This is a genomic window from Micromonospora sp. NBC_00421 (genome assembly GCF_036017915.1).
Taxonomy (GTDB): Bacteria; Actinomycetota; Actinomycetes; order Mycobacteriales; family Micromonosporaceae; genus Micromonospora.
In genome coordinates, this window is sequence record NZ_CP107929.1 from 3,631,607 (window position 1) to 3,689,277 (window position 57,671).

Here is a 57,671-nt window from a genome sequence, read left to right on the forward strand (position 1 = left end):
CCTTGTTGGTGGTGTAGCCGAAATGGGTCACCCCGCGCTGCCAGTCCGCTGCCAGGTCGGCGAAGGATCGGGCCTCGCCGGAGGCGAGCGCGACCATGGTGTCGCCGGTAAAACACCCCAGGGCGCTGTCCCCCTCCACGATGAACAGCTCGCTGCGGTCCACCCCGGTGGCACGGCAGTCGACCAACTTGGCCGGCATCGACGCGCCCTCCAGGGCGGTCTTGCGCCGGGCGGCGTCCTTCTGCTGCTTCTGGGTCAGCCGCACCCGGGCCGCGTCGACGATCTTCTGGAGCACCGTGCGCGCCTCGGCCTTGCTGCGCTTGTCCTCCAGCCACGCCTTGACGTGCTGTTCGACCAGGGTCTGCAGGACCTTGGTGATGCCGGCGGTGGAGAGCTCGTCCTTGGTCTGCGAGGTGAACTGCGGCTCGGGGATGCGGACGTGCAGCACCGCCGTCATCCCCTCCAGGACGTCGTCCAGGGTGGGCGGGTCCTCCTTGGGCTTGAGCAGGCCCCGGGTGTTGCGGACGGCGTCGGCCAGGGCCCGGGTCAGCGCCCGCTCGAAGCCCTTGCGGTGGGTGCCGCCGTGCGCGTTGCGGATGGTGTTGGTGAAGCACTCCACGGTGCGCTCGTAGCCGGTGCCCCAGCGGAAGGCGATCTCGACCTCGGCCCGGCGCTGCACGTTGGACTGCATCACGCCGTTGGCGTCGGCGGCGTTCTCCCGGTACGTCCCCTCGCCGGTGACCAGCAGGGTGCCGGAGACCGGCCGGTCACCGGCCGGGGCCAGGAACTCGACCATGTCGGTGAGCCCGTTGGGGAAGTGGAACCGCTCCTCGACCGGCTCCTCGGCGGTCTCGTCGCGCAGCCGGTAGTCGACCCCGGGGACCAGGAAGGCGGTGTTGCGCAGTTTCATCCGGACGGCGTCGACGTCCAGCCGCGCGCCGGTCTCGAAGTAGCGGGCGTCGTGCCAGTAGCGGATCGAGGTGCCGGTGCGCTGCCCCCGCTTCATCGTCCCGACCACCTGCAGGCCGGGGCCGGGGGTGAAGGGGGCGTCCGGCCCGTCGCCGGCGAAGACACCGGGCACGCCGTGCCGGAACGACATCGTGTGCACCTTGCCGGCACGCCGGACTGTCACGTCGAACCGGCGGGACAGCGCGTTGACCGCGGAGGCGCCCACGCCGTGCAGACCGCCGGAGGTCTTGTAGCCGGAGCCGCCGAACTTGCCGCCGGCGTGCAGCCGGGTGAGCACCAGCTCGACCCCGGAAATGCCGGACTTGGCGTGCACGTCGGTGGGGATGCCCCGGCCGTCGTCGTCGACCTGCACCGAGCCGTCGGCGTGCAGGATCACCTCGACCGTGCCGGCGTGACCGGCGACACCCTCGTCGGTGGAGTTGTCGAGGATCTCGTTGACGAGGTGACCCACGCCACGACTGTCGGTGGAGCCGATGTACATGCCGGGACGCTTGCGGACGGCGTCCAGGCCCTCCAGGTGGGTGAGGTCGTCTGCCCCGTAGAGGGTCTCAGGCTGTGCGGTCAACTGGTCGTACTCCCCGGTCTCGGCGGTGTGGTGCCGCTCACCGCCTCGATCTCCACGCGCGGCGTGCCGCAGCGAGCGTAGCCGTACGCCCCGACAGCGACGTGCAGCCCCACGTCGGACCGCGGTTGCGCGTCCTGCGGGGGCAACGCCGCCGGGAGCCGGGGCCTTCCCCGGTCGGGGCCACGCCACGCCGGAGAACACCATTTCCGTCATTCGACGATCGTGTTAAGAGGCATTGACGCCCATCTCGCCAGGTGATCTGATCCGGCCGTGAAGGATCTTTCACATTTCCATGGACAGATGGGGGACGTCATGTCCAGGTTCCGCCGGACCGCCCTTGCGGCGATCCTCACCGTCGCCACGGCCGCCCTGCCGGTCGCCGTCGGCCCACCCGCACCGGCCGCCGCCGCGCTGCCCACCGCCGCGGTCGCCCTCGGGGACAGCTTCATCAGCGGCGAGGGCGCCGGGGCGTACGCGCCGGTGACCGACCTCAACGGGACGGCCCAGCCCTTCCCGGGCTGGTCGGCGCCGAACAACAACGCCTACTTCTGCCACCGATCACCGAACGCCTCACTGTTCAAGGCGGACCTGCCGGGCATCGCCGCCCGGTTCAACCTCGCCTGCTCCGGTGGCCAGCCCTACGACATCGCCAACGCCTCGGCCAGCCGGGCCAAGGGCCGGCAGGTCGCCGCCCAGCTCGACCAGCTCCGCGCGGTCGGGCAGACCCACGACATCGACCTGGTGCTGGTCGGCCTCGGCTCGAACAACAGCTCCTTCACCTTCGGCAGCGTCGCCGAGAAGTGCGCGAACCGGTTCATCGCCGACGCCTGGACCGGGTGGTGGGAGTTCTGGGCGTACCTGGGCGGGCCGGTGGAGCAGGAGCCCTGCTCGGACGCCGACCTGGCCACCGCCGCCCAGGTCAGCGCGGCCACCGCGGAGACCACGGCGGCGGTCCGGCAGATCCTGACCACGCTCGACCAGATCGACGCCGACGGCCAGCACCGGATCGTCTTCCAGGACTACACCAACCCGTTGCCGCCGGAGCTGGCCTCGACCTACTGGGAGGAGGACAGCCGGGACGACACCCGGGACAAGTTCCGCGACCTGGGTGCCGAGCGGTACGCCGCCGGCTGCCCGATCCACCGGGCCAGCCTCGCCCCCGGCCAGCGCTTCTCGCAGGGCCTGGGCACCCTGGTCAACTCGGTACGCAGCACGCTGTCCGCCGAGTTCCCGGCCGCCGACCTGGTCTACCTCAACGTGCAGCGGGCCTTCGACGGCGCCCGGCTCTGCGAGTCGGCGGGCAGTCCCGGTAACGCGCTGGCCACCCCGATCCGGCTCCAGGACGGCACCTCTGGGGTCTTCGTCACCAGCCTCTCCGGCTACGACAAGCTGGACATCCAGCGGATCGCGAACACCTGCGGGACGTACTTCCAGACCTGCCAGGAGTCCTGGCACCCGAGCGCGGCCGGGCACCAGGTGCTCGGCCGGTGCCTGACCGGGGCGGCGGCTACCGCCGCCCGTACGGTCGCCTGCGTCCGGTCGACGGACGGCACCGTCCGGGTCAGCTGAACCGACGGCCGGTGGGGGCGACCCGGGTGGTCGCCCCCACCGGCCGGACCGTCTCAGGTCGCCGTCGCTCCCGTCGCCGCAGCGGGTGGGGCCAGGGTGAGCAGCACGGCGGCCGTCGGGTCGTCGACCAGGTCGTCCAGCGGCACCTCGTCGAGGACGGCGAGGAAGGCCGCCTGGGCGCGGCGGAGCTGGACCCGCAGGCGGCAGCCGGCGCGCAGCGCACAGCCGGACTCCTCGCAGGAGACCACCTCCCCCTCCCCCTCGAAGGCGCGCACCACCCGCCCGACGGTGATCCGCTCGGCCCCCTCGGCGAAGGCCACCCCGCCGGAGCGGCCCCGGACGGTGACCAGCACCCCGATCCGCTGCAACCGCTGCACCACCTTGGCCACGTGGCTGCGCGGCAGGTCGAGCCGGTCGGCCAACTCGTCGACGGTGGTCCGGGCCGACGCGGGAGCGACGAGCATGGCGATCCGCAGGGCCATGTCCGTCGACCGGTTGAGCTTCACCACCCGACCCTAGCCAGGGCAGTCGGCGGCGGACAGTGGCGGACGGCCGGGACCGCCGCGACCCCGGACGCGGGACTTTCGGCCCATAAGCGGACTTTGAGATTCCTGTTTAGGTGTCCTCTGTAGCCAACAGGAGGAGGAGCCGTGCTCTCGGAGTCGTCAGCCGCCGTCGTCACCGCCACCCTGCCCGTGGTCCGGGCGCACGCCGACCAGATCACCGGCCGGATCGCGCACAAGCACGCCTCGCTCGGCATCACCGCCGGCCAGTACCCCCTTGTGGGTGTCGGCACCTGATGGCCGCCGTCGGCGAGGTGCTCGGCCCGGCGGTCACCCCGCAGGTCGCCGCCGCCTGGGACGAGGTGTACTGGTTGATGGCCTGCGAACTCGTCGCCCGGGAGTCCCGCCTGTACACCATCGCGGGGGTTGCCGGGGACGGCGCGGTGTGGCGCGACTGGCGAGTCGTCGAGGTGACCCCCGAGGCCACCGACGTCGTCTCGTTCACCCTCGTCCCGGCCGACGGCCGACCGGGTACGCCGGTTCACGTACGCCACGGCGGCGCTGGACCGGATCCGGGTCTGTTACTCCTGGCGACACTGGGCCGAGCAGCTTCCCGCCGTCTACTCCTCGGTGAGCGGTGTCGGTCAGGTCGCCCCGGCAGCCGCCTGACGTGGACCCGTTATTACCGGCCGGTAGGATAGGGCGGTGAGCGGGGACACGGAGTACACGCAGGAGTTCGTCGACGTCGACCGGGCCCGGCTCGGCATCCAGGTCTACCCGGAACCCGACGGGGCGCCCGACGCTCCGGTGGTGGTGATCTGGCCGGCGATGGGGGTCCGGGCCCGGTACTACCGGCCGTTCGCCACCGCGCTACGCGACGCCGGCCTGGCGGTGATCGTCGCCGACCTGCGCGGCACCGGCGAGAGCACTCCCCCGCCGTCACGTGCCTGCCGGTACGGCTACCGGGAACTGGCCGCCGACGTCGGCGCGGTCCTCGACGCGCTGAAGCCCCGGCTGGACGGCCGCCCGACGCTGCTGCTGGGGCACTCCCTCGGCGGGCAGGCGGCCCTGCTGCACCTGGCCCTGCACGGTGTCGACCGGGTCGACGGGCTCGCCCTGCTCGCCGTCGGTGTCCCGTACTGGCGCAGCTATCCGGGCCTACGCGGGTACGGCGTCCTGCCGTACACCCAGGGGATCGCGGCGGTCGCCGGCGCGCTCGGGGTCTGGCCGGGTTGGGGGTTCGGCGGCCGGCAGGCGCGCGGGGTGATCCGGGACTGGGCGCGCACCGCCCGGACCGGCCGCTTCCCCACCCTGGACGGGGTGGACAGCGAGGCGGCGGTGGGCCGGTTGACCGTGCCGGTGCTTGCGGTAAGCGTCGACGACGACCAGTACACCCCGCACCCGACCGTCGACCACCTCTGCGCCAAGCTCACCGCCGCGCCGGTCACCCGTCACCGGTACACGGCGACCGAGGCGGGCGCCCCGCTGGACCACTTCCGGTGGGTCCGGGCCGGGCTGCCGTTGACCCGCCGGGTGGCCGACTTCGCGGCGGGCCTGCCCCGCCGCTGACCTGCACCGGACGGCCGGGGCCACCCCGCCGCTGGTCCCCGCCGGGAGCACGTCGGGCGGCTCCGCCGGTGGGTCGCCCGGAAGTCGGGCGCGTAGCCGCCGCCGGGACGGGTATGCCGCTGCGCCCGAACACGGTGGAGGGGGATCAGATGTCCGAACGACACACCGCACTGCGCTCGATGCACGATCTGGGCCTGGCGGCCTGGTTCGGTGGCTCCCTGATGGGAGCGCTGGGCGTCAACGGAGCGGCGGCACGGATCAGCGACTCGACCCAACGGCTCCCGGTGGCCTCGGCCGGCTGGGCCCGGTGGACCCCGGTCAACGCGGCCGCGATCGGCGCGCACCTGGCCGGCGCGGTGGGCGAACTGGCCACCGAGAGCCCCCGGATGATGGCCCAGTCCGGGGTGGGTCGGATGAGCGCGGTGAAGACGGCGCTGACCGTCGGCGCGCTCGCGGCGACCGGCTACAGCCGGTTGGTCGGCATGAAGTTGCAGAACGCCGGCAACACGCCGGTCTCGGGGACCACCGAGCCCAACTACCAGACGCCCACCGAGGTGGCGCACCGGCAGCGGCAGATGCGGGTCCTCCAGTGGACCATCCCGGCGTTGACCGGGGCCCTGGTGGTGGTCACGGCGTACATGGGCGAGCAGCAGAAGCCCGGCCAGGTGTTCCGGGGGATGCTCGGGCGTGCCGGTGGGTTGATGGGCGCCCCGGCGACGATGGGCCGGCTGGCCGCCACGGGGGCCCGTCGGCGGATGGCGATGGCCAGCTGACCGTCGGGCCGGGACCGGCCGGTGCGGGACCTGCCGTCGCGCCGTCGACGGCGCGCCCCGCACCGGCAGGTCGGCGAGCGGGGCGGGTGCCTCACCGGGTCGGTGACCCGGGGTGCGCCACCGTGGGGCGGTGAACCCGGGTCAGTGGCTGGCCGCCGTCGTCGTGGACACCACCCCGAGCAGTTCCGCAAGCCGGGCGGCGTCCCGCTGGGCCTGCCCCGCGCAGCAGTTGTTGAACAGCACGTGCAGCTCCCCGGACCGGTCGGCCAGGTCTGCCAGCAGGTCGGCCCACCGGCGCAGTTCGTCGTCGGCGTAGGCGTACCGGAACCGGTCCTCCTTGCTGCCGTCCGCCCAGTGCGCGCTGTGACCGTGCATCCGGACCAGCACCGGCTCGGCCGTACCGACCATGATCGGCGGCACCGAGGAGGGGTGGCCCTGCGGCATGTCGACGCAGACCAGACTGAGGTCGCGGTCGCGCAGGAAGGTCACCGTCTCGGCCGCCGCCACCCCGTCGAACCAGGACCCGTGGCGCAGTTCCACCGCGACCCGCCACGGCCGGCACCGGTCGGCCAACTCCTCGATCCGCCGCCGGGCGCCGGCGCTGCGCACCAGCCACGGCGGGAACTGCAACAACACCGCGCCGAGCCGGTCGGCCGCCGCGAGCGGCTCCAGCGCCGCCCGGAACCGGCTCCACAGCTCGTCGTACGACGCCTCGGGCAGGTCCCGGCGGCGGATCCGGGACGGCCCGGTGGCCGGTCGCAGGTCCCTCGGCAGCACCTGCACCGGGGTCGGGTGGCCGGTGAAGAGGCTGAACGCCTTGACGTCGAAGGTGAAACCCGGCGGGGTGGCCGCCGCCCATCCGCTTGTGGTCTCCGGCACCGGGACGGCGTAGTACGAGGTGTCCACCTCGACCAGTCCGAACTGCCCGGCGTACCAGCCGAGCCGCTGGGCGGGGGTGCGTGCCGACCGGGGATACCAGCCGGCGCGCAGCAGTGTCTGATCCGCCCAGGACGAGGTGCCCACCCTGATCACTCCCATGTGGTCCAGTCCACCGCCCGGCCGCCGGATCGGCAACCGCTGGCGTCGGGTGTGGCCCACCGGATTGTCGGGGGGTGGCCCTAGCGTGGCCTTCGACGACATCGACCACGGAGGCAGGCGGAGATGACCACTTCGGAACGGGTGCTCACCGGCGAACGGGCCGACCTGGCGCAGACCATCGGCCTGCACCGCGGCTTTCTACGACACACCGTGCGCGGGTTGACCGACGCGCAGGCGGCTACCCGCAGCACCGTCAGCGAGCTGTGCCTGGGCGGCCTGGTCAAGCACGTGACCGCGGTGGAGCAGCGGTGGGCGCGGTTCATGGTCGGCGGGGCCGGGGCGATGGAGAGCGTGCCGGTCGACTGGGCCGGTCTGTTCCGGATGTCCGACGACGACACCCTGGCCGGTCTGCTCGACGGCTACGCCGAGACCGCCGCCCACACCGACGAACTGATCGCCACCCTCGACCTGGACGTGAGCCATCCGCTGCCGGAGGCGCCCTGGTTCACGCCGGGCGCGAGCTGGTCGGTGCGACGGACGCTGCTGCACGTGATCGCGGAGACCGCCCAGCACGCCGGGCACGCCGACATCATCCGCGAGTCGATCGACGGCGCGAAGACGATGGGCTGACCCGGCCGGTCAACGGGGGCGGTCGACGACGTAGCGGGTCAGTCCGAGCAGGAACCGGCCGTCCTCGGTGCCGGCCCGGTCGCCGAGCGCTGCCTGTGCCTCGGCCGACGCCGCGTCGGCCAGCTCGCGGGCGCAGCGGCGGGCCACCTCCACGCTGTCGTACGCCATCAGCCGGCGGTGCAGCCAGCGCACCTCGGTGGCGGTGCGGTCGGCGCGTGGGGTGCCCAGGAAGGCGACCGTCCGCTCCCGTTCCCCGGTGGTGCACCGCCCCAGGAAGTCGATGAGGATCAGGGTGCGCTTGCCCTCCCACAGGTCACCGGCGATCTCCTTGCCGTAGGCCGCGTACTCCCCCACCAGGTTCAACACGTCGTCGGTGATCTGGAAGGCCGCGCCGAGATACCAGCCGTAGCGGTCCAGCCGGTCCCGACGCAGCCGACCGTCGCCGGCCGCCAGGATGCCGGTGCGGCAGGGATAGATGCAGGTGTACCAGGAGGTCTTCTTCAGACACATCCGGTAGTAGTCGTCGGGGGTGAGGTCGCAGGCGTTGTCCCGGATCCAACCGATCTCGATCGCCTGGCCCTCCAGCGAGTGGCGCAGCATCAGCCGGCTCTCCTCGACCAGTTGCCAGGCGGCGCCGGAGCCGAGGCCGTCCCGGTTGGCCAGCAGCCGGTCCAGGGCGAGCAGGTTGGTCATGTTGCCGACGTTGAGGGCCACCCCGACGCCGTACTGGGCGGGCAGGGTGGGTGCGCCACGCCGCTGTTCACTGCCGTCCTGGATGTCGTCGTGGATGAGGAAGGCGTTGTGGAACAACTCGACGGTGGTGGCCACGTTGACCGCCGCCTCGTCGACCTCGGTGCCGTCCCCGGCGAGCCGGCAGGCGGCCAGGCAGAGCGCCGCCCGGAGCCCCTTGCCGGCGCGGCGCGGATAGTCGGCGACCAGGTCGTAGAGGTAGCGGGGGCCACCGGTGGGCAGGTGGGCCAGCAGGGTCGCCATGGTGCGGGTCCGGTAGCGGTCCAGCACCTCCTCGACCTGGTCGTCGAGGCCGGGGGAAGTCATCGGCTCAGGACACCGGGCCGGGCTCGCCACCGGCCGGCGGAGCCCCGGCAGGCCGCCGGACGCGTGCCGGGCCCGCACCGGAGGCCGTCGGGTGGCCCTGCTGGGACACCCGCTCGATCAGCCCGTTGGCCAGTTCCGGGGCGAGCCGGGCCAGGTCGATCAGGCTGTCCAGCACGTCGTGCGCGTCGGCGGCGTAGCGGCGGGTCAGCTCGCCGCGCTCACCGTCGGCCGGCAGTTGGGCGACCACCATGTCGATGAGCGAGTGGGTGTCCTTGCGGACCCGGCCGGACACCTCGTCGAAGGCGGCCGGGTCGACCCGCCGGTCGGCGGTGAGCTTCTCCTGGAGGCGGCGGGCGCTGGCGATGCCGGCGGACAGCTCCTCCTCCAGCACCGACGCCGCCCGGGTGACGGCGGCGGACATCTCGTCGCCGACCTGATCAAAACGCTCGTCACTGTGCGTGTCGCGTCCTGGCATGGTGTCAGCCTCCCTCGATGCAGCGTGTCCAGCGGAGTCTGACACCGAAACGAACCGGACCGTCACTTACTGTAGGGATGCCGACGGACTTTTCGCCGTTACCACCCGGGCCTGGTGTGATCGGGGCCACCGGCACCCGTGCCGGCGTGACGCCCCACCCGGGGGTGGCGCTGAGGAACACGAGATGACCCGACATCCCCTGGACCCGGAAACCGCCGAGCGGCTGCTCAGCGGGCCGGTCGCCGGGCCGGCGGACGACCTCGGGGCACTCCTGGCGGCGGTCCGCGCCGCACCGCACCCGGCCGAACTGCGCGGGGAGCCGGCCGCGATGTCGGCGTTCCGGGCAGCTCGGGCCGGCCTCCTCCGGGCGACATCGTCCACACCTCGCGCCCCGGCCGACGGGTCCCCGTCCCTGCCCGGCGGTGCGCTCCCCGCCGAGCCGTCGTGATCAGCGTGCCGGCCGGGATCCGGGTGCCGTGCCCGGGATCGGGCGCATCGCGCTCCGGCCCCGCCACCCGGCCGGTCTCACCGTCAGCGCAGCCGGGGGCGGTGGCCCCGGTGGGCGGCCGAACGGTCCCGACCGTACGCGTCGGCATGCCCCCACCGCCCGGGGACGTCCAGCAGCTCGATCCGGCCGAATCCGTCGGGCAGCGCCGGATTCACCAGCAGGTTGTCGGCGCAGGGCCGCAACCCGAGGATGGTGCCGAGCAGCATCACCACGGCCCCGGCGGACCACGACTGTGGCCGGCCGGCCATCGGCAACTGCACCGGGTACCTGGTGGACGTCCGTGGATAGCCGGCGATCACCTCCGGCACCGATCCGCCGACCAGCTCCGCCACCGCCAGGATGCCGGCCGCGACCCGGGCCGCCTCCTCGTCGTGGTGGTAGCGCCGCAACCCGGCGGCGATCAGCGAGTTGTCCGACGGCCACACCGCGCCCAGGTGCGCACCCACCGGGTTGTACGCCAACTGCCCGTCGGCGAAGGTGCGCACCCCCCACCCGGAGAAGAGGTGCGGCCCGAGCAGCTGGGCGGCGACGGCGGCGGACCGCTCCTCGGGGACGATCCCGCTCCACAGCAGGTGCCCCAGGTTGGACGTCAACGCCTCCACCGGCGTGCCGTCCGGCTCCAGGGCCAGCGCGTAGTACTCCCGTCGGGGCAGCCAGAAGTCCCGGTTGAAGCGTTCCTTCAGGGCGGCGGCCTCGCGTTCCAGTTGATCGGCGTACTCCGGGTCGGCCCAGAACTCCCGGGCCAGGCGGGCCCCGCGGACCTTCGCGTCGTAGGCGTAGCCCTGGAGCTCGCAGGTGGCCCTCGGCCCGGCGGGCGGACGGCCGGCGGCGTCCACGATCGCATCCGGCGAGTTCCGCCAGCCCTGGTTGACCAACCCGTTGCGGGGGTTGCGCCGCTGGTAACGCAGGTAGCCGTCGCCGGTGAGGTCGCCGTACTCGTCGATCCAGTCCAGCGCCATCCGGGCCGGGTGGCGCAGTTGCCGGACCAGCGCCGCGTCGCCGGACCAGCGCTCGTACTCGTCGAGCAGGATCACGAAGAGCGGGGTGGTGTCGGCGGCGCCGTAGTAGAGCCCGGTCGGTTGCTCCTCGAAGGCGGCCGACTCGCCGTACCGCAACTCACCGACGATCTTCCCGGGTTCCTCCTCGTGCTGGTCGTCGAGGCGGCCGCCCTGGAGCAGGGCCAGCATGCGCAGCGTGCTCGGGGTGAGTTCGGGGGTGAACGGCAGGGTCTGCAGACAGGTGATCAGCGCGTCCCGGCCGTACAGCGCCATCGCCCAGGGCAGACCGCCCACCGGCACCCGCCCGGTGTACGCCAGCGGGACGTACCGCAGCGCGGCCAGGTCGGTCAGCGCCTGCTCGTACACCGCCGGCAGCCGCTCCTGCTCGGTCACCAACTGGGGCGCCCGGTCCAGCCAGTCACGCAGGTCGTGCCGCATGTCGTGGCGGACCCGCAGCCGATGTGACTCCAGGCTCTTCCGCAGGTCGTGGCCGCCATCACCCCGGATGGTCATGCCCACGTGCAGGTCGGTGATCCACTTTCCGTGCCCGGGCACGGTGATCCGGTAGGTGAAGCCACCCTCGTCGACGTCGGCCGGGGCGGTGCTGGACACGGTCGCCTCCCGGGCGAACCGCTCCCGTTCGTAGCGCAGCCGTAGCACCCCGTGGGGCGGGTGGGCGGCCCTGGTGATCCGCCGGGGCACCGGGCTGCCGATCTCCGAGGTGTCGGCGAAGTCGGCACCGACCTCCATCCGGACGACGAACTCGGCGGGTACGGCGGAGTGGTTCAGCACGGTGAGCTGCTCGGTGAAGCTGTCGTCGATGGAGCGGTGCCGGATCACCGACACGTCAGCGTCGACGTAGTGACTAGCCCTGCCGGGGACCAGGAAGAAGCGGGTCTCGAAGTAGGTCATGTCGTCGCGGGACAGGGCGTGCAGCCGCTGCCCGTCGATGGTGAGCACCCAGCGGGAGATGAACCGGGTGTCGAAGGAGAAGAGCCCCACCGGCGTCCTCGGGTCCACCTCCATGTCGCCGTGGGCGTCGCTGACCGCGAAGGCGTTGCCGGCGACGACGTGGACCCGTTCCTCCCTCACCGGCGGCCGTCCCGCTCCCGGGGGTGCCGGGCGTCGGGCGGGCCGGGGAAGATCCGTCGGAGCGTCATCAGCAACCGCATGTTGCCCTGCACCGACAGGTCGTTGCGCAGCAGTGCGGTGGCGAGGTGGGTCCGGCCGGACGCCAACCGGTCGAACACCTCCCGGTCGGCACGGACGACCAACTCGGCGTCCTCGGCGGACCGGCTGACCTCGACCCGCTGGTCGTGGATGGTGAGCCGCCAGTGGGCGGTCTGTCCGCCCTCGGCGGCATCCAGGCGCAGGGTGCCCGAGGTGGTCTCCGGCAGGTCCGACCGCCGGCCCGAAACCCACCGGTCCAGGAACCCCGCCATCGACGTACCCACGTCTTCTCCCCCCACCGGCCGTTCCCTACCCGGCCAGGATGCCGCCCGGCGGGGTGAGGTCGGGTCACCCGGAGCGGGTGAGATCCCGGTCAGGGCCGGAGCAGACCCCGCAGGTAGGCGGCCTGGCCGACGTGTTGGAGATCGTCGGAGAGGATGCTGACCAGCCGGGCACCGAGGGTCACCGGCGGATCCCAGTTCTCGTCGACGATCCGGTCCAGGTCCGCCGGTCGCAGCCCGGTCAGGAACCCGCGGGTGCGCTCCGCCACCGCCCGGTGGTAGCCGACGAGCGCCTCCGCGCTCTCCGGGCGTACCGCGGCGACCTGTTCCGGGGTGTGGCCGAAACCGGTGTCGGCGGGGTCGGCGGGAAGCCCGAACCGGGCCGCCGTGCCGCCGGTGCCCCAGACCTGGTCGACCCCGAGCAGCTCGGCGACCTGTTGGTCCTGGATCCGGGTGAGATGCCAGACCAGCCAGCCGACCGGGTTGGCACCCGGGCCGGGCGCCCGGCACAGCTCGTCGGGGCTGAGCCCGTCCACCGCCGCACGGACCAGGTCGGGCAGCCGCCCGTAGGCTTCGGTCAGCAGATCGTCGACGTTCACCGGTTCCTCCTTCTCGCGGACGTACCGGATCCAGATACCGCTGACGGACCTCGCCAAACCGCGTTCCGGGGTGATGGCGTGGTCGGTGCCCCCCGGCACGACCCTGCACGACGTGCGGTGCGGTACCCGGCTCAGGCGGACGGTTCGGGTCGGGCGATGGCCCAACCCCGACCGTACGGATCGCGCAGCAGCACCTCGTGGGGAACGCCGTTGGCGGTACCGACCCGGGCACCCACCGCGACGGCGCGGCGCAGCACCGCGTCGGGGTCGGCGGACTCCACGGTGAGCACCGGCAGTCGGGGCGTCGCCGCGGCGGGGTCGGCCCACTCGCTGACGGTGAACCGGTGGCCGTCGACGACGAGGTCGGCGGTGAGCACCCGTCCGTCGGGAAGGCACTCCTGCCGCTGCGGAACCGCACCGAACACGTGGGTGTAGAACGCGATGGCATCGGACGCGTCGGTGACGACGAGGTGCGGCGGCGCGGCTGATGGTTGCGCGGAGGTCATGACGTCGATGCCACCTTCCCCGTCGACCGGCGATGGATCCGTCTCGGTCGAGGGTAGGCGGTGCGGAGGTCGTACCGGCACCCTTAACCGACCCCTGACCGTCGACGGCGCTCGGCAGCGGGGTGGCCGCGCGGCTACCCCGGAGGTGGGGGGTGGTGACGGGCCGCTCGCCGCACTAGCGTCGGCACGGGGGCCGCGCCGCGCCCCGCCGATCGACCGGAAGGGCGTGGATCGTGTCGCTGCTGGCCGCGATGTCATCGTCGATGGACGACCGCCCGGACCTGGTCCGGGTGGGTGACCGGTCGCTGTCCCGGTCCGGGCTGCAGGGGCTGGCCGCCGCGGTCGCCGACGACCTGCACGGCCTGGACCGGGTCGCGATCGAGACCACACCCACGACGGAGACCGTCGTCGCCGTGGTGGGTGCGCTGCTGGCCGGTACGGCGGTGGTGCCGGTGCCGCCGGACGCGGGGCCCCGGGAGCGGGAGCACATCCTCCGCGACTCGGCCGCACAGGCCCTGCTCGCCCCGGCGGACGCGGCGTCGGGCGGGTCCACCGCGTCGGGCCGGGACGGGCTGCCGGTGGTCCCGGTCGATCTGCGCCGCACGTCGGCGACCACGCATCCGGAACCCGCACCGGAGCGGACCGCGCTGATCCTCTACACCAGTGGGACCACCGGGGCCCCGAAGGGGGCGTTGCTCTCCCGGGCGGCGATCGCCACCTGCCTGGACGGGCTGGCCGACGCCTGGGGGTGGACCCCCGACGACCTGCTGGTGCACGGGCTGCCGCTGTTCCACGTACACGGGCTGGTGCTCGGGGTGCTCGGTCCACTGCGGGTCGGCAGCCGACTGCACCACGTCGGCCGGCCGCAGCCGCAGCGGTACGCCGCAGCCGGCGGGACACTGTACTTCGGCGTACCCACCATCTGGTCGCGGATCGGTGCGACGCCGGCTGCCGCGCGGGCGTTGCGGTCGGCGCGGCTGCTGGTGTCGGGCAGCGCGGCGCTGCCCACGTCGGTCTTCGACGGCCTCGCGGCGCTGACCGGGCACCGGGTGGTCGAGCGGTACGGCATGACGGAGACCCTGATCACGGTGAGTGCCCGTGCGGACGGCCCGCGCCGGCCGGGTGCCGTCGGGGTCCCCCTTCCCGGGGTACGCACCCGGATCGTCGACGAGCAGGGCCGGGACCTGCCGGCCGACGGTACGGCGATGGGCGAGTTGCTGGTCGCCGGCCCGACCCTGTTCGACGGCTACCTGAACCGGCCGGACGCCGACGCGGCGAGCCGCAGCGCCGACGGCTGGTTCCGGACCGGCGACGTCGCCACCGTCGGCCCGGACGGGTGGCACCGGATCGTCGGCCGGGCGAGCACCGACCTGATCAAGAGCGGTGGTTACCGGATCGGGGCCGGTGAGGTGGAGGAGGCGCTGCTGACCCACCCGGCGGTACGCGAGGCGGCGGTGGTGGGCCTGCCGCACCCGGATCTGGGCCAGCAGGTCACCGCGTACGTGGTCGCCGACGGGGTGACCGGGGCGGAACTGGTGGACTTCGTCGCCCGGCAACTGTCGGTGCACAAACGGCCCCGTGAGGTCCGGTTGGTCGACGCACTGCCCCGCAACGCGCTGGGCAAGGTGCAGAAGAAGCGCCTCGTCGAGGGCTGAGCGGTCAGACCTGGGCGGGTGCGGGCAGCACCCGCCGCAGCCACGAATCGGTGCGGGCCCGGTGCCGCCACTCCCGGGGGTAGCCGACGGAGACCTCCTCGAACCGCACCCCGTCGTGCCAGGTGACCCGGGGGATGTGCAGGTGGCCGTAGATCACCGTGCTGGCGTGGAAGCGGCGGTGCCAGTCGGCGGTGAGCTCGGTGCCGCACCACTGGGCGAACTCGGGATAGCGCAGGATGTCGGTGGGCGTCCGGACCAGCGGGTAGTGGTTGACCAGGACCTTCGGCACGGCCGGGTCGCAGTCGGCGAGCCGGGCCTCGGTCAGCGCCACCCGGGCCCGGCACCAGGCGTCCCGGCTCGGGTACGGGTCGGGGTGCAGGAAGACCTCGTCGGCGCAGACCACCCCGGAGGCGTGGGCGCGGGCCAGCGACTGCTCCTTGCTGGTGACGCCCGGCTCGCGGAACGAGTAGTCGTAGCCGACGAACAGCGGGGCCACCAGCAGCGGGCCGCCGGCCCCGGTCCACAACGGGTACTCGTCCTCGGGGGTGCTCACGCCCAGGTTCCGGCACTGCCGCACGATGGCCTGGTAGCGGGCCTCGCCGCGCAGCAGGACGGGGTCCTGGGAGTGGGTCCACAATTCGTGGTTTCCGGGTGCCCAGATGACCTTGCCGAACCGTTCGCTGAGCAGCTTCAGCGCCCAGGTCACGTCGGCGAAGAGTTCGGCGACGTCACCGGCGACGATCAGCCAGTCGCCGGCTGCGTGGGGCCGCAGGCTCTCCACGATCTTCCGGTTCTCCGGGTACGCCACGTGCAGGTCGCTTACCGCGTAGATGCCGGCGCTCATCGTCTGGTCCCCTCGTTCGGTGGTCCGGTTGCCGTGCCCGTGGTGCGGCTCAGTTCGGTACGGCGACGACGGCCAGGGCCAGGCCGGCGTCGTGCAGGTAGCGGCCCTCGAAGTCCCGAACGCGACCGGGGACGAGGACGCGGGCGGTGAAGGTGCGGGCGGTCGGATGAAGGGTGATCCGGGCCTCGTCGAAGCCGAGGAAGACGCCGGTGACCGGGAACCACGCCTTGTAGAGGGCCTCCTTGGCGCTGAACAGCAGCCGGTCCCAGTGCGGGCCGGGGGTGTCGGCGGTCAGCCGGTGCACCATGGCCCGCTCGTCGGTCAGGGCGATCGCGTCGAGGACGCCGTCGGGCAGCGGTGCGTCGGGTTCGGCGTCGATGCCGATGGTCCGGACGTCGTCCCGGCGGGCTACCACGGCAGCCCGGTAACCGTCGCAGTGGGTGAGGCTGCCGACCACGCCGGTGGGCCAGACGGGCGCGCCGCGTTCCCCGGTGAGAATCGGCGTGGATGGCTCGCCGAGGGCGCGCAGGGCGCGGCGGGCACAGGTGCGGGCGGTGGTGAACTCCCGCCGCCGCTTCTCCACGGCGCGGGCCACCAGGGCGGCCTCCTCGGGGTGCAGCGGCTCGGTGTCGGTGTCGTCGAACGCCTCGACGGCGACCGCTCCGGGTGGCGCGAGTTGCTCGATCATGCGTCGGCCAGCGGTCGGATCGTCCAGGTGTCGCCGGTGTGGAGGAGGTCGGTGAGTTGTTGTTCGGGGGTGTGGGTGGTGGTGGCTTTGGCGGTGGTGACTTGTTGTTGGACGAGGTTGTCGTAGGTGGGGCGGTTGGTTTGTCGGAAGACGCCGATGGGGGTGTTGCGGAGATCTGGTCCGGGGAGTCGGGTGAGGGCGAAGGCGTAGGCGGGGTCGGTGATGGTGGTGTCGTGGATGACGATGTCTTCGGGTGGGGTGGTGGCGGTGTCGCGGACTTCGAGGCCGAAGGCGTGGGGTGGGTGGACGAGGCAGTGTTGGTTGTTGTGGCCGAAGGTGATGGGTTGGCCGTGGTGTAGGGGGATGAGGTGGTCGTCGCGGGTGTCGGGGTTTTTGAGTTGGTCGAAGGCGCCGTCGTTGAAGATGTTGCAGTTTTGGTAGATCTCGACGAAGGCGGAGCCTTGGTGTTGGGCGGCGGCGCGGAGGACTGTTTGGAGGTGTTTGCGGTCGGAGTCGATGGTGCGGGCGACGAAGGTGGCTTCGGCGCCGAGGGCGAGGGAGAGGGGGTTGAAGGGGGCGTCGGCGGAGCCGGTGGGGGTGGATTTGGTGATTTTGCCGGTTTCGCTGGTGGGGGAGTACTGGCCTTTGGTGAGGCCGTAGATGCGGTTGTTGAAGAGGAGGATTTTGAGGTTGACGTTGCGGCGTAGGGCGTGGATGAGGTGGTTGCCGCCGATGGAGAGGGCGTCGCCGTCGCCGGTGACGACCCAGACGGACAGGTCGGGTCGGGTGACGGACAGTCCGGTGGCGATGGCGGGGGCGCGGCCGTGGATGGAGTGCATGCCGTAGGTGTTCATGTAGTAGGGGAAGCGGGAGGAGCAGCCGATGCCGGAGATGAAGACGGTGTTCTCGCGGGGGATGTGCAGTTCGGGCATGAATTGTTGGATGGCGGCGAGGATGGCGTAGTCGCCGCAGCCGGGGCACCAGCGGACTTCCTGGTCGGATTTGAAGTCTTTGGTGGTGAGTTTCACCGTGACGGGTTCAGGCATTTTTGAGGACCTCTTCCAGCGTCGTCTCCAGTTCGGCGGCGGTGAAGGGTAGGCCGCGGACCTGGTTGTAGGCGATCGCGTCGATCAGGTAGCGGGCGCGGATGACCTGGGCGAGTTGGCCGAGGTTCATCTCGGGGATGACGACCCGGTCGTAGGCGGTCAGGACCTGGCCGAGGTTCGCCGGGAGGGGGTTGAGGTGGCGTAGGTGGGCTTGGGCGATGGGCAGGCCGCGGTGGCGCAGGGTGCGGCAGGCGGCGCCGATGGGGCCGTAGGTGGAGCCCCAGCCGAGGACGAGGACGCGGGCGTCGCCGTCGGGGTCGTCGACCTCGAGGTCGGGCACGGGGATGGCCTGGATGCGGGCGGCGCGGGTGCGGACCATGTAGTCGTGGTTGGTGGGGTCGTAGGAGATGTCGCCGGTCTTGTCGGCTTTCTCCAGGCCGCCGATGCGGTGTTCCAGTCCGGGGGTGCCGGGGATCGCCCAGGGGCGGGCGAGGGTGTCGGGGTCGCGTAGGTAGGGCAGGAACGTGACGCCGTCGTCGTGGTTGGGTGCGGTGGCGAAGGAGACGCGTAGGTCGGGCAGGGAGTCGACGTCGGGCAGGAGCCAGGGTTCGGAGCCGTTGGCGACGTAGTTGTCCGACAGCAGGATCACCGGGGTGCGGTAGGTCACGGCGATACGGGCGGCTTCGAGGGCGGCGTGGAAGCAGTCCGAGGGGGACTTCGCGGCGATGACCGCGACGGGGGCTTCACCGTGGCGGCCGTGTAGGGCCATGTTCAGGTCGGCCTGTTCGGTTTTCGTGGGTAGCCCGGTCGACGGGCCGGCGCGTTGCACGTCCACGACGACCAGGGGAAGTTCCAGGGCGACGGCGAGGGAGATCGTCTCGGATTTCAGGGCGACCCCGGGGCCGCTGGTCGTGGTGACCCCGAGGGCACCGCCGTAGGAGGCGCCCAACGCGGCGCCGACCGCGGCGATCTCGTCTTCGGCCTGCATGGTGACCACGCCGAGTTTCTTGTGTTTGCTCAGTTCGTGGAGGATGTCGGAGGCGGGGGTGATCGGGTACGCGCCGAGGAACACCGGCAACCCGGAACGGACCCCCGCGGCGACCAACCCCAACGACAGGGCGGCGTTACCGGTGATGTTGCGGTAGGTACCCGGCAGCATCCTGGCGGGTTTCACCTCGTAGCGCACCGAGAACGAATCAGTGGTCTCGCCGTAGTTCCACCCCGCCCGGAACGCGGCGATGTTCGCCGCGACGAGATCCGGACGCTTCGCGAACTTCCGCTCCAGGAACCGCAACGTCGAGTCGTACGGGCGGGAGTACATCCACGACAACAACCCCAACGCGAACATGTTCTTCGCCCGCTCGGCGTCCTTCTTCGACACCTGCAACTCCGCCAGAGCACCGACCGTCATCGACGTCAACGCCACCGGATGCACCACGAACCCCGCCAGAGAGTCATCCTCCAGAGGACTCACCGCGTAACCGACCTTGACCAGGTTCCGCCTGGTGAACTCATCGGTGTTCACGATGATGTCCGCACCCCGACGCAGATCCGCCAGATTCGCCTTCAACGCCGCCGGATTCATCGCCACCAACACATTCGGCGCGTCCCCCGGCGTCAGAATGTCGTAATCAGCGAAATGCACCTGGAAACTCGACACCCCCGGCAACGTCCCCGCCGGCGCCCGAATCTCCGCCGGGAAATTCGGCAACGTCGAAATATCATTACCCAACTGCGCCGTCTCCGAGGTGAACCTGTCCCCCGTCAACTGCATCCCATCACCCGAGTCACCCGCAAACCGGATCACCACCCGGTCCAACTGACGGACCTCGGTGGCGGCGGTCGTCCCGCCCTCCGTCGGCTGCCCGTCGTCGTACCATGCCGTCGAGGTCATGGGCGATCACGTCCCTCTCTCCTGCGCGCGGCGCGCACCACCACGGCGCGGCACCCGGACGCGACGGGACCGGCACCCGGCCCGGCGGCACCCCCGCCGGTCGTCACGCCGTCGGTGCCGCGGCTCGGGCGCCCGTACCGCCGGGGTCGGCGACCCCGTCGTCAGCCGGCGGGGCCGCCGACCGCGGCACGCGCCGGTGAGCGCGTGCGACCACACGTTAGGTTCCGCCTCCGGCGGTGCCAACCCTAAGCACGGTAGTTCCACCCCTGGCCGTGCCAACCCGTAGCGAACCCCTACCCGGGCACACCCCCACACCGGCGGGCGACGGCCGGCACGATGGGTCCATCGGGGACGTTGCGGGGCCCGCGCCTCGACCCGACATGGGACACTTGTATACATGGGCGAGCTGACCAGCGGCGCAGTGGCCGAGCCAGGGTCACCGCTGCGGCCGGGTGATCCGGAGCAGGTCGGGCCCTACCGGTTGCGCAGGCTGCTCGGCTCGGGCGGCATGGGGGTGGTGTTCCTGGCCGAGGCGTCGGATGGAGGCCGGGTGGCGGTCAAGCTCGTCCACGACGAACTGCGGTCCCGACCGGAGTTCCGACGGCGCTTCGCCCGGGAGGTCGCCGCCGCCGGCCGGGTGGCCGACTTCTGTACGGCCCGGGTGCTCGACGCCGATCCACAGGGACCGGTCCCCTACCTCGTCACCGAGTACGTCACCGGGTCGTCCCTGCACGAGCACGTGGCCCGGCACGGCTCGCTCTCCGGCCCCCAGGCCGAGGCATTGGCGGTCGGCGTGGCAGCCGGGCTCACCGCGATCCACGCCGCCGGGCTGGCCCACGGCGACCTGACCCCCCGCAACGTGCTGCTGTCCCCGTTCGGGCCGAAGGTCATCGACTTCGGCCTGGCGAGCCTGATCGAGGCCCTCGACCCGACCACCGGTCCGTCGTACGGCACCCCCGGCTGGTTGGCTCCGGAACGCCTCGCCGGCCTCCCCCCGGCCCAGCCCGCCGACGTCTACGCCTGGGGCATCCTCGTCGGCTGGGCCGCCACCGGCCGGCTGCCGGTCGACCCCCGGGTCCACCCGGCCGACGGCCCCGACCTGAGTGGACTGCCCGCCGGCCTGGCCGCGGTGGTCGCCCGGGCCCTGCGCGCCGACCCCCGGCAACGACCCACCGCCCGGGAGGCGATGCTGGTCCTGGTCGGCAGCGCCGACACGGCGACCATCCGGTCGGCGCTGGAGCCGGTGGCCACGACCACCGAGCAACTCACCGGCACCCGGTGGTATCCCGCCGCGGGGCAACCGGCCACCCTGCGCGCTCCGGCGTCACTGCCGCATCGGCCGCCGCCGTCCTGGGCGGCGGTGTCGACCGGGGTGGTGGCGGTGCTCGCCGCCGTCGTGCTCGGCGTCGTCGCGCTGCGCCAGGCCGACCAGCGGGACACCCCGGTCGCCGGCCCGGGTCCGGCCGCGCCCGCCAGCACCACGCCGAGCCCGAGCCCTTCGCCCTCCCCCAGCCCGTCCCCCGCCACCGCCAGCGGGCAGGACGGGTCACTGGAATTCACCGTACGGGGGGTGCACTGCGGGCAACGTGAGATCGGATTCTGGCCGCTGACCCAGAAGGCGGACGGGGTGTTCTGCATGGTCGACGTCGACATCGTCAACAAGGGCACCAAGGGCACCATCGTCTGGCCGCTCAGCCAACGGCTGGTCGACGCCGACGGGCGCGGTTACACGCCCGATGCCCGGTCCCTGCTCTACTATCCGGACACCCAGCGGTTGACGAAGAACATCAAGCCCGGCGCGGAGGTCAGCGGGTCGCTGGTCTACGACACGCCGGTCGGCACCGAGTTCCGTCAGCTCGTTGTGCACGACACGCCCCTGAGTGCGGGCACCACCATCGACCTACCACCGTGACCGGGAGAGCCGGAGAACATGGACGTCGCCGTCGCCATAGGGCTCACCGGACGGGCACTGACCCGGGCCCTGTACGCCACCGGACGGGGCGTGGTGCTCGTCGCCACCGCCGCGCTCAGCCTGGCCCTCTTCATCGTCACCACCCTCGCCACGGCGTTCATCCTGCTCGGCGTCGGGGTGCTGCTGCTGCCGGTGGTCACCCCGCTGGTCCGCCGGCTGACCGGGCTGTGCCGGAAGATCGCCACCCGGTCCGGGGTCCCGATCGCCTCGCCCTACCTTCCGCTGCCACCGCTGGAACCGGGGATGTTCGGCTGGGTGCAACGCTGCCGGTCCATCCTCACCGACCCGGCGACCTGGCGTGACCTGCTGTTCCTGCTCCTCAACGCGCTGGTCGGGTTCGCGCTCGGGCTGTTGCCGCTCACCCTGCTGGTCTACTCGGTGGAGGGGCTGGTGCTCTCCACCGGGTTCTGGATGCTGATGCGCGAGTCCGGGGTGAACTTCTGGTACGGCTTCACCGCGCTGGACTCCTGGCCGCATGCGGCACTCGGGGCGCTTGTCAGTCTGGTGCTGTTCGGGATCTGGGCGGCCGCCACCCCACACGTGATCGCCGGACACGCCCATTTCGCCAGATCGCTCCTGGGGCCCAGTGAGCGGTCGGTGATCGCCTCCCGGATGCGGCACCTCTCCGAGACCCGGTCAGACGTGATCAACATCCAGGCCACCGAGCTGCGCCGGATCGAACGGGACCTGCACGACGGCGCGCAGGCCCGGCTGGTCGCGATCGGCATGAAACTCGGCGCGGCCACCCGGCAGCTGCGTACCAATCCGGACGCCGCGGAGACCCTGCTGGTCGACGCGCGCAACGCCACCGCCACCGCGCTGGAGGAGCTGCGCTGCCTGATCCGGGGCATCCATCCACCGGTTCTCGCCGAGCGGGGCCTGGAGGACGCCATCCAGGCCATCGCGCTGGAGAGCCCGATCGAGGTCGAGGTCACCACCGACGTGCCCGGCCGGTTGGCCGCCCCGGCGGAGTCCGCCGTCTACTTCGCCCTCTCCGAGTTGCTGAACAACGTCGTCAAGCACGCCAAGGCCGACCGGGCCAGCATCGAGCTGTGCCACGAGGACGGTCTACTGCGGGCGGTGGTGATCGACAACGGTCAGGGCGGCGCGGACGCCTCGCTCGGCACCGGTATCCGGGGCATCGAACGACGCTGTGCTACGTTCGACGGGACGCTCGTCCTCAGCAGTCCCGAAGGTGGGCCGACCGTCGCGATCCTGGAGCTGCCGTGCGCGTTGTACTCGCCGAGGACCTCTTCCTACTGAGGCAGGGAATGGTCCAGCTCCTCGAATCGTACGACTTCGAGGTCGTCGCGGCGGTCGACAACGGTCCGGCGCTGCTCGACGCGCTGGTGACCCTGCGCCCCGAGGTCGCGGTGGTCGACGTGCGACTGCCTCCGACGTTCACCGATGAGGGCCTCCAGGCTGCCCTGGAGGCTCGTCGCCGCTACCCTGGCCTGCCCATCCTGGTGCTCTCCCAGCACGTCGAGCAGTTGTACGCCAAGGAGCTGCTCGCCGACGCCAGCGGCGGCATCGGTTACCTGCTGAAGGACCGGGTGCTCAACAGTGACCAGTTCGTCGACGCCATCCGACGCGTCGCCGACGGGGGCACCGCGATGGACCCGCAGGTGATCTCGCAACTGCTGGCAGGCAGGTCCCGTCGGGAGCCGTTGTCCACGCTCACCCCACGCGAGCGGGAGGTGTTGAAGCTGATGGCCGAGGGATGTTCGAATACGGCCATCGCGCAGCGCCTCATCGTCAGTCAGGGCGCGGTCGCCAAATACACGACAAGCATCTTCACCAAGCTCGACCTCACCCCGGCGGACGACAGCAACCGTCGGGTGCTGGCCGTGCTGGCGTACCTCAACGGCACCCGCGCCGACGTCTCCTGACGCCCCGGCCAAGCGGTGTCACCGGTCCGCCAGGCGGCGGTGACGGCGCACCGATCGCCGTCCACCGCAGCACCACGCGACCATGCGGAACGCCCCCGGTCGGTCGACCGGGGGCGTTCCGCATGGTGCTTCCCACGCTACTCGACGGCGACGGCAGCCTCCGCCGGCCGGGAGAACATCGCCCGACGCCCCGGCAGCAGGGTGGCGGCGAAGGTGAGCGCCGCCGCACCGGCCACCACGCCGATGTAGATGAAGATCGACCCGGAGGGGACGGGCCGGCCCAGCACCACGGCGCTGAACGGCAGCAGGGTGACGATGGAGGCGATGGTCCCGAGGATGACCCCGATGATGGTGATCATGCCGGCCTCGACGCCGAGCATCTGCAGCGCCTGTTGCCGGGTGGCGCCGATGAGCCGCTGCATGCCCAGCTCCCGACGGCGACCGGCGGTGGCCACGATCAGGGTGTTCGCCACCGAGATCATGGTGTAGCCGGCGACCAGCGCGACGAGCAGGTAGTTGACCCACGCCAGGGTCTTGGTCCGCTCGGCGAACGTGGTGATCGCGTCGCGCCCCTCGATCAGGGTGCCCGGCTGACCGCCTACCTTCTCCCGCAATTCGGCCGTGAGCGCGGCCCGGTCGGTACCGGGCGCGGCGGTGACCAGGATCTGGCGGGCCAGCCCGGTGGTGCTGTGGGCGGCGAGCAGTTCGGCGGGGAGCATGATCGTCTCGTACCCCTCCTTCGCCGGGTAGAGCGCGACCACCCGCAGGTCCACCGCCGACCGGTCGCCGAGCCGCAGGGTGATCTGGTCCCCGACACCGATGTCGAGGTTCTTCCCGGCGACCTCGGGTAGCGCCACCGTGTTGCCGGTGAGGTCGGTCAGGTTGCCGGCGCTCGTCCGCACCCCGGTGATGGCAGCGGCGCTGGCCCCGCTCACCCCCTGCAGGGGCCACGGCGACTCGACGTGCGACCCGTCGTACGGCTTGTTGATCCAACCGGCGCTGGTGACGTACGCGGACACCGCCTCGACGCCCGGCGCGGAGCGGAGCGTCTCGACGGTGTCGGCGGGGAACCCGCCGGTGGTCGAGCTGAGCACCGCGTCGGCGCGGAGGTTGTCGGAGTAGTAGCGCTCGGCCGCCTCGTTCTGGGTGGTCTGGAGGTAGAAGTTGGCCAGCGCCAGGCCCACCGCCAGCATGATCGGGGTGACCGCGGAGGCCACCCGGACCGCGCGGACCCGCACGTTGATCGTGCCGAGGTAGCCGGCGAGCCCGAAGAACGCCCGCGCCGGCACACTGAGCATGGCGGCCAGCAGCCGGGTCAACCCCGGGCTGATCAACGCGATGGCGATCGCCCAGCACATCACCGCCGGCCCGGCGGTCGCCGAGGCCACCGCCCCCCGCATCGCGATCGCCGTCACCAGCAGGAGGGCGAACCCGCCGCCGAAGAAGAGGATGGAGAACACCACCCGGGGCCAGCTGATCCACTTGCGCTGGAGGGCGGCCTCGGCGATACCTGCGGTGGGCCGGGTCTTGGCGGGACGCCGACCAGCGACGTTGGCGGCCATCAGCGCGGCGAAGATCCCGACGATCGGGCCGATCAGGTATGGCAGGAAGCCCTGGTGGAACTCGACCACCGGCGAGATCACCCCGGCCTCCGAGACGATGTGGTGCAGCAGCGGCCCCAGCACCACACCGGGCACGACGCCGAGGATCGCCGCACCGACCGCGACCACAAGCGCCTCGCGGCGCACCATCTTTCGGATCTGCCGGGGTGTCGCGCCGATGGAGCGCAGCAGCGCGATCTCCTTCTGCCGCTGCTGCACCGACAGGCCGAGGGTGCTGGCGACCACGAAGATCGCCACGAAGACCGTCATGCCGGCGAAGACACCGGCGAGCGGGATGAGCTGGGCCTGCCCGCCGACCGCCTCGGGGAACTCGGCCGCGCCGCGGTCGTCACCGGTCAGCACCACCAGCTTGCGGTCGGCGAGGGTCCGCTCGATCCGACCGCGCAGGGCGTCCACGTCGGTGCCGGGCTTGGCCACCACGCCGATCGCGTCGGCGCTGCCGGTGTGCGGGTTGAGTCGCCGTTCGTCGTCGCCGGAGAAGAACAGCGCCGTCTGGTCCGCCTCGACCGGCGGGGTGGCGATGCCGCTCACCTGGTAGGAGGAGGCGATTCCGCCGACCACCACGTCGACCCGGTCACCGACCTTGACGTGGGCCAGCCGGGCCACCGCCCGGTCCAGCACGACCTGGCCGGCCTGGGCGGGCGGCTGCCCGTCGAGCTTGTACGGCCCGAGCTGGGCCGACTCCCAGCCGTGGCCCAGTGACTGGGTGCCGACGATCACCGGAGCGCCGTCGCGGACCACGGTGGCGGCGAAGGACGCCTCGGCGACCGCCCGTTCGACCCCGGGCACCTCCTGGATCCGGTTCACCAGGCCCGGATCGATCCAGTAGCGTTCGGCAAGTGGCACGGACTTGATGTCCTTGGTGTCCTGCGGGTCCTTCTTGGGCACGCCGTAGGTCTGCTTGCCGCTGACCACGACGTCGGCCGCCGCCAGGCGCTGCGGTGGGACGGCCAGCCGGATGCCCGTCTCCATCAGCCCGCCACAGGCGACGACCAGCGCCACCCCGAAGAAGACCGCGATGAACGTCGCGATGAACGCGAGCTTGCGGTAGCGCAGGGTGCGCCACGCGAGGTACGTCATCAGAAGCCACCCCTGCCGGTGGACTGCGGCGCCCGGTTCTGCTGCCAGGCGGTCAGGTGGGTCATCCGCTCGGCCACCACGTCGGCGGTCGGCGCCTCGAGCTCACCGATGAACTGGCCGTCGGCGAGGAACAGCACCCGGTGCGCGGCGGCGGCGGCCACCGGGTCGTGGGTCACCATGATGATCGTCTGGCCACCGCTGGACACCGTCTCGCGGAGCAGCTGCAGCACCTCGATGGTGGTCTGGGTGTCCAGTGCGCCGGTCGGCTCGTCGGCGAAGATGACCGCCGGCCGCATGATGAGCGCCCGCGCGATCGCGACCCGCTGCTGCTGACCGCCGGAGAGCTCGCTCGGCAGGTGCTTACGCCGCTCGGCCAGCCCCACCCGGCCCAGCACCTCCACGACGGAGTGCCGGTCGGGCCGGCGGCCGGCCAGTCGGTACGGCAGGCCGACGTTCTGCTCGACGTTGAGCGCCGACATCAGGTTGAACGCCTGGAAGATGAAGCCCACCCGTTCGCGGCGCAGGATGGTGAGCTGGTTTTCGTTCATGCCGCTGAGTTCCTTGCCGTCCAGCACCACCGAGCCGGACGAGGGCACGTCGAGCCCTGCCGCGCAGTGCAGGAAGGTGCTCTTACCAGAGCCGGACGGCCCCATCACCGCGGTGAAGCTGCCCCGCGGAAAACTCATCGTGACGCCACGCAGTGCCTCGACCCGGTTCTCACCGCGCCCGTACGTCTTGCGGACGTCCCCCAGACGGACCGCGTCGACGGTCCCGCTCATGGGCATCCGACTCTCTTTATTCCTGTTCACCTCATGCTCCCCGCAGAAGAACGTCGCCAGATGGCGGTGGGTATGTGACAACCGTATGGATCTGGCGGGCGCCGCTCTATGGAGCTAATGACCCGAAGCGGTAGGCCTAGACCTACACTCCGGGGTCGGGTTCCCGCACCGCCCGCAGGGGCTCAGCTCGCCTGTACCGCCGCGGACTCCCACTGCGACCAGGAGCGCTCGGCCCCGCTCGGCGCGACCGCCAGCAGCCCGGCCCCGGTGGCGTCCATCGGGAGCCCGAGTGAAAGCTCGGTGCGCCGCCGGACGTTCAGCTTCCGGTAGACCCGGGTGAGGTGCTGCTCGACCGTGCTCACCGTGATGTACAGCTTCTTGCCGATCTCCCGGTTGGTGTGGCCGAGTGCGGCCAGCGTGGCGACCCGCTGCTCGGCGTCGCTGAGCCGGGACAGTTCGTCGTGCTCCGGTGGGGCGTCCGCCTCGTCGGCCCCCGTCACGTCACCCCCGGGCAACAGCCGGCGACACAGCGCCTGCGCCTGGATGTCCTTGGCCAGTTGCATCGCGCTCCGGGCCACCACCCGCGAGGTGTTGAACTCCCCGCGTCCGTAGTGCGCGCTGCTGAGCGCGGCCAGGGCGAGGAAGAGCTGGTAGCGGTCGCCGGCTTCCTGGAGGAGGTTCGCCGCCTGGCGCAAGGTGTCGACCCGTTGTCTGACGTCGAGCGCCGACCCGAGCAGCCGCAGCGAGATGCCCCTGGTCCGGGCGTTCGCCGCACCGGGCCGGGAGAGCTGCTCGGTCACCATGCCCCGGGCCCGGTCGGGCCGGCCCGAGCGCAGGTAGACCTGGGCCAGGTCTCCCCGCCAGGGCAGCAGGGTCGGCAGGTCCAGCCCCCACTGGGTGGCCAGTTGCCCGCAGGTCTCGAAGTCGGCGAGCGCGGCGTGCGCCCGTCCCCCGGCAAGGTGCAGGTGGCCCCGGGCGCGCAGGTACTGCGGCCAGAACCAGGTGTCGCGCATGGCATCCGGAATGACGTGCTTGAGTAGCGCCTCGGCCTCGTCCAGCTTGTCCATACCGATCTTGGCAAGCAGCAGGTTGGACAGCGGCGAGCCGATAGCGACACCCCAGTTGTGCGGTGACATCGCGTCCAGTGCCTCGCGGGCGAACCGCTCGCTGAGCGGCAGGTCGCCCTGCCGCAGTGCGATGTGCGACCGGACGTCGGACAGGATCGCGTGCCAGGTGGTGGCCCCCCGCGCCCCGGCCTCGACACCGAGTACGTCGCACCAGTGCACCGCCCGGTCCATCCGGTCGGCGTAGACAAGCGTCTGCAACGCGCACAGCGCCGACTCCAGTCCGACGTCGACCAGCAGGTGGCTGCCGAGCACCTGTTCGGCACGGGCGATCACCTCGTCGGTCACCCCGTCGGTCAGCACGGCGGTCAGCGACGGGGTGGCCGAGCCGAGTACGCCGCCGGGCCGGGCCGCGACGGCGGCCGACCTGACGCCGGGAGTGGCGTCGAGTTCGGCGAACGCGACCGGGAAGTGCAGCCGCAGCCACTCGGCCCACCCCTCCAACTCGGCGGCGGTGGTGGCGTCCAGTTGCTGCCGCACGTCGCGCAGGTGTCGCAGCGTCTCCTGGGCCTCCTGCCGGTGGCCGTGCCAGAGCTGGTAGCGCAGCAGCGCCACGGCGTGCCGCTCGGAGAGGTGCCCGGCCCGCAGCGCGTCGCGCTGGGACTGGAGGTGCTGACTCACCGCTGCCGGGTTGACCCGCCACTGACAGTCGGCAAGCATCGCGGTCAGGGCCGCCCGACGAGGGGCGTCGTCACACATCTCGTGGGCCAGCTTGAGCGACTCCACCGCGTCCTCGACACGGTCCTCGGCGAGCGCGTGGGTCGCCGATTCCTGGAGCACGGTGACCGCCCAGGGCTCGGCGAGACCGCCTGACGCGAGCAGGTGGCCCCCGATGGCCGAGGCGGGCGCGCCCTCGGCGTGCAGCAGCTCCGCCGCGCGGGCGTGCATCTCGGACAGGGCGTCCGGGGCCAGGTCGTGCAGCACCGCAGCGCGCGCCGCCGGGTGACGGAACCGCCCCGCGTCCAGCAGACCGGACGCGGTCAGCGCGTCGAGCACCCACTGGACCCTGGCCGGCTTGCTGGCCAGCAGCCGGCCCAGCAGCGCCGGGGTGGCGAGGTCGCCGAGCAGTGCCAGCCCGTGGGCCACCTCCAGGATCGCCGGGTCCCAGCGCCGCAGGCAGGCCAGGACCGCCTGGCGGAACTGACCGCCGACGACCACCTCGGTGTCGTCCGCCGAGCCGGCGGCCCGCCGGTCCTGCCCGAGCGCGTGCAGCAGCAGCGGGTTGCCACCGCTGATCCGGTGGTACGTCGGAGCGAGCTTCGCGGCGGTGTCCCGGTCCGTCCAACCGCCCAGCAGCTCGGCGACCCCCGGCTCGGACAGGGGTGACAACTGGATGTTGCAGAAGCAGGCGTGCCGGGTGAGCTCGGCGCGGAACTCGGGGTTGAACGGCTGCGGTTGGGGCGACTCGGTGAGCACCAGCAGGATCTGCGCGGCGGTGAGCCGGCGTTGCAGGTAGAGCAGGGTTTGCAGGGTGGTCTCGTCGGCGAACTCGACGTCGTCGACGAGCAGGACGAGCGGGCGGTCCCGGGCGATGTCGAGCAGCTCGGCACACATTCCGCGCACCGCGGTGATGTCGGCGACTCCCTCGACCGTGGTGGCCCCGAGGTCGATGAGCGTGTCGATGCGTCGCAGCGCCTCGGCCGGCAGGGGCACGCTGTGGAACAGTTGCCCCATCACCGCGGCGGGCAGCAGCCGCTCCGCCCGTGAGCAGGCGGCGCTCAGCACCAGCCCACCGGCCGCGGCGACGTGGTCGGCGAAGGCCCGCAGCAACTCGGTCTTGCCCGTGGCACCGGGGCCGCTGATCAGTGCGACCCGCCCCCTGCCCGTGGCGCTTCCGGAGTAAAGCTCCCGCAAGATGTCAAGCTCGCGGCTTCTCTCCACGAATTCCACCCGTCTCCCCCCAGGTCAGCGATGACGCATCGAACGGGGCGCTGCCGCCTGGCGGGACAGGCCCCCGACGAAACCGTTCGACTCGATGCCACGCGGTCCGCCGAGGCCCACCCGGCCCGCTGACCACGTCAGCCCGCAAACCGGGTATTTCAATGAAGATGGTCAATTGAATGACGGCTTTCGCCGCGCCTCGACGGCGAACACAGCATACATAGACACCCGTACAAGACGGTAGTGGGGTGGTGATACTTCGTCACCGATATTACGCACGGGGGTGGCGTTTGGCCGGTTCTCGACGCCGGCCACAAAATTACCTATCAGTAGCCATTTCATGATCCAAAAACTCCCCCACGCCTCCGACCTGCACAAACGGCCGCAGAATCCACCGTTCCGCAGGCCGCTGACCTGCAAAAGTACCCCGACAGAGGGTTCTTAACGGAATTTTTATGCCAAGACGGCCTTGGTCACCACCGATCCCAATGAGCTCGTCACACCGACACCGAACGGTCGATGGACAGCAAATCGGGCAAAATACTCTTGAGGAAAAATTGAGTTTCGGCGAGGAGACGGAGCTATTACAGACACAATTCAAAGGTCTGGTAATCCTGTCGACCTTGCGACATCGACGCAGGGGATCACAAATACGACTTGCCGGGTCCGAAAAGTGGCCGCCGGTTGACGGGCCGCTGAAATCTAGTCGCGGGCCGGCGAGTTAGGGGTCGCCTCCGGGTATACCCAGGCCTTCCTTGCCGCCAGGCTGGAGCTATCCGAGGGCAGTGACGCACAACACGATGTCGGAAGCGTGTCCGCCCCCAGCCGAGGAGGAAAGCGTGGACGATCTCACATCGGTGAGCAACGCGCGGCGGTTCAGCGACGTTCGCGGCGACGACCGATTCGACGTGGTGCTCGAGGGCGGCCCGGTCGGTCTGCCGGCCACCGCCCGGGCCCACAGCGCGCAGGCCGGCACCGGCCGGATCAAGGTGCCCTACCTGGGCGGCTACGAACACTTCGAACGCTCGGGTGACCACGACGGCCTCGACGACGACGCCTCGCGGGTGGTGGTCTTCCGTTGGACCATGCGGACGAAGATCGCCGAATGACGACACGGTTGATGGGGGCACCGGCCACCAGCGCCCCCGTCGACCGTCCTGTGGATCAGCCGGTCGGCGCGCCGGGCAGCAGCCGTTCCAGCTCGGTACCGATCAGCCGGATCACGTCGGCGGCATGGTCGTTCAGGTAGAAGTGCCCACCCGGATACACCCGTACGTCGCATTCGCCGGTGGTGTGCAGCCGCCAGTCGTGCGCCTCGTCCAGTGTGGTCATCGGGTCGTCGTCGCCGGTGAGCACGGTGATCGGGGCGTCCAACCGCTGGTCCGGGTCGGCCCGGTAGGTCTCCACCGCCTTGTAGTCCCCACGCACCGCGGGCAGGATCATCGGCAGCAGCTCCGGGTCACCCAGCACCCGCGGGTCCGACCCGCTGAGCCGGGCCAGTTCCCGCAGCACCCCGGCGTCGTCACGGGTGTGCACGTACTGCTCCTGTCGGACGCGGGACGGGGCCCGGCGGCCGGAGGCGAACAGCCGCACCGGCGGTCGGCCGGTCTCCCGCTGCAACCGCAGCCCCACCTCGTAGGCGAGCACCGCGCCCATGCTGTGGCCGAAGAGCGCCACCGGCCGGTCCAGCCATGGCCGCAGTGCACCGAACACCCCGTCGGCCAGCGCGGCGATGGTGTCCAGCACCGGCTCGTGTCGGCGGTCCTGCCGGCCCGGGTACTGGATCGCCAGCACTTCGACGGTGGGCGAGAGTGCCCGGGAGACCGGGAACAGGTAGCTGGCCGAACCACCGGCATGCGGCAGCGCCACCAGCCGGATCGCGCTGGACGGCGCGGGATGGAACCGCCGTACCCACAGGTCGTTCTCTAGCGTTGCCGTCATCACTGGTCCTCTGGGGATCGGTGCTGCGGGCCCGCCCCGCAGCGGGACGTCTGCAGCGGGACGTTCCCGTGCCGGCCCCACCGGTGGCGGGTCGCCGGGTCGACCTGCCCATCGGCGACGCGGACCGACCGGGCGTACCGGGGCTCGCCCGGGGGTCGACGTCGACGGGGCGTCCGCGCCGGCGCGTCACCCGGGACCGTCATCAGCACTCCCCTGCCGGTCAGCTCGGGCGGCACGGCGTACCGGCGTGGTGCCGTCGCCCGTCGACGAAGTCGAGCGTAGGAACAGCCGGGAGACCGGGGCAACCCCTAAGTAGATGGTCGGCCCCCTAGCCCCCGACCGGACGGCGGGCGCACGGGACGACGTTCCCGCACCGGACGGGAACGTCGTCGTCAGCCCGGGGACGGTGCGGTCAGGCCACCGGATGGGCCGGCCGGGGGCTGGCCGGGGCTGCCGACTCCGGTCCGATCCGGATTTCGGTGCCCGGCGCGGCATCGGCGCGGCCGGTGCCCTCGGCGACCGCCACCGCGTCGACCGGGGCGGTGGCCGGGGTGACGTCGGCGGTGGACGACGGGTCGGCGGTGGGCGTGGTCACGGGGTCGACCGGCCCGCCGGGCGTCTCCTGCCCGGGCACCGACGTGCCCACGTTGCGCAGCAGCACGGCTGCCAGGACCGCCGTCACCAGCAGGATGCCGGCCGAGACGACCGCCACGGCCCGCAGCTCGTCGGCGAAGGCCGCGCGGGCCAACGCCGCCAGCGTGTCCGCCGCGGTGGCGGAGAGCGTCCGGCTCTCCTCGACCGCGCCACCCAGGGTCTCCCGGGCGGTGGCCCAGGAGTCCGCCGGCACGCCGTCGGGGGCCGCGCCGGAGAGCTGCTGCCGGTAGACGAACGTGCCGATGCTACCGAGGATCGCGACGCCGAGCGCCGCACCGAACTGGCTGCCGGTCTCGGAGAGCCCGGCGGCGGCGCCGGCCCGCTCCGGCGGCGCGGTGGAGACGATCAACTCCGCGCTCAGGGTCAGCACCATCGCGATGCCGCCCGTCATCAGCGCCTGGCCGACCACCACCTGGGTCAATCCCGCCTCGTCGCCGACCTGGGCGAGCACCAGGCAGCCGACGGCCCCCACCAGCAGGCCACCGGCGGCGACGTAGGCCCGTCGGAAGCGCTGCGCCAGCATCGGGGCCAGCACCGCCGCGCCGACGCCCGCCGCGCCCGCCGCCGGCAGCGACCAGAGCCCGGCGCGGAACGGGCCCAGCCCGAGCACCAGCTGTAGGTACTGGCTGATGAAGAACATGAAGCCGACGAGTGCGAAGTTGGCAAGCACGTTCATCACCACCGCCGCGCTGAAGGCCGGGGCGCGGAACAACCGGACGTCGATCACCGGCTCGGCGGCCCGCCGCTGGCGCAGCACGAAGAGGGTCAGGAAGATCAACCCGGCGACCACCCCGGCCACCGGCGGCCAGTCCCACCCGTCCTCGGCGAACTGCTTGATGCCCCAGATAGTCGGCAGCACCGCGACGAAGGCCAGTACCGTGCTCAACAGGTCGAGCCGCCCGGCCGCCGCGTTGCGGAACTCGGGGAGCAGCAACGGGGCGAGAATCAGCAGGAGCAGCATGATCGGCACGTTGATCTCGAAGACGGTGCCCCAGGAGAAGTACTGGAGCAGGGCGCCCCCGGCCACCAGGCCGATGACGCCACCGGCGGAGAAGCCGGCCGCCCAGAGCCCGATCGCGGCGCGACGCTGGTTCTCGTCGTGGAACATGTTGCGGATCAACGACATGGTCGACGGCATCAGGGTCGCACCGGCGGCGCCCATCACCGCCCGGGTCCCGATCAGCATGCCGGGACTGGTGGAGAGGGCCGTGGCCGCTGATGCCACACCGAACACCGCCGCGCCGATCATCAGCAGCCGACGGCGCCCGATCCGGTCCCCCAGGGTCCCCATCGGGATCAACAGGCCGGCCAGCACGAAGGCGTAGACGTCCGTGATCCAGAGGAGCTGACTGCTCGTCGGTTCAAGGTCCGCCGTGATGAACGGTACGGCGTACGACAGCACGGTCATGTCCATGCTGATGATCAGTGTCACCATGACGAGTACCGCGAGACCGATCCACTCGCGGCGGCCGGCCTTTGCCTGCGATGTAGCCATGGCGGAAAGCTAGCATCGGATCTATACGCACGTATACATCCGGTGGATGAATTAGGGGGTGGTTCCGAGCAGGGTGGTTCCGAGTAGGGTGGCGCCGTGGGTCATCGGGAACGCCTGCTGGCAGGGGCCAGGGTCTGCCTCTACGAGCGCGGCTACACACGCACCACCGCCCGCGACATCGTCGCCGCGTCGGACACCAACCTGGCGTCGATCGGGTATCACTTCGGCTCCAAGGAGGCGCTGCTGACGGCCGCCCTGGTGCAGGCGTTCGAGGACTGGGGCGCCGAGATCGACCGGGTGCTGCGCGACGGCACCCAGCCCGACCTGATGGACCGGTTGGAGTCGATGTGGACCGGCCTGGTGGAGTCGTTCGGCACGCACCGGCCGCTCTGGGTCGCCGGGATCGAGGCGTTCGCGCTGGCTGAACACCTACCGGTGCTGCGCGAGCAGCTGGCCGAGAGCTACACCCGGGCCCGCCCGGCGCTTGCCACCTTCGTCATCCAGAACGGCGGCGAGAACGTCACGGAAGAGACCCGCAAGGCCCTCGGCTCGTTCCTGTTGGCGCTGATGATCGGGTTGACGGTGCAGCGGCTGCTCGACCCGGCGGCCGCCCCGTCCGGCAAGGAACTGGCCGACGCGCTGCGGCTGATCGTCAACACGGTCAACGACTCGGCCGGCGACTGAACCCACCCGGGACAGGGGTCGTTCCCGTCCCTTGCGGACGACCGGCCCGACCCAGAGGGGTCGGGTAGGGGTGGTCACTCCACCCTCACCAGGCCCGCGCGGAGCAGGTCCTCCAGCCAGACGTCGAAATCACGCCGGGTGACCACCGGATCTGCCGCCCACTGTCGGGCGAGGACACCGGCCGCGCGTTCCGGCGAGCCGCCCTGCTGCTGCAACGCGATCCACATGGCCGCGGCGGTCGCCCCGAACCGGTACCGCAGTCCGTCCCGCTCACAGGTCAGCTCCAGCTGCCCGCTCCGGGTGACCTTGGCGACGATCCCCTGTTCGAGTCGCACCCGCATCCTCCCTGCCTCCCCGTGTCCACCCTGGTGGCACCTGCGGTGAACCGATTCGTCCATCCGCCCCGGCCACTACCGTACGAGGTCGCAAGGTAACGCGACACGGTCGTGGACCCACATCGAAGGTGGACAAATACCCACCCTTCCCCGGGGAGGAAGCCCGAGGTCCGCCGACAGCCGTGCACGTCGACGGACCTCGGGTCCGACGGTGAAGGTCAGTCCGACGCCTCCAACTCGTCGTCGAGGATGTCGAACAGTTCGTCGGCGGACACCGACGCCAGGTCCCGGGCGGCCGGCTCCACGCTGGCCGTCCCGTACGCCGTGTTCCAGCGGGACACCAACGCCTGGAGCCGGACGGTGATCCGGCTCCGCTCCGCGTCGTCCGGCACCGTGCCGTCCAGCAGTGCCTCCAACCGGGCCAGCTCGGCCTCGATCGACGGGGCGGCCGGCAGGTCACCGGTCAGCTCCGTGCGCACGAACCGGGCCACCGCCGCCGGGCTCGGGTGGTCGTAGATGAGCGTCGCGGACAGCCGCAGGCCGGTGGCGGCGCCGAGGCCGTTGCGGAACTCCACGGCCGCCAGGGAGTCGAAGCCCAGCTCCAGGAAGCCCTTGCCCATCTCGACGACGTGCGGACTGGCGTGCCCGAGCACCTCGGCCGCCTGGCCCCGGACCAGCTCGGTGACCAGCCGGTCGGCTTCCTCCGGCGGCAGGCCGGCGAGCCGGTCGGCAAGGGGCTGCTCCCCGGCCACCGTGCCGCCCGCCGTACGCCGCGCCGGGGCGCGCACCAGGCCGCGCAGCAACGGCGGCACCCCCTCGGCCCGGGAACGGATAGCGGCCAGGTCGAGACGCACCGGGAGCGCCAGGGCGGGGGTCGGGTGGGTGGTCGCGTCGAACAACGCCAGCGCGTCCACGGTGGACAGGGCGGTCACCCCGGACCTGGCCATCCGGCGGAGGTCCGCCTCGCCCAGGCGACCGGTCATCCCACTGCCCGACTCGGCCCACAGGCCCCAGGCCAACGAGGTGCCGGCCAGCCCGTGCGCCCGACGGTGCTGGGCCAGGGCGTCCAGGTAGGCGTTGGCGGCGGTGTAGTTGGCCTGGCCGGCGCCGCCCAACGTGGCCGCCGCCGAGGAGAACAGGACGAACCAGCGCAACGGCAGGTGCAGGGTGAGTTCGTGCAGGTGACGTGCGGCCTCCGCCTTGGGAGCCAGGACCGCCGCCAGCCGCTCGGGGGTCAGCGCGGGCAGCAGGGCGTCGTCGAGCACACCGGCCGTGTGGATCACCCCGGTGAGCGGGTGCGCGGCGGGCACCCCGTCGAGCAGGTCCGCCACCGCCGACCGGTCGGCCAGATCGCAGGCGGCCACCGTCACCTCCGCACCGGCCGCCGACAGTCGGGCGACCAGCTCGTCCACCCCGGGCGCGGCCGGACCACGCCGGCTGACCAGCAGCAGCCGCCGTACCCCGTGCCGGGTCACGACGTGCTCGGCGACGAGGCGGCCCAGCCCACCGGTGCCGCCGGTGACCAGCACGGTGCCGTCCGGATCCGGGCGGGCGGGCAGTTCGTCGGCGGGCACCGGCAGCGGCGCCAGCCGGGGGGCGAGCAGCCCGACGGGGCGTACCGCGAGTTGTGGCTCGGCACCGGCGGCGAGCGCCGCGCGTAGCCCGGCCGGGTCCGCGCCGTCGACGTCGACCAGGACCAACCGGCCCGGATTCTCCTCCTGGGCGGCCCGGACCAGGCCCCAGACCGTGGCGTCCACCGGCCGGGGCACGTCCTCGCCGTCGCCGGTGGCGACCGCCCGGGTGGTCACCAGGACCAGCCGGGCACCGGCGAACCGGTCGTCGGCGAACCACCGCTGGAGCAGGTCCAGTGCCACGGTGGTGGCCGGCACCGTCGAGTCCGACGCCGCCCGCCAGGGCACCACGACGGTCTGCGGCGCGACACCGGTCCGCTCGACGTCGACCGCGAGCGCGGCGAGGTCGGGATGGCGGGGCACCCCGAGGCCGAGGTCGGTGTCGCCGAGCACCACCGTACGGTCGGCCGGCCCGGTGTCCGGGGTCGGCACCGGGGTCCAGACGACCTGGTACAGCGCGGAACGGTGGGCGGTACGTGCCGCGTCGAGCTGGTCGGCCGCGAGCGGCCGGACCACGAGTGCGGCGACCGAGGCGACCGGGGCGCCGTCGGCGTCGGCGAGCTCGATGCCGACCTCCTCCGGGCCGGTCCGGGTCAGCCGTACCCGCAGCGCCGTCGCACCGGTGGCGTGCAGGGCGACACCGCGCCAGGCGAACGGCACCTCGAGCCGGCCGTCGTCGGGCCGGTCCGCCTCGGCCAGGTCGAGGGCGTGCAGCACGGCGTCGAAGAGCGCCGGGTGCAGGCCGAACCGCCCGGCCGAGGACCAGGCGTCCTCGGGGAGCGCCACCTCGGCGTACACCTCGTCGCCGTGCCGCCAGGCGGCCCGCAGCCCCTGGAACAGCGGCCCGTAGTGGTAGCCGGCATCGGCCAGCCGGTCGTAGCGCCCGGCCAGGTCGACCGGGGTCGACCCGGCCGGCGGCCAGGCTTCGCCGGCGGCACCGGCGGGTGCGGTGGACGCCGCCGGGGCCAGTACGCCTGTGGCGTGCCGGGTCCAGCCGTCGACGCCGCCCTCCGGCCGCGAGTGCACGGTGACCGGGCAGCGTCCCGTCTCGTCGGACGACCCCACCACCACCTGGAGATCCACACCGCCCCGGGCCGGGACGGTCAGCGGGGACTCCAGCGTCAACTCCTCCACCAGGGCGCAGCCGACCTGGTCGCCGGCGCGCACGGCAAGCTCCACGAACGCCGTGCCGGGCAGCAGCACCGTCCCGGCGAGGGCGTGGTCGGCCAGCCACGGGTGGGTACGCAGCGAGAGCCGGCCGGTCAGCACGGTGCCGTCGGCGTCGGCCAACCCGACCACCGCGCCGAGCAGCGGGTGGGCGGCCGGGCGTTGGCCGAGGCCGGACACGTCGCCGCCGTCCGCCGGGGCGTCCAGCCAGAGCCGGCGACGCTGGAACGGGTACGTCGGCAGGTCGGTGACCCGGGCGCCGGTGGGCGCGAACCAGGCCCGCCAGTCCACCGGGACACCCCTGGTGTGCAGGGTGGCGACGGCGGTCAGCAGGGTCGCCACCTCCTCCCGTCCGCCCCGCAGCACCGGCACCAGGGCGACCCGGTCGGTGTCGGTGACGCAGTCCCGGCCCATCGCGGTGAGCACCGCGTCCGGACCGACCTCCAGGAACGTGGTGACGCCGGCAGCCTCCAGGGTGGTGATGCCGTCGCCGAACCGGACCGCCTCCCGGACGTGCCGCACCCAGTAGCCGGGGTCGCAGATCTCGTCGGGGTCGGCGAGTCGGCCGGTCAGGTTGGAGACCACCGGCACCCTCGGCGGTGCGAAGGTCAGACCGGAGAGAATCCGGTGGAACTCGGCAAGCATCGGCTCCATGTGCGGGGAGTGGAACGCGTGGCTGACCCGCAGCCGCTTGGTCCGGCGTCCCCTGGCCCGCCAACCGTCGGCGAGCGTGCCCACGGCGTCGTGGTCACCGGAGATCACCACCGCGTGCGGCCCGTTGACCGCGGCGATACCCAGCTCCGCCTCGCGTCCGGCCAGCTCCCGGCTCACCTCCGCCTCGGACGCCTCGACGGCCACCATCGCGCCGTCCTCGCGCATGCTCTGCATCAGTCGGCCCCGCGCGGTGACCAGGGTGGCGGCGTCGGCCAGCGACAGCACCCCGGCGACGTGGGCCGCGGCGACCTCGCCGATGGAGTGTCCGGCGACCAGGTCGGGCCGGATCCCCCACGAGTCGAGCAGCCGGAACAACGCCACCTCGATGGCGAACAGCGCGCTCTGGCTGTAGACGGTCTGGTCGAGCAGCGCCGCGTCGGCCACGTCCGGCTCGGTGTAGAGCACCTCGCGCAGCGGGCGGTCGAGCTTCGCCTCCAGGTACGCGCTGACCTCCGCGAAGGCCTCGGCGAAGAGCGGGTACGCGGCGGCCAGCTCGCGACCCATGCCGAGGCGCTGGGCACCCTGACCGGTGAAGATCATGGCCAGCTTGCCGGCGGACGGCGTACCCCGGACCACCTCGGCGGGGTCGCCGCCCTGGGCGACCTCCCGCAGGGCGCGGACCGCGTCCTGCCCCGCGGCGGCGACCACGACGGCCCGGCGTTCCAGGGCCGCCCGGGTGGTGGCCAGGGAGTAGGCCACGTCGAGGCCGGCGCCGGTGTCGGCGACCAGGCCGGCCTGGGCCCGCAACGCCTCCTCGGAACGGGCGGAGAGTAGCCACGGCAACACCGGTGGGGTGACCGTCGCGGCGGTCTCGACCGGCGCGTCCGGTGCCGGGGGTGCCTGTTCCAGGATGACGTGGGCGTTGGTGCCGCTGATACCGAACGACGACACCCCCGCCCGACGCGGCCGGTCCACCACCGGCCACCGCTGCGCCTCGGTGAGCAGCCGCACCTCCCCCGCCGACCAGTCGATCTGCGGCGACGGCTCCTCGGCGTGCAACGTCCGCGGCAACAGATCGTTACGCATCGCCAACACCGTCTTGATCACCCCGGCCACCCCGGCCGCGCCCTGGGTGTGGCCGATGTTCGATTTCACCGAACCGAGCCACAACGGACGGTCCGCCGCCCGGCCCTGACCGTAGGTCGCCAGCAACGCCTGCGCCTCGATCGGGTCGCCCAGGGTGGTGCCGGTCCCGTGCGCCTCCACCAGGTCCACCTGGTCGGCGGGGACGTTCGCGGCGGCCAACGCCTGCCGGATCACCCGCTGCTGCGAGGGGCCGTTCGGGGCGGTCAGCCCGTTGGACGCGCCGTCCTGGTTGACCGCCGAGCCGCGGACCACCGCCAGCACGCGGTGACCGTGCCGCTCGGCGTCGGAGAGCCGCTCCAACAGCAACATCCCGACGCCCTCGGACATCGCCGTGCCGTCCGCACCGGCCGCGAAGGAGCTGCACCGGCCGGCGGCGGAGAGCCCGCGCTGCAGGCTGAACTCGACGAAGGTGGCCGGGGTGGACATCACCGTCACCCCACCCGCCAACGCCAGCGAGCACTCCCCCGACCGCAGCGCCTGCACGGCCAGGTGGATGGCGACCAGCGACGACGAGCAGGCGGTGTCGACACTGACCGCCGGCCCCTCCAGCCCCAGGGTGTACGAGATCCGGCCGGACGCGACGCTGGACATGCTGCCGTTGCTCAGGTAACCGGCCAGTTCGTCCGGTACGGACGGCAGCCGGCTGCCGTAGTCGTGGTACATGACCCCCGTGAAGACGCCTGTCGCGCTGCCCTTGAGCGACAGCGGGTCGATGCCCGCCCGCTCCAGCGCCTCCCACGAGCTCTCCAGCAGCAGCCGCTGCTGCGGGTCCATCGCCGTCGCCTCACGCGGGCCGATCCCGAAGAAGTCCGGGTCGAAGTCGGCCGCGTCGTAGAGGAAACCACCCTCCATCGAGTACGTCCGGCCGGGCTTGCCGGGCTCCGGGTCGTAGAGACCGTCCAGGTCCCAGCCCCGGTCGGTGGGGAACGGCGAGATGGCGTCCGACCCGTCGAGCAGCAACTGCCACAGGTCCTCCGGGCTGCGGACACCACCGGGGAAGCGGCAACTCATCGCGACGATGGCGATCGGCTCGTCGGCCACCGGGCGGGGTGCGTCGGCCGGCCGGACGTCGACCGGGCCGCCGACGATGGTGTGGTGCAGGTGGTCGGCGAGCGCGCCGGGGTTCGGGTAGTCGAAGACCAGGGTGGCGGGCAACCGCAGCCCGGTGGCGGTGTTCAGCCGGTTGCGCAGCTCGACGGCCGCGAGCGAGTCGAACCCGAGTTCCTTGAACGCCCGGGTCGGCTCGACGGCGCTGCCGCTGTCGTGGCCGAGGACCGCCGCGACGCTGGCCCGGACCAGGTCGAGCAGCACCCGGTGCTGGTCGTCCGGGCCGAGGGTGGCGAGCTGCCGCTGGAGTCCGGACCCGGTGACCGGGGCGGACCCGGTGGCCGCCGCCCGGCGGGCAGGCAGTCGGACCAGCCCCCGGAACAGCGCCGGCAACTGCGCGCCCTGGGCCCGCAGCGCGGCGGTGTCCAACCGGATCGGCACCAGCACCGGCCCACCGTCGGCGACCGCCGCGTCGAGCAGGGCCAGGCCCTGATCCGAGCCGATCGGCAGGACGCCGGAACGGGCCATCCGGGCCACGTCCGCCTCCCCGAGGTGTGCGGTCATCCCGCTGCGCTGCTCCCAGAATCCCCAGGCCAGCGAGACCGCCGGTAGCCCGAGCGCCCGCCGGTGCACGGCGAGGGCGTCGACGAAGACGTTGGCGGCGGCATAGTTGCCCTGCCCGGCCCCGTCGATCACCCCGGCGGCGGAGGAGAACAGCACGAACGCGGACAGCTCCCGGTCGCGGGTGAGGTCGTGCAGGTGCCAGGCCGAGGTGGCCTTGGCCCGCCAGACCGAGTCGAGCTGCGCCGGCGTCAGGCTGGCCAGCAGCCCGTCGTCCAGCACACCTGTGGTGTGCACCACCGCGCTCAGCGTGGGTATGCCGTCCAGCAGGGCGGCGACGGCATCCCGGTCGGCCAGGTCGCAGGCGGCCACCTCGACGACCGCGCCGAGGGCGGTCAACTCGTCGCGCAGCTCCACCGCCCCGGGGGCGGACAACCCACGCCGCGACACCAGCACCAGGTCACGGACCCCGTGGCCGGCAACCAGGTGCCGGGCCACCAGCGCGCCCAGCACACCCGTGCCACCGGTCACCAGCACCGGACCCTCGGCCCGCCAGACCGCACCCGAGCCGGTCGCCCGGACCAGCCGCGGCACCCGGACCTGCCCGGCCCGCAGCGACAGCTCCGGCTCACCGGTGCCCACCGCGGCCAGGATCTCCTCCACCGGAGTCTCCGGATCCGCGTCCACCAGCACGAACTGACCCGGATTCTCCGCCTGTGCCGCCCGCACCAGGCCCCACACCGGGGCGTGGGCGAGGTCGGTGCCGCCGTCGACGGCACCGTGGGTGATCACCACCAGCTGGGCGGCGGCCTGCGCCGGGTCGGCGAGCCAGGACTGGAGCAGGGTCAGGGTCTCGGCCGTGGCCCGCTGGGCGGCGGTGGCCGGATCGGTGTCGTCACCGGCCGGGGTGAGCGGGGCGAGCACCACGTCCGGGACGCCGAAGCCGATCCCTCCGAGGTAGCCCCACGACTCGGTGGCGGTGCCGGTGGGGACGGTCGTCCAGTCGACGCGGTAGAGGTCGCCCTCGGTCGGAGCGGCGGCGGTGAGCTGGACCGGACGGGAGACGAGGGCGCCGACGACGGCAACCGGGGCACCGTCGGGGTCGGCGAGGTGCAGGGTGGCGGACTCCGGCCCGGCGGCGGTGATCCGGACCCGCAGGGCGGTGGCGCCGGTGGCGTGCAGGGTCACGTCGGTCCACACGAACGGCAGGTACGGCGGCCGACCGGCCGGCACCGGCTCACCGATCCCCACCGCCTGGAGCGCGGCGTCCAGCAACGCCGGATGCAGACCGAACCGGCCCGCCTCGGCATGTGCCTCCTCAGGCAACGCCACCTCGGCGTAGACCACGTCACCGGCCCGCCAGGCAGCCTGCACACCCTGGAACATCGGGCCGTACTCGTAGCCCTGGGCCACCAGGTCGTCGTACAGGCCGGCGGTCGGCACCGGCACGGCACCCGGCGGCGGCCAGGCCGTCAGGTCGAACGTGGGGTCGGCGGGGTCGGCGGAGAGCATGCCGGTGGCGTGCCGGATCCAGTTCCCGGTGTGCTCCGGCCGGGAGTGCACCGTGACCGCGCGTCGGCCGGCGTCGTCGGCAGCGCCCAGCAGGAGCTGCACCTGGACGGCACCCCGCTCGGGCAGGACCAGCGGGGCGTGCATGGTCAGCTCGTCGAGGTGGCCGACCTCGGCGTGGTCACCGGCGTGCAGCACCAGCTCGACGAAGCCCGTGCCGGGCAGCAGCACCGTGCCGTTGACGGCGTGGTCGGCCAGCCACGGATGGGTGTCCAGGGAGATCCGCCCGGTGAACAGCACCTCACCCGAGTCGGCCATGCCGACCGCGGCGCCCCACAGCGGGTGGCCGGCGGAACCGAGTCCGGCGGACGCGAGGTCGGCGCTGCCGCCGATGGCGTCGATCCAGTAGCGGCGGCGCTGGAACGGGTACGTGGGCAGCGGCACCTCGCCACGGGGGCGCGCCGGCAGCACCGGCGACCAGTCCACCGCGACGCCCCGGGTGAACGCCTCACCCAGCGAGGTCAGCCACCGGCGCAGACCCCCCTCGCCCCGACGCAGCGAGCCGACGGCGGCGACCTCGACGCCCGCGTCGGCGGCGGTCTCCTCGACGCCCATGGTCAGCACCGGGTGGGCGCTGCACTCCAGGAACACCCGCATCCCTGCGGCGAGCAGGGCCCGGGTGGTCTCCTCGAAGCGCACCGTCTGCCGCAGGTTCGTGTACCAGTACCGGGCGTCCAACCCGGTGGTGTCGAGCACCCCGGCGGTGACCGTCGAGTAGAACGGCACGCGGGAGGCGCGGGGGGTGATCCCGGCGAGGACGTCGAGCAGGCGCTGCTCGATCCGCTCGACCTGGGCGGAGTGCGAGGCGTAGTCGACGTTGACCCGCTTGGCCCGCAGGCCCTCGGCGGTGAGGGTGGCGACCAGGTCGTCCACCGCGTCGGGGTCGCCGGAGACGACCACGGAGGAGGTGCCGTTGACGGTGGCGACGGAGATCCGCCCGGCGTAGCCGGCCAGCCGCTCGGTCGCCGCCCGCTCGGGTAGACCGACGGACGCCATCGCGCCGCGACCCGCCAGATCCTCGGCGATCGCCAGGCTCCGCAGTGCCACCACCGCGGCACCGTCCCGCAGCGACAGACCACCCGACACCACGGCGGCCGCGATCTCGCCCTGCGAGTGGCCGATCACCGCGTCCGGTTGCACACCGAACGAACGCCACAGCCCCGCCAGCGACACCATCACCGCCCACAGCACCGGCTGCACCACGTCCACCCGGTCCGTCGACGGAGCGCCCTCGACGCCCCGCAGCACGTCGGTCAACCGCCACGGCACGAACTCGGACAACGCCGCGCCACACTCGTCGATCCGCTCGGCGAACACCGGCGACGAGTCCAGCAACTCCACCGCCATGCCAAGCCACTGCGAGCCCTGCCCGGGGAAGACGAAGACGGTGCCACCCCGGAGCACACCGGGGGCGACGCCGTCCTCGGCGAACGCGCGGGCCCCGGCGACGAAGTCGGCCCGGTCACCGACGACCACCGTCCGCCTGTCCAGCAGCGCCCGCCCGGTCGCCAGCGCGTACGCGAGGTCACCGGCCCGTGCGGTGTCGCTGCCGGCGACGGCGGCCACCCGGGCGGCCTGCTCCCGCAGCGCCTGGTCGGTACGGGCCGACAGCACCCAGGGCAGGATCTCCGGCTCGGGGGCGTCGGCCGGCGACTGCTCGACCGGGGGTGCCTGTTCGAGGATGACGTGGGCGTTGGTGCCGCTGATGCCGAACGACGACACCCCCGCCCGACGCGGCCGGTCCACCACCGGCCACCGCTGCGCCTCGGCGAGCAGCCGCACCTCCCCCGCCGACCAGTCGATCTGCGGCGACGGCTCCTCGGCGTGCAACGTCCGCGGCAACAGATCGTTACGCATCGCCAACACCATCTTGATCACACCCGCCACACCCGCCGCACCCTGGGTATGCCCGATGTTCGACTTGATCGACCCAAGCCAGAGCGGCTGGCCACCGGAACGATCCTGCCCATAGGTCGCCAACAACGCCTGCGCCTCGATCGGGTCACCCAGCGCCGTACCGGTGCCATGCGCCTCCACCACGTCCACCTCCGTCGCCGGAATCCCACCCGCGGAGGCAAGAGCCTGCCGGATCACCCGCTGCTGCGACGGACCGTTCGGCGCGGTCAAACCATTGGACGCACCATCCTGGTTGATCGCCGAACCCCGGATCACCGCAAGCACGTGGTGGCCGTTGGCCCGGGCGTCGGAGAGACGCTCCAGCAGCAGCATGCCGACGCCCTCGGACATCACGGTGCCGTCGGCGCCGGCCGCGAAGGACTTGACCCGGCTGTCGGCGGCGAGGCCGCGCTGGAGGCTGAACTCGACGAACGTGTCCGGGGCGGACATCACGGTGACACCGCCGGCCAGCGCCAGGGAGCACTCCCCGGCCCGCAGGGCCTGCACCGCCAGGTGGATCGCCACCAACGACGACGAGCACGCCGTGTCGATCGACACCGCCGGCCCCTCCAACCCCAGGGTGTACGAGATCCGGCCCGAGGCCACGCTGGCCATGCTGCCGTTGCCCAGGTAACCCACCAGGTCCTCGGGGACCGTCGGCAACCGGCTGGCGTAGTCGTGGTACATCACGCCGGCGAAGACGCCGGTGAGGCTGCCGCGCAGCGAGGTGGGGTCGATGCCGGCCCGCTCCAGCACCTCCCACGAGGTCTCCAGCAGCAGCCGCTGCTGCGGGTCCATCGCGACCGCCTCACGCGGGCTGATCCCGAAGAAGTCGGGGTCGAAGTCGGCCGCGTCGTAGAGGAAACCGGCCTCCATCGAGTACGTCTTGCCGGGCTTGCCGGGCTCCGGGTCGTAGAGGTTGTCGAGGTCCCAGCCCCGGTCGGTGGGGAACGGGGTGATGGCGTCGTCGCCCTCGACGAGCAACTGCCACAGCTCCTCGGGGGTGCGTACGCCACCGGGGTAGCGGCAGCTCATCGCGACGATGGCGACGGGCTCGTCGTCGGCGATCACCGTGGCGACGGTGGGAGCGGCCGGGGTGGCCGCGCCGACCAGCCGGGTGTGCAGGTAGTCGGCGAGCGCGGTCGGGTTCGGGTAGTCGAACACCAGGCTGGCCGGCAGCCGCAGCCCGGTGGCGGTGTTGAGCCGGTTGCGCAGCTCCACGGCGGCCAGCGAATCGAAGCCGATCTCCCGGAACGCCCGGCCGGGTTCCACGCCGGCGGGGCTGTCGTGGCCGAGGACCGCAGCCACGTCGACCCGGACCAGGTCGAGCAGCAGACGCCGCTGCTCGGCGTCGGGCAGACCGGTCAGTCTCCGTTGCAGCGCGGACCCGCCGACCGGCGTCGGCCCCGCCTCGGCGGCCCGCCGGGCCGGCAGCCGGACCAGGCCCCGGAACAGGGCAGGCAGCTGTTGACCCTGGGCGCGCAGCGCGGCGGTGTCCAGCCGGATCGGCACGAACGTCGGCTCCCCGGTGGCGACCGTCGCGTCCAGCGACGCCAGGCCCTGGTCGGAGCTGATCGGCAGGATGCCGGAACGGGCCATCCGGGCCAGGTCGGCCTCACCGAGGTGCGCGGTCATCCCGCTGCGCTCGGCCCACAGCCCCCACGCCAGCGAGGTCGCCGGGAGGCCCAGCCCACGCCGGTGCTCGGCCAGGGCATCGAGGAACACGTTCGCCGCGGCGTAGTTGCCCTGCCCGGAGCCGTCCACACAACCGGCGGCCGAGGAGAACAGCACGAACGCCGACAGGTCCCGGTCCCGGGTCAACTCGTGCAGGTGCCAGGCGGGGGTGGCCTTCGCCCGCCACACGCCGTCGAGCTGCGCAGTGGTCAGCGAGGTCGTCAACCCGTCGTCGAGGACACCTGTGGTGTGCACCACAGTCGTCAATCCGGGGATCCCGTCCAGCAGGGCGGCGACGGCATCCCGGTCGGCCAGGTCACACGCGACGATCTCCACGGCGGCGCCGAGACCGGCCAGTTCCTCGCGCAACTCCCCGGCGCCCGGGGCGGCCGGCCCACGGCGGGAGACCAGCACCAGGTCACGGATCCCGTGCGTGGTGACCAGGTGCCGGGCGACCAGCGCGCCCAGCATGCCCGTGCCGCCGGTCACCAGGGTCGTGCCCGCCGCCCGCCACGGGGTGTCGCCGGTGGCGGCGCGGGCCAGCCGTGGCACGCGTACCTGCCCGTCGCGCAGCGACAGCTCCGGCTCGCCGGTGTCGACCGCCGCGACGACGTCGTCGACAGGCGTCTCCGGGGCGGCGTCGACGAGCACGAACTGGCCGGGGTTCTCCGCCTGCGCGGCCCGGACCAGACCCCAGACCGGGGCCTGGACCAGGTCGGTGACCCCGTCGGCCGCGCCACTGGTCAGCACCACCAGCCGGGATTCGGTCGACCGGGGGTCGGCCAGCCAGCGTTGGAGCAGCCCGAGCACCGCAGCGGCGGTGGCCCGCGAGGCCGACTCGACGTCGGCGGGGACCGCTGCGTCCGGGGTGGTCGACAGGTCGGTGAGGCGGGTGAGGACAAGTTCCGGCGCCTCGTCCGCGAGATCCTCCAGGTAGGCCCAGGAGGTGGCCGGGGCGGCGGCCACCGGCACCGGGATCCAGTCGACCCGGTAGAGGTTGCCGTCGGTGCCGCCCGCCGGGGCGAGCTGCACCGGCCGGGACACCAACGCACCGACCTCTGCCACCGGCGCACCCGTCGGGTCGGCCAGGTGCAGGGCCACCGCCTCCGCGCCCGCCGGAGTGACCCGGACCCGCAGCGCGGTCGCACCGGCGGCGTGCAGCGTCACGTCGGTCCAGGCGAACGGCACCGACGGCGGCCGGTCCGCCGGCACCTCCTCGCCGATCCCCACCGCGTGCAGCGCGGCGTCGAGCAGCGCCGGGTGCAGCCCGAACCGCGCCGCGTCGGCGTGCGCCTCCGACGGCAGCGACACCTCCGCGTACACCGTCTCGCCGGCCCGCCAGACGGCCTGTACGCCCTGGAAGACCGGACCGTACTCGTACCCCTGCGCCACCAGGTCGTCGTAGAGCCCTTCCACCGGCACGGGCACCGCGCCCGGCGGCGGCCAGGCGGTCAGGTCGAAGGTGGGATCGGCAGGCGTGTCGGCGAGCACGGCGGTGGCGTGCCGGGTCCACGGCAGGTCCGGGTCGGCGTACTCGGGACGCGAGTGCACGGTGACGGTACGCCGGCCCGACTCGTCACCGGCCGTCATCAGCAGCTGGACCTGCACCGCGTCGCGCTCGGTCAGCAGCAGCGGGGCGTGCAGGGTCAGCTCCTCGAGGTGCCCGAGGCCCACGTGTCCACCGGCGTGCAGCACGAGCTCGACGAAGCCGGTACCGGGCAGCAGCACGGTGCCGGAGACCGCGTGGTCGGCCAGCCACGGGTGGGTGTCCACGGAGAAACGGCCGGTGAACAGCACCTCCCCCGACTCGGCCATCGGCACCGACGCGCCCCACAGCGGGTGACCCGCCGCCCCGAGGCCCACCGACGCCACGTCGGTCGCCGCGGTGGTGGCGTGGATCCAGTAGCGGCGGCGCTGGAAGGGATAGGTGGGCAGGGCGGTGCTGCGGGCGCCGGTGGGCGCGAACCAGGCCCGCCAGTCCACCGTGACACCCCGGGTGTGCAGGGTCGCCAGGGCGGTCAGCAGGGTCGTCGGCTCGTCCCGGCCGGCCCGCAGGACCGGCACCAGGGCCACCGCGTCCTCGTCGGTCACGCAGTCCCGGCCCATCGCCGTGAGCACCGCGTCCGGGCCGACCTCCAGGAAGGTGGTGACCCCGGCGGCCTCCAGGGCGGCCACCCCGTCGCCGAACCGCACCGCCTCCCGGACGTGCCGCACCCAGTAACCCGGGTCCCGCAACTCCTCCGGATCCGCCACCGCGCCTGTCACGTTGGACACCACGGGCAGCTGCGGCCTGTCGAAGACCAGCCCGGTGAGGATCTCGTGGAACTCCGCCAGCATCGGCCCCATGTGCGGCGAGTGGAACGCGTGACTCACCCGCAACCGCTTCGTCCGCCGACCCTGCTCCCGCAGGCCCGCCGCGACCGACTCCACCACGTCGGCATCGCCGGAGACGACCACGGCACGGGGACCGTTGACCGCCGCGATGCCCGCCTGCGCCTCCAGGCCGGCCAGCGCCGCCCGTACCTCCGCCTCGGACGCCTCGACGGCGACCATCGCGCCGTCCTGCCGCATCGACTGCATCAACCGGCCACGCGCCGTGACCAGGGTCGCCGCGTCGGCCAGCGACAACACCCCGGCCACGTGGGCGGCCGTCACCTCGCCGATCGAGTGCCCGGCCACCATGTCGGGCCGGACCCCCCACGACTCCAGCAACCGGAACAGCGCCACCTCGACGGCGAACAACGCCGCCTGGCTGTAGACGGTCTGGTCCACCAGCGCGGCGTCGGCGGTGTCGGGCTCGGCGTACAGCACCTCCCGCAACGGCCGGTCGAGCTTCGCGTCCAACTCCGCGCAGACCTGGTCGAAGGCTTCCGCGAACGCCGGGTACGCCGCCGCCAGCTCACGGCCCATCCCCCGCCGCTGCGCGCCCTGGCCGGTGAACAGCACGGCCAGCTTCCCGGCGGACGGTGACCCGTACACCACGTCGGTCGAGTCGGTCCCCTCCGCCACACACCGCAGGGCGCGGAGCGCGTCCTCGCCGGCCGCGGCCACCACGACCGCCCGCCGCTCCAACGCGGCCCGCGTCACGGCCAACGAGTAGGCCACGTCCAGGTCCGCGTCCGTGCCGGCGACCCGGTCGGCCTGCGCCCGCAACGCCTCCACCGACCGTGCGGACAGCAACCACGGCAGCACCGTCGGGACGACGGTCGCGGCGACCTCGGCCGGCGGGGGCTCCTCCACCGGGGGTGCCTGTTCGAGGATGACGTGGGCGTTGGTGCCGCTGATGCCGAACGACGACACCCCCGCCCGACGCGGCCGGTCCACCACCGGCCACCGCTGCGCCTCGGCGAGCAGCCGCACCTCCCCCGCCGACCAGTCGATCTGCGGCGACGGCTCCTCGGCGTGCAACGTCCGCGGCAACAGATCGTTACGCATCGCCAACACCATCTTGATCACACCCGCCACACCCGCCGCACCCTGGGTATGCCCGATGTTCGACTTGATCGACCCAAGCCAGAGCGGCTGGCCACCGGAACGATCCTGCCCATAGGTCGCCAACAACGCCTGCGCCTCGATCGGGTCACCCAGCGCCGTACCGGTGCCATGCGCCTCCACCACGTCCACCTCCGTCGCCGGAATCCCACCCGCGGAGGCAAGAGCCTGCCGGATCACCCGCTGCTGCGACGGACCGTTCGGCGCGGTCAAACCATTGGACGCACCATCCTGGTTGATCGCCGAACCCCGGATCACCGCAAGCACGTGGTGGCCGTGGCGTTCGGCGTCGGAGAGACGCTCCAGCAGCAGCATGCCCGCACCCTCGCCCCAGCCGGTGCCGTCGGCGCCGGCGGCGAAGGACTTCGACCGGCCGTCCTTCGCCAGGCCACGCTGGAGGCTGAAGTCGAGGAACGTGTCCGGCGTGGACATCACGGTGACGCCACCGGCCAGCGCCAGGGAGCACTCCCCGGCCCGCAGGGCCTGCACCGCCAGGTGGATCGCCACCAACGACGACGAGCACGCCGTGTCGATCGACACCGCCGGCCCCTCCAACCCCAGGGTGTAGGCCACCCGGCCGGAGACGATGCTGGCCAGGCTGCCGTTGCCCAGGTAGCCGGCCAGGTCGTCGGGCACCTGGTGCAGCCGCAGCGCGTAGTCGTGGTACATGACGCCCGCGAAGACGCCGGTCGGGCTGCCCTTGAGCGAGGTCGGGTCGATCCCGGCCCGCTCCAGCACCTCCCACGAGGTCTCCAGCATCAGCCGCTGCTGCGGGTCCATCGCGACCGCCTCACGCGGGCTGATCCCGAAGAAGTCCGCGTCGAAGTCGGCGGCGTCGTAGAGGAAACCACCCTCCATCGAGTACGTCTTACCGGGCTTGCCGGGCTCCGGGTCGTACATGCCGACCAGGTCCCAGCCCCGGTCGGCGGGGAACGGGGAGACCGCGTCGGTGCCACTGTCGAGCAGTTCCCAGAGCTGCTCCGGGGTGGCCACCCCGCCGGGGAAACGGCAGCTCATCGAGACGATCGCGATCGGCTCCTGGGTGAAGGATGCCGACGCGAGCTCCGGCACCGTCACGGCCGCGCCGGTGCCCAGCACGGTGGAGACCACGAACTCGGCGAGCGCCGCCGGGGTCGGGTAGTCGAACGCCAGGGTCGCCGGCAACCGCAGCCCGGTGGCCGCCTTGAGCCGGTTGCGCAGCTCGACCGCAGCCAGCGAGTCGAAGCCCAGCTCGTTGAAGGCCCGGCGCGGCTCGATCGCGTCCGCGCCGTCGTGCCCGAGCACGGCGGCGACGTGCTCGCGGACCAGGTCGAGGGTGAACCGGTCCCGTTCGGCCGGGCTGAACGCGGCGAACTGCCGGGCCAGCCCCTGCATGGCGTCCGCCGGGCCGGCCGCCTGGGCGCTGCGCCGCGCCGGCAGCGGCACCAGGCCACGCAGCAGCGCCGGCACGCCGTCCGGCCGGGCGCGCAGCGCGGCCAGGTCGACCCGGATCGGGGCGAGCACCGGCTCGTCGACGCCGAGCGCCGCGTCGAGCAGGGCCAGGTTCTCCGCCGGGGTGAGGCCGGGCATGCCGGAGCGCTCGATCCGGTGCAGCGCGGCGGCGTCCAGCTTGCCGCCCATCCCGCTGTCGCCGGTCCACAGCCCCCAGGTGAGCGCGACGGCGGGCCGGCCGGCGGCCCGGCGGGCGACGGCCAGCGCGTTCAGGGTGGCGTTCGCGGCGGCGTAGTTGCCCTGGCCGGCGCAGTCGAGCAGGCTGGCCAGCGAGGAGAAGAGCACGAACGCGGTCAGGTCGGCGTCGCGGGTCAGCGCGTCGAGGTTGACCGCGCCGTCCAGCTTGGCCTGCAGCACCGCGTCGAGCCGGTCCGGGGTGAGCGAACCGATCGTCGCGTCGTCGACGATGCCGGCGGCATGCACCACCGCCCGCAGCGGCCGGTCGGCCGGGATACCGGCGAGCAGCGCGGCCAGCGCGTCGGCGTCGGCGGCGTCGCAGGCGGCCACCTCGACACTCGCGCCGGCCGCTTCCAGCTCCGCGCGCAGCGCCGGCACGCCGGCCGCCGCCGGGCCACTGCGGCTGGTCAACAACAGCTGGCGTACGCCGTGGTTGCCGGCCAGGTGCCGGGCCACGTGCGCCCCGAGCCCGCCGGTGCCGCCTGTGACAAGCACCGTGCCGTCGGTCGGCCAACGGCTGCCGGCGGCGCTGGTGGTGGTGTCGCTCACGCCGGTGGTGGTGCCGGCCGCCGTGCCGGCGTCGGCGCTCGCCGGGACGACGGCGGTGGCGGTCGGGGTGGTGGCGACCCGGGCGAGGCGGGGCGCACTGATCTCGCCGTCGCGCAGCCGCAGCTCCGGTTCCCCGGTGGCCAACGCGGCGGCCAGCAGCGGCGTCGGGGCGTCGGTGAGCCGGACGGTGACGAACCGGTCCGGGTTCTCCGTCTGCGCGGCCCGGACCAGGCCCCAGACCGCCTCGGTGGCGAGGTCGTCGGCCCGGCTGACGAAGACCAGCCGGGTGCCGGCCAGCCGCGCGTCGGCCAGCCACTGCTGCAGCAGCGCCAGCGCGTCGGCGGTGGCGGCCCGGACGTCACCGGTGGCGACGCCGACGAACGCCCACTCGGGGGCGGTCGCGCCGGCGTCGATCGCCGCACCCAGCGCGGCCGGGTCGGCGTGCCGGGTGGCCGCGCCGATCCGCTCGTCGCCGAGCACCACCCAGCGCGGGGTGCCCGCCGGGGCGGGCCGGTGGCCGAGCTTCGTCCACTCCAACCGGAACAACCGCTCGTGGTAACCACCCCGGGCGGCGGTGAGCTGGGCGGTGGAGACCGGTCGGGAGACGAACGACCGCACCGAGGCGACAGGTGCGCCGGTGGCGTCGGCGAGGGTCACCGACACGCTGTCCCCGGCGGCGGGGGCGATCCGCACCCGCACCTCGGCGGCACCGGCCGCGTGCAGGGTGACGTCGTTCCAGGCGAACGGGATGCGCACCTCGTCGTCGGCGGGTTCGCCCCGACGGGCCGCGTCGATGGCGTGCAGGGCGGCGTCCAGCACCGCCGGGTGCAGGCCGAAGCGGGCGGCGTCGGCCCGGCTGTCGGCGGGGAGCGCGACCTCGGCGTACACCTCCTGGCCGCGCCGCCAGACGGCCTTGAGGCCCTGGAAGACCGGGCCGTAGCCGTAACCCTGCGCGGCCAGTTCGGGGTAGACGCCGGCCAGGTCGACCGGGCGGGCGTCGCGCGGCGGCCACTGGGTGAGCGGCTGCCCGGCGTCGGCGGCCTCCGGGGCGAGGAAGCCGCTGACGTGCCGGGTCCAGAGCTGATCGTCCGGGTCGGACCCGTCGGGGCGCGAGTAGACGGCCACCGGGTAGCGGCCGGCCGGGTCGGCGGCGCCGACGACCACCTGGAGGGCGACGCCGCGCTCGTCGAGCGCCAGCGGGGCCTCCAGGGTCAGCTCCTCCACTGTCGAGCAGCCGACCTGGTCGCCGGCGCGGACCGCCAGCTCGACGAAGGCGGTGCCGGGCAGCAGCGCCACCCCGGAGATGGTGTGGTCGGCCAGCCACGGGTGACTACGCAGCGACACCCGGCCGGTGAGCACCACCCCGTCGCCGCCGGCCAGGCCGACGACCGCACCGACCAGCGGGTGCCCGGCGGCGAGCTGGCCGAAGCCGGTCGCGTCGGCGCTGCCCCCACCGGATTCCATCCAGAACCGGCGACGCTGGAACGGGTACGTGGGCAGCGCCACCCGGCGCGCGCCGCGCCCGGAGAAGAACGCGGCCCAGTCCACCTGCACCCCCCGCACGTGGGCGCGGGCGACGGCGGCCACGACGTCGGTCTCCTCGTCCTGGTCGGCGCGCAGCAGCGGGGTGAAGACCGCGTCGGCGTCCTCGGCCAGGCAGGCCGGACCCATCGCGGAGAGCACACCGGTCGGCCCGAGTTCGAGGAAGGTGCCGACCCCCTCGTCGGCCATCACCCGGACCGCGTCGGCGAACCGGACGCTGTCGCGGACGTGCCGCACCCAGTACTCGGGATCGCAGAGCTCACCGGAGAGCACCGGCCGACCGGTGACCGTGGAGACGACCGGGATGGTCGGCGGACGGTAGCTGAGCACGTGGGCGAGCCGGCCGAACTCGGCGAGCATCGGCGTCATCAGCGGCGAGTGGAAGGCGTGGCTGACCTTCAGCCGCTTCGTCTTGTGCCCGGCGGCGGCGAGGGCGGCGACCACCTCCTGCACAGCGTCCTCGGCACCGGAGACCACCACCGAGGTCGGACCGTTCACCGCCGCCAGGCCCACCTGCGCCTCGCGGCCGACGAGCAACGGGCGGACCTGCTCCTCGGTGGCCTGCACCGAGACCATCACGCCCTCGGCGGGAAGCTGCTGCATGAGCCGGCCGCGCGCGGCGACCAGGAGCGCCGCGTCCTCCAGGGAGAGCACCCCGGCGACGTGGGCGGCGGCCAGCTCACCGATCGAGTGCCCGGCGAGCAGGTCGGGCCGGACCCCCCAGGATTCCAGCAGCCGGAACTGGGCCACCTCCACGGCGAACAGCGCGCACTGGGTGTAGGCGGTCTGGTCGAGCAGGGCCGCCTCGGCGGTGCCGGGCCCGGCGAACAGGACGTCGGCGAGCGGCACGTCCAGTTGCAGGTCCAACCAGCCGCAGGCGGCGTCGAAGGCGGCGGCGTAGACGGGGTGGCTGCCGTACAACTGCCGGCCGGCACCGAGCCGCTGGCTGCCCTGGCCGGTGAAGAGGAACCCGAGCCCACCGCCGGTGACCTGGCCCAGGGCCACGCCGGGCACGGTGCCGCCGTCGGCGAGGGTGGCCAGGTCCCGCACGACGCCGGCCCGGTCCCGGGCCACCAGCACCGCCCGGTGCTCCAACGCGGTACGGGTGGTCGCCAGCGAGTAGGCGACGTCGCGCAGCTCCGGGGCGTCCGCGCCGGTGTCCACGGTGGCGAGCAGCGCGGCGGCCTGGTCCCGCAGCGCCGCCCCGTCCCGGGCGGAGAACACCACCGGCAGCACCTCGCCGGGCAGCTGCGGCACCTCGGGCACCGCCTCGTCGTCGACCGCCGGGGGCTCCTCGACGATGACGTGCGCGTTGGTGCCGCTGACCCCGAACGAGGAGACCCCGGCACGGCGCGGCCGGCCCGGGTCGGCCCACTCGCGGGCCTCGGTGAGCAGGGCGACGGTGCCGGCGGACCAGTCGACGTTGGGGGTGGGCGCGTCGACGTGCAGGGTACGCGGCAGCACCCGGTGCTTCATCGCCATCAGCACCTTGATCACCCCGGCCACCCCGGCGGCGGCCTGCGAGTGACCGATGTTGGACTTCAGCGAGCCGAGCCAGAGCGGCCGGTCGGCGGGGCGTTCCCGGCCGTAGGTGGCGATGATCGCCTGCGCCTCGATCGGGTCGCCGAGCCGGGTGCCGGTGCCGTGCGCCTCGACCATGTCCACGTCGGTGGCGGCCAGCCCGGCCGAGGCCAGGGCGGACAGGATCACCCGCTGCTGGGACGGCCCGTTCGGGGCGGTCAACCCGTTGGACGCGCCGTCCTGGTTGATCGCCGACCCACGGATCACCCCGAGAACCCGGTGGCCGTTGCGCCGGGCGTCGGAGAGGCGCTCCAGCACCAGGATGCCCACGCCCTCGGCCCAGCCGGTGCCGTCGGCCGCCGCCGCGAACGGCTTGCACAGCCCGTCCGGGGCGAGGCCCCGCTGCCGGCTGAACGCGGTGAACGCGCCCGGGTGCACCATCACCGCGACCCCACCGGCGAGCGCGGTCGTGCACTCCCCGCGCTGGACCGCCTGGCAGGCCAGGTGCAGGGCGACCAGGGAACCCGAGCAGGCGGTGTCCACGGTCAGGGTGGGACCCTCGAAACCGAAGGTGTAGGCGAGCCGGCCGGACACCACGCTCGGCGCGTTGCCGGTGAGCAGGTAGCCGTCCAGACCCTCCGGGGCCTCGTGCAGCCGGGGGCCGTACTCCTGCGGCTCGGCGCCGATGAAGACGCCGGTCTGGCTGCCGCGCAGCGACGCCGAGTCGATGCCGGCGTCCTCCAACGCCTCCCAGGCGGTCTCCAGCACCAGCCGCTGCTGCGGGTCCATCGTCATCGCCTCGCGCGGGCTGATGCCGAAGAAGTCCGCGTCGAACTCGGCCGCCCCCTCCAGGAAGCCGCCCTGGCGGACGTAGGTCTTGCCCGGCTTGCCCGGGTCCGGGTCGAAGAGGCCGTCGGTGTCCCAGCCCCGGTCGGTCGGGAAGTCCGAGATGACGTGCCGGCCCTCGAAGACCAGCCGCCACAGGTCGTCGGCGGAGGCGCTGTGCCCGGGGTATCGGCAGCCGATACCGACCACGGCGATCGGCTCGTCGTCGTCGGCCCGGCGCAGCGGCGCGGCGGCCGGGGCGGGCGCGGCATCCCCGCCGAGCAGGGTGCGCAGCAGCCGCCCGACCGCCTGCGGCGTCGGATGGTCGAAGACCAGCGTGACCGGCAGGTCCAGGCCGGTGGCGGCGGTGAGCCGGCGGTGCAGCTCGACCGCGGCGAGCGAGTCGAAGCCCAGGTCGCGGAAGGGCCGGCCCGGTTCGACGGCGTCCGGGCCGTCCGGCAGCACGGTCCGCAGCACGTCGCGGGCCTGCTCCCGGACCAGGGCGGTGAGCGCCCGGTCCTGCTCGTCGGCCGTGCGGCCGTCCAGCCGCCGCCGCAGTGCCGACAGCGCGTCGGGCTCGGCACCGGTGGGGTTCACGGACTCGCTCATGGCACGCTCCACTAGGTCTCCGGGTTCGACGCCCGGCTCGGTGTGTCGGCTTGCGGCGCCCGATCACGGCAAGGCCGCCGCGACCGGTAGGGGGGACCGGTCGCGGCGGCCTCGCGGCGACCGGTGGGGTCACCGGTCGGGGCGGTGGTTCACTCCTCGGGCGCGAGCAGCGCGCCGGAGGCGGCGTCGCGGACCGTGATCGCGGACATCGGGCACATGTCGGCGGCGTCGATGACCGCCTCGTCGGGCGAGGTCCGGGGGGCCAGGGCGGAGGCCTTGCCGTCCCGGATCTCGATCTGGCGGGGGGCCGCGCCGGCGCAGACCCCGGTGCCGATGCAGGCCTCCCGGTCGACGGTGACCGTCCAACCGGTGTCCACCGCGCTCACCAGGACACCAGCAGCTTGTTCGGGCCCCGGACCAGCAGGCCGGACTTCCACGCCACGCCCGCGTCGCCGTCGGCCAGGCTCAGCTCGGGGAACCGGTCCAGGATGGTGTGCAGAGCCACCTGGAGCTCCATCCGGGCGAGCTGCGCGCCGAGGCAGTGGTGCGGGCCGTGACCGAACGCGACGTGCGGGTTCTGCTCGCGGGTGAAGTCGAAGGCCTCCGGGTCGTCGAAGATCTCCGGGTCCCGGTTGGCCCCGGGCAGGGAGACCAGCACCGGCTCCCCGGCGCGGACGGTGATCCCGCTCAGCTCCACGTCCTCCACCGCGTAGCGGGGGAACATCGCGGCCGGGTTGAGCGGGATCATCCGCAGCAGTTCCTCCACGGCCGCCGGCACCAGGCTCCGGTCGGCGCGCAGCTGCGCCATCAGCTCCGGCCTGGTCAGCAGCGCGTAGACGAAGTTGGGGATGTGCGTGGAGACCGTCTCGACCCCGGTGAGCAGCAGCCCGACCCCGGCGATGGAGAGCAGTTCCTGCTCGGTCAGCCGGTCACCCTCGTCGCGGGCCTTGACCAACGCGCCGAGCAGGTCGTCGGTGGGCTGCTCACGGCGCTGGGCGACCAGGTTGCCCATGTAGCCGAAGAGCTGCTCCACGTAGCTCATGAGCTGCTCGCTGGTGCTGGTCAGCCCCTCGGTCCAGATCCGGAACTGGGCCCGGTCCTCGAACGGCACCCCGAGCAGTTCGCAGATCACCGTGATCGGGAAGGGCAGCGCGAACATCTCCACCAGGTCGCCGGGGGAGCCCTTGGCGATCATGTCGTCGACGTACTCGTTGGCGATCCGCTGCGCGTCCTCGCGAATCCCGTTGACCCGGCGGGCGGTAAGCGCCTTGCCGGCCAGCTTGCGCAGCCGGGTGTGGTCCGGCGGGTCGAGGCCGATGATGCCCTCG

At 72.9% G+C, this 57,671-nt stretch carries 32 protein-coding genes and 3 pseudogenes (2 of these 35 running past the window's edge); 12 read left to right on the forward strand and 23 right to left on the reverse strand.

Going from position 1 to position 57,671, the window contains the following annotated elements:
* Together OHQ87_RS15055 and OHQ87_RS15060 are read right to left on the reverse strand one after the other, a co-directional pair.
* A pseudogene (locus tag OHQ87_RS15055) lies at positions 1-139 on the reverse strand (ATP-binding protein); its annotated part reaches 1,331 nt to the left of the window's first position; the annotation flags it as partial.
* Positions 116-1,631, reverse strand: a pseudogene (locus tag OHQ87_RS15060) (ATP-binding protein); the annotation flags it as partial. The pseudogenes OHQ87_RS15055 and OHQ87_RS15060, both read right to left, overlap by 24 nt.
* A 215-nt stretch (positions 1,632-1,846) precedes the next feature.
* Between OHQ87_RS15060 and OHQ87_RS15065 the strand changes: the two are divergent.
* Positions 1,847-3,103, forward strand: coding sequence for a hypothetical protein (locus OHQ87_RS15065; protein WP_328348859.1), 1,257 nt, complete (start codon positions 1,847-1,849; stop codon positions 3,101-3,103).
* 53 nt (positions 3,104-3,156) lie between these two features.
* Here the strand turns inward: OHQ87_RS15065 and OHQ87_RS15070 are convergent, their stop codons facing one another.
* Positions 3,157-3,609: an RrF2 family transcriptional regulator gene (locus OHQ87_RS15070; protein WP_328338360.1), complete on the reverse strand. Its 453-nt coding sequence runs from the start codon at positions 3,607-3,609 to the stop codon at positions 3,157-3,159.
* 144 nt (positions 3,610-3,753) lie between these two features.
* Between OHQ87_RS15070 and OHQ87_RS15075 the strand changes: the two are divergent.
* The 3 genes and pseudogenes from OHQ87_RS15075 to OHQ87_RS15085 form a co-directional block, all read left to right on the forward strand.
* Positions 3,754-4,136: pseudogene (locus tag OHQ87_RS15075) on the forward strand (globin domain-containing protein); the annotation flags it as partial.
* A 175-nt stretch (positions 4,137-4,311) separates the two neighbouring features.
* Positions 4,312-5,175 (forward strand): alpha/beta hydrolase family protein, encoded by an 864-nt coding sequence (locus OHQ87_RS15080; protein WP_328338362.1) that lies wholly within the window; start codon positions 4,312-4,314, stop codon positions 5,173-5,175.
* A gap of 149 nt (positions 5,176-5,324) precedes the next feature.
* Positions 5,325-5,948, forward strand: a complete 624-nt coding sequence (locus OHQ87_RS15085; RefSeq protein ID WP_328338364.1) for a hypothetical protein — start codon at positions 5,325-5,327, stop codon at positions 5,946-5,948.
* A 141-nt stretch (positions 5,949-6,089) separates the two neighbouring features.
* On the opposite strand, the gene OHQ87_RS15090 is transcribed toward OHQ87_RS15085, so the two are convergent.
* Positions 6,090-6,986 carry a DUF72 domain-containing protein gene (locus OHQ87_RS15090; protein ID WP_328338366.1) on the reverse strand — a complete coding sequence of 299 codons (897 nt, stop codon included), beginning with the start codon at positions 6,984-6,986 and terminating at the stop codon, positions 6,090-6,092.
* A 123-nt stretch (positions 6,987-7,109) separates the two neighbouring features.
* Here OHQ87_RS15090 and OHQ87_RS15095 point away from each other — a divergent pair, with 123 nt between their 5' ends.
* Complete coding sequence (locus OHQ87_RS15095) at positions 7,110-7,616, forward strand: DinB family protein (protein ID WP_328338368.1); 507 nt, start codon at positions 7,110-7,112, stop codon at positions 7,614-7,616.
* 9 nt (positions 7,617-7,625) lie between these two features.
* Here OHQ87_RS15095 and OHQ87_RS15100 read toward each other — a convergent pair whose 3' ends face one another.
* Together OHQ87_RS15100 and OHQ87_RS15105 are read right to left on the reverse strand one after the other, a co-directional pair.
* Positions 7,626-8,672, reverse strand: a complete 1,047-nt coding sequence (locus OHQ87_RS15100; protein ID WP_328338370.1) for a polyprenyl synthetase family protein — start codon at positions 8,670-8,672, stop codon at positions 7,626-7,628.
* A gap of 4 nt (positions 8,673-8,676) precedes the next feature.
* The gene (locus tag OHQ87_RS15105) at positions 8,677-9,147 is read right to left on the reverse strand and encodes a hypothetical protein (protein ID WP_328338371.1); all 471 of its coding nucleotides are present in this window, start codon (positions 9,145-9,147) and stop codon (positions 8,677-8,679) included.
* A 184-nt stretch (positions 9,148-9,331) separates the two neighbouring features.
* On the opposite strand from OHQ87_RS15105, the gene OHQ87_RS15110 reads away from it, so the two are divergent.
* Positions 9,332-9,595 carry a hypothetical protein gene (locus OHQ87_RS15110; RefSeq protein WP_328338372.1) on the forward strand — a complete coding sequence of 88 codons (264 nt, stop codon included), beginning with the start codon at positions 9,332-9,334 and terminating at the stop codon, positions 9,593-9,595.
* 83 nt (positions 9,596-9,678) lie between these two features.
* Here OHQ87_RS15110 and OHQ87_RS15115 read toward each other — a convergent pair whose 3' ends face one another.
* The 4 genes from OHQ87_RS15115 to OHQ87_RS15130 all read right to left on the reverse strand — a co-directional run bounded on the left by OHQ87_RS15115 (position 9,679) and on the right by OHQ87_RS15130 (position 13,209).
* Positions 9,679-11,745 carry an amylo-alpha-1,6-glucosidase gene (locus OHQ87_RS15115; protein WP_328338374.1) on the reverse strand — a complete coding sequence of 689 codons (2,067 nt, stop codon included), beginning with the start codon at positions 11,743-11,745 and terminating at the stop codon, positions 9,679-9,681.
* Entirely contained in the window at positions 11,742-12,095 is a 354-nt protein-coding gene (locus tag OHQ87_RS15120) for an SCP2 sterol-binding domain-containing protein (protein WP_328348860.1), read from the reverse strand. Before OHQ87_RS15120 ends, OHQ87_RS15115 begins: the two co-directional genes overlap by 4 nt.
* A 101-nt stretch (positions 12,096-12,196) precedes the next feature.
* Positions 12,197-12,703, reverse strand: a complete 507-nt coding sequence (locus OHQ87_RS15125) for a mycothiol transferase (protein ID WP_328338376.1) — start codon at positions 12,701-12,703, stop codon at positions 12,197-12,199.
* Between the two features lie 131 nt (positions 12,704-12,834).
* Complete coding sequence (locus tag OHQ87_RS15130) at positions 12,835-13,209, reverse strand: VOC family protein (protein ID WP_328338378.1); 375 nt, start codon at positions 13,207-13,209, stop codon at positions 12,835-12,837.
* 251 nt (positions 13,210-13,460) lie between these two features.
* On the opposite strand from OHQ87_RS15130, the gene OHQ87_RS15135 reads away from it, so the two are divergent.
* The gene (locus OHQ87_RS15135) at positions 13,461-14,864 is read left to right on the forward strand and encodes an acyl-CoA synthetase (protein ID WP_442930829.1); all 1,404 of its coding nucleotides are present in this window, start codon (positions 13,461-13,463) and stop codon (positions 14,862-14,864) included.
* 4 nt (positions 14,865-14,868) lie between these two features.
* Here the strand turns inward: OHQ87_RS15135 and OHQ87_RS15140 are convergent, their stop codons facing one another.
* The 4 genes from OHQ87_RS15140 to OHQ87_RS15155 are packed head-to-tail and all read right to left on the reverse strand — an operon-like array spanning position 14,869 to position 19,336.
* Positions 14,869-15,708: a metallophosphoesterase family protein gene (locus tag OHQ87_RS15140; protein ID WP_328338382.1), complete on the reverse strand. Its 840-nt coding sequence runs from the start codon at positions 15,706-15,708 to the stop codon at positions 14,869-14,871.
* A gap of 49 nt (positions 15,709-15,757) precedes the next feature.
* Complete coding sequence (locus tag OHQ87_RS15145; protein ID WP_328338384.1) at positions 15,758-16,396, reverse strand: 4'-phosphopantetheinyl transferase family protein; 639 nt, start codon at positions 16,394-16,396, stop codon at positions 15,758-15,760.
* On the reverse strand, positions 16,393-17,442 hold the full coding sequence (locus tag OHQ87_RS15150; protein ID WP_328338386.1) for a 2-oxoacid:ferredoxin oxidoreductase subunit beta: 1,050 nt from the start codon (positions 17,440-17,442) through the stop codon (positions 16,393-16,395). Before OHQ87_RS15150 ends, OHQ87_RS15145 begins: the two co-directional genes overlap by 4 nt.
* On the reverse strand, positions 17,435-19,336 hold the full coding sequence (locus OHQ87_RS15155) for a 2-oxoacid:acceptor oxidoreductase subunit alpha (RefSeq protein WP_328338388.1): 1,902 nt from the start codon (positions 19,334-19,336) through the stop codon (positions 17,435-17,437). Before OHQ87_RS15155 ends, OHQ87_RS15150 begins: the two co-directional genes overlap by 8 nt.
* Positions 19,337-19,733: 397 nt before the next feature.
* Between OHQ87_RS15155 and OHQ87_RS15160 the strand changes: the two genes are divergently transcribed.
* The 3 genes from OHQ87_RS15160 to OHQ87_RS15170 are packed head-to-tail and all read left to right on the forward strand — an operon-like array spanning position 19,734 to position 23,197.
* Positions 19,734-21,248: a serine/threonine-protein kinase gene (locus tag OHQ87_RS15160; protein WP_328338389.1), complete on the forward strand. Its 1,515-nt coding sequence runs from the start codon at positions 19,734-19,736 to the stop codon at positions 21,246-21,248.
* Positions 21,249-21,266: 18 nt separating this feature from the next.
* Positions 21,267-22,571, forward strand: coding sequence for a sensor histidine kinase (locus OHQ87_RS15165; RefSeq protein ID WP_328338391.1), 1,305 nt, complete (start codon positions 21,267-21,269; stop codon positions 22,569-22,571).
* Positions 22,535-23,197, forward strand: a complete 663-nt coding sequence (locus OHQ87_RS15170) for a response regulator transcription factor (RefSeq protein ID WP_328338392.1) — start codon at positions 22,535-22,537, stop codon at positions 23,195-23,197. Before OHQ87_RS15165 ends, OHQ87_RS15170 begins: the two co-directional genes overlap by 37 nt.
* 137 nt (positions 23,198-23,334) lie before the next feature.
* Here OHQ87_RS15170 and OHQ87_RS15175 read toward each other — a convergent pair whose 3' ends face one another.
* From OHQ87_RS15175 to OHQ87_RS15185, 3 genes are all read right to left on the reverse strand, one after another.
* On the reverse strand, positions 23,335-25,899 hold the full coding sequence (locus OHQ87_RS15175) for an ABC transporter permease (RefSeq protein ID WP_328338393.1): 2,565 nt from the start codon (positions 25,897-25,899) through the stop codon (positions 23,335-23,337).
* Positions 25,899-26,708 carry an ABC transporter ATP-binding protein gene (locus OHQ87_RS15180; protein WP_328338394.1) on the reverse strand — a complete coding sequence of 270 codons (810 nt, stop codon included), beginning with the start codon at positions 26,706-26,708 and terminating at the stop codon, positions 25,899-25,901. Before OHQ87_RS15180 ends, OHQ87_RS15175 begins: the two co-directional genes overlap by 1 nt.
* A 152-nt stretch (positions 26,709-26,860) precedes the next feature.
* Complete coding sequence (locus tag OHQ87_RS15185; protein ID WP_328338396.1) at positions 26,861-29,692, reverse strand: helix-turn-helix transcriptional regulator; 2,832 nt, start codon at positions 29,690-29,692, stop codon at positions 26,861-26,863.
* 830 nt (positions 29,693-30,522) lie between these two features.
* Between OHQ87_RS15185 and OHQ87_RS15190 the strand changes: the two genes are divergently transcribed.
* On the forward strand, positions 30,523-30,792 hold the full coding sequence (locus tag OHQ87_RS15190; RefSeq protein ID WP_328338398.1) for a DUF5988 family protein: 270 nt from the start codon (positions 30,523-30,525) through the stop codon (positions 30,790-30,792).
* A 55-nt stretch (positions 30,793-30,847) separates the two neighbouring features.
* Here the strand turns inward: OHQ87_RS15190 and OHQ87_RS15195 are convergent, their stop codons facing one another.
* The gene (locus OHQ87_RS15195) at positions 30,848-31,624 is read right to left on the reverse strand and encodes a thioesterase II family protein (protein ID WP_328338400.1); all 777 of its coding nucleotides are present in this window, start codon (positions 31,622-31,624) and stop codon (positions 30,848-30,850) included.
* 412 nt (positions 31,625-32,036) lie between these two features.
* On the reverse strand, positions 32,037-33,773 hold the full coding sequence (locus OHQ87_RS15200) for an MFS transporter (protein ID WP_328338402.1): 1,737 nt from the start codon (positions 33,771-33,773) through the stop codon (positions 32,037-32,039).
* Between the two features lie 96 nt (positions 33,774-33,869).
* Here OHQ87_RS15200 and OHQ87_RS15205 point away from each other — a divergent pair, with 96 nt between their 5' ends.
* The gene (locus OHQ87_RS15205; RefSeq protein ID WP_328338404.1) at positions 33,870-34,457 is read left to right on the forward strand and encodes a TetR/AcrR family transcriptional regulator; all 588 of its coding nucleotides are present in this window, start codon (positions 33,870-33,872) and stop codon (positions 34,455-34,457) included.
* Between the two features lie 74 nt (positions 34,458-34,531).
* On the opposite strand, the gene OHQ87_RS15210 is transcribed toward OHQ87_RS15205, so the two are convergent.
* The 4 genes from OHQ87_RS15210 to OHQ87_RS15225 form a co-directional block, all read right to left on the reverse strand.
* Positions 34,532-34,798: a PqqD family peptide modification chaperone gene (locus tag OHQ87_RS15210; protein ID WP_328338407.1), complete on the reverse strand. Its 267-nt coding sequence runs from the start codon at positions 34,796-34,798 to the stop codon at positions 34,532-34,534.
* A gap of 212 nt (positions 34,799-35,010) precedes the next feature.
* Positions 35,011-56,343 carry an SDR family NAD(P)-dependent oxidoreductase gene (locus OHQ87_RS15215; RefSeq protein WP_328338409.1) on the reverse strand — a complete coding sequence of 7,111 codons (21,333 nt, stop codon included), beginning with the start codon at positions 56,341-56,343 and terminating at the stop codon, positions 35,011-35,013.
* A gap of 149 nt (positions 56,344-56,492) precedes the next feature.
* Positions 56,493-56,729 (reverse strand): ferredoxin, encoded by a 237-nt coding sequence (locus tag OHQ87_RS15220; RefSeq protein ID WP_328338411.1) that lies wholly within the window; start codon positions 56,727-56,729, stop codon positions 56,493-56,495.
* Positions 56,726-57,671 carry the 3' portion of a cytochrome P450 gene (locus OHQ87_RS15225; protein ID WP_328338413.1) on the reverse strand. 242 nt of this gene lie beyond the right edge of the window, so only the last 946 of its 1,188 coding nucleotides appear in the window; the start codon falls outside the window, past its right edge; its stop codon occupies positions 56,726-56,728. Before OHQ87_RS15225 ends, OHQ87_RS15220 begins: the two co-directional genes overlap by 4 nt.

Coding starts and splice junctions, on each gene's coding strand:
- OHQ87_RS15065 (WP_328348859.1), top strand. CDS start 1,847: ATGTCCAGGTTCCGCCGGACCGCCCTTGCGGCGATCCTCACCGTCGCC.
- OHQ87_RS15085 (WP_328338364.1), top strand. CDS start 5,325: ATGTCCGAACGACACACCGCACTGCGCTCGATGCACGATCTGGGCCTG.
- OHQ87_RS15090 (WP_328338366.1), bottom strand. CDS start 6,986: ATGGGAGTGATCAGGGTGGGCACCTCGTCCTGGGCGGATCAGACACTG.
- OHQ87_RS15095 (WP_328338368.1), top strand. CDS start 7,110: ATGACCACTTCGGAACGGGTGCTCACCGGCGAACGGGCCGACCTGGCG.
- OHQ87_RS15100 (WP_328338370.1), bottom strand. CDS start 8,672: ATGACTTCCCCCGGCCTCGACGACCAGGTCGAGGAGGTGCTGGACCGC.
- OHQ87_RS15105 (WP_328338371.1), bottom strand. CDS start 9,147: ATGCCAGGACGCGACACGCACAGTGACGAGCGTTTTGATCAGGTCGGC.
- OHQ87_RS15110 (WP_328338372.1), top strand. CDS start 9,332: ATGACCCGACATCCCCTGGACCCGGAAACCGCCGAGCGGCTGCTCAGC.
- OHQ87_RS15120 (WP_328348860.1), bottom strand. CDS start 12,095: ATGGCGGGGTTCCTGGACCGGTGGGTTTCGGGCCGGCGGTCGGACCTG.
- OHQ87_RS15130 (WP_328338378.1), bottom strand. CDS start 13,209: ATGACCTCCGCGCAACCATCAGCCGCGCCGCCGCACCTCGTCGTCACC.
- OHQ87_RS15135 (WP_442930829.1), top strand. CDS start 13,461: ATGTCATCGTCGATGGACGACCGCCCGGACCTGGTCCGGGTGGGTGAC.
- OHQ87_RS15140 (WP_328338382.1), bottom strand. CDS start 15,708: ATGAGCGCCGGCATCTACGCGGTAAGCGACCTGCACGTGGCGTACCCG.
- OHQ87_RS15145 (WP_328338384.1), bottom strand. CDS start 16,396: ATGATCGAGCAACTCGCGCCACCCGGAGCGGTCGCCGTCGAGGCGTTC.
- OHQ87_RS15150 (WP_328338386.1), bottom strand. CDS start 17,442: ATGCCTGAACCCGTCACGGTGAAACTCACCACCAAAGACTTCAAATCC.
- OHQ87_RS15155 (WP_328338388.1), bottom strand. CDS start 19,336: ATGACCTCGACGGCATGGTACGACGACGGGCAGCCGACGGAGGGCGGG.
- OHQ87_RS15160 (WP_328338389.1), top strand. CDS start 19,734: ATGGGCGAGCTGACCAGCGGCGCAGTGGCCGAGCCAGGGTCACCGCTG.
- OHQ87_RS15165 (WP_328338391.1), top strand. CDS start 21,267: ATGGACGTCGCCGTCGCCATAGGGCTCACCGGACGGGCACTGACCCGG.
- OHQ87_RS15175 (WP_328338393.1), bottom strand. CDS start 25,899: ATGACGTACCTCGCGTGGCGCACCCTGCGCTACCGCAAGCTCGCGTTC.
- OHQ87_RS15195 (WP_328338400.1), bottom strand. CDS start 31,624: ATGACGGCAACGCTAGAGAACGACCTGTGGGTACGGCGGTTCCATCCC.
- OHQ87_RS15200 (WP_328338402.1), bottom strand. CDS start 33,773: ATGGCTACATCGCAGGCAAAGGCCGGCCGCCGCGAGTGGATCGGTCTC.
- OHQ87_RS15210 (WP_328338407.1), bottom strand. CDS start 34,798: ATGCGGGTGCGACTCGAACAGGGGATCGTCGCCAAGGTCACCCGGAGC.
- OHQ87_RS15215 (WP_328338409.1), bottom strand. CDS start 56,343: ATGAGCGAGTCCGTGAACCCCACCGGTGCCGAGCCCGACGCGCTGTCG.